The following is a 55,636-nucleotide window of genomic DNA, read 5'->3' on the forward strand; positions in this document are numbered from 1 at the left end:
CGCGCGTAGGCACTCTCACCGGTCGCCTCGGCGGCTGCCGATACCGCCGTACTCAACCCGTCCAGGGCTTCGTCGAGGGCCGCGGCGAGCAGCGCCTCCTTGCTGTCGAAGTGGTGATAGATCGCCGACTTGGTGACGCCCAACTGCAGGGCCAGTTCGCTGATCGAGGTGGCGTCGTACCCACGCCGGTTGAACAGGTCGATCGCCTGCCGCAGCACGGCCTCGCGGTCATGGCCGGGACGGCCGCGACGCCGCATCGTCTCGGAGGGGGGCGCGGCGTCGGGCATGGGCTCATCGTCGCATCCCCGCAGCCGCCGATCGCTCACCGCGATCCCTCAGCCCGTCGACTCCTGCGGCCAGGTCTTCGCGACCAGGGTGAGCACGTCGTACGTCGCCACCGGGGCGTCGTCCTGATTGGTGACCACCGCGTCCCACCGGACCTCGCCGTAGTCGGCGGAGCTGCGCGGGGTGATCTGCTTGACGGTCAGCGTCACCCGGATGGAGTCCTCGGCCTTGACCGGGGTGAGGAAGCGCAGGTCATCGACCCCGAAGTTGGCCAGCACCGGACCGGGGTCGGGGTCGACGAACAACCCGGCGGCCAGTGACACCACCAGGTAGCCGTGCGCCACGATGCCGCCGAACAGCGGGTTGGCTGCCGCTGCCTCGGCATCGGTGTGGGCATAGAAGGTGTCGCCGGTGAACTCGGCGAAGTGTTCTACGTCGGCGAGGGTGACGGTGCGTGCTGTGGAGACGATGCTGTCGCCGATCTCCAGCTCGGCGAGGCTCTTGCGGAACGGATGCACCTCGCCGACGGTGCGTCGCGAGCCTCGGGTCCACCGGCCGCCGATCGCGGTCATCATGTCCGGGGAGGCCTGCACCGCCGTCCGCTGCATCTGGTGCAGCACCCCGCGGATGCCGCCGAGCTCCTCACCACCCCCGGCTCGACCGGGACCGCCGTGCACGAGCACCGGCAGCGGACTCCCGTGCCCGGTCGACTCGGCCGCGTCGTCGCGGTCCAGGACCAGCACCCGACCGTGCCACGGAGCCAGGCCCAGGGTGACCGCGCGGGCGATCTGGGGGTCGTGGGTGACCAGCGACGCCACCAGGCTGCCCTTGCCTCGGGCGGCCAACGCGATCGCCTCGTCGGTGGTGGCATACGACAGCACGGTGCTGACCGGTCCGAACGGCTCCACGTCGTGCGGCTCAGTGGCGCCCGGCCGGGCACGCAGCAGCACCGGGGAGAGGAACGCACCCCGCTCCGGGTCGGCCCCGACGACGTCGACGCGGTTCGGGTCGCCGTACCCGATCTCGGCGCTGTTGCGCAGTGCCTCGACCGCCTTGCGGACCTCGTCGCGTTGGGTGAGGCTCGCCAGCGGGCCCATCCGCACCGACGGGTCCGCCGGATTCCCGACGGTGATCGTGGCGAGCCGGGCGCTGATCGCCTCGGTCACGGCTCCGACCAGCGGTTCGGGGACCAGGGCCCGACGGATGGCCGTGCACTTCTGGCCCGCCTTCACGGTCATCTCGGTGACCACACCCTTGACGAAGAGGTCGAACTCCGGATCCTCGGGGGTGATGTCGAGGCCGAGGATCGAGCAGTTCAGCGAGTCCGCCTCGACTCCCAGGCGTACGCCGCGCCGCAGCACCGCCGGGTGGTTGCGCAGCACCTGGGCGGTGTGCGCCGAGCCGGTGAAGGCGACCGAGTCCTGCTCGTCGAGCTCGTCGAGCAGAGTGCCCGCGCCACCGCACACCAGCTGCAACGCACCCTCGGGGAGGATGCCGGCCTCGATGATGCGTCGTACCACCGCCTCGGTCAGGTACGCCGTCTGGCTGGCGGGCTTGACGATGCTGGGCAGTCCGGCCAGGAAGGCGGGCGCGAACTTCTCCAGCATTCCCCACACCGGGAAGTTGAAGGCGTTGATCGCGACGGCGACGCCGCGTCGGGAGGTGTAGACGTGCTGGCCCACGAACGTGCCGCCGCGCCCCAGGGTCTCGACCGAGCCGTCGAGGATGACGGTGTCGTTGGGCAGTTCCCGGGTGCCCTTGCTGGCATAGGAGAAGACGGTGCCCAGGCCCCCGTCGATGTCGATCATCGAGTCCCGTTGAGTGGCGCCGGTGCGCAGCGAGAGGGCGTAGAACTCGTCCTTGTGCTGGCCGAGGTGCTTCGCCAGCGCCTTGAGCAGGCCAGCTCGTTCGTGGAAGGTCAGCCGGCGTACGGCGGGCCCACCGACGTCGCGGCCGTGGGCGACCAGCGCCGCATGGTCGAGGCCCCGGCTGGAGACGCGGGCGATCTCCTCGCCGGTGGTGGCATCGAGCACCGGTGTGCCGTCGTCGGTCGCGCGGACCCAACGGCCCGCCACATAACTCTCCACCAGTGCGCTCACGCTGGCCCGCCCTTCCGACTGGTTCGCGCGGGCCATTGCGCGACCCGCCTTCGGTATGTCACGGTAATACAGAACGCACGGTCAGTAAATGCTTCCACGGTGTCCTGGAGGGCCCATGTCGTCGGTCGTCGCAACCGCTGAGCTCGAGGCTCAGTTCGAGGCCACGGTCGGCCGCAAGGACCGCATCGAGCCGCGGGACTGGATGCCCGAGGCCTACCGCAAGACGGTGGTGCGTCAGGTCGCGCAGCATGCGCACTCGGAGATCATCGGGATGCAGCCCGAGGGTGCCTGGATCGGGCGCGCGCCCTCGCTCAGGCGCAAGGCGATCCTGCTGGCGAAGGTCCAGGACGAGGCCGGCCACGGGCTCTACCTGTACTCCGCGACCGAGACCCTGGGCGTGTCGCGCCAGCAGTTGACCGAACTGCTGATCTCGGGCAGGCAGAAGTACTCCTCGATCTTCAACTACCCGGCACTCTCCTACGCCGACGTGGGCACCATCGGCTGGCTCGTGGACGGTGCCGCGATCTGCAACCAGGTGCCGCTGTGTCGCACCTCGTTCGGCCCCTACGGCCGGGCGATGATCCGGATCTGCAAGGAGGAGTCCTTCCACCAGCGGCAGGGCTTCGAGTTGCTGATGACGATGATGCGGGGCACCGACGAGCAGCGGGCGATGGTGCAGGAGTCGGTCGACCGGTTCTGGTGGCCGTCGCTGATGATGTTCGGTCCACCCGACGACGACTCGCCCAATACCGAGCAGTCGATGGCGTGGGGGATCAAGACGCACACCAACGACGAGCTGCGGCAGAGGTTCGTCGACATGACCGTCCCGCAGGCCGAGGCGCTCGGCGTCACGCTCCCCGACCCCGACCTGGTCTGGAACGAGGAGCGCGGCGCGCACGACTTCGGGCAGCCCGACTGGGACGAGTTCTGGGCCGTGGTCAAGGGCAACGGCCCCTGCAACGCACAGCGGATCGCGCACCGCACGAAGACGTGGGAGGAGGGCGCCTGGGTGCGGGAGGCGGCGCTCGCGTTCGCAGACCCCGACACACCCTCGCCCGGCGACGCGGACCCCGCAACGACGGAGGGTCGACATGAGTGAGCGGGTGCGGGCCGAGTGGCCCCTGTACGAGGTGTTCGTGCGCGGCAAGCGCGGCCTCAACCACGTGCACGTCGGATCGCTGCATGCGGCCGACGACGAGATGGCGCTGCGCCACGCCCGTGACGTCTACACCCGCCGCAACGAGGGCGTGAGCCTCTGGGTGGTGCGCTCCGACGCGATCACCGCGTCGAGCCCGGACGAGAAGGATCCCCTCTTCGCGCCCAGCGGCGACAAGGTCTACCGGCACCCCACGTTCTATGACCTCCCCGACGACGTGCCGCACATGTAGGGCGGAGGAACCAGATGGCCGAGGTGCACACCCCGAAGCCCGACGAACACGACAACGTGTACGCCGGGCTGCTGGCCAACGACGCCCACTGGGCCTTCGGGACCCGCCCCGAGGATCTGCGCAGCGAGGACCCGTTGGCCGGTGTCGACACGACGGTCCCCGACGGTGTCGACCCGACCGCACTCGCGGCGTACTGCCTGATGCTCGGCGACGACGCCCTGGTCCTCTCCCATCGACTGTCCGAGTGGTGCAGCCGGGCGCCGGACCTCGAGGAGGACATCGCGCTGACCAACATCGCGCTCGATCTGTTGGGTCAGGCCCGGCTGCTGCTCGTCCGAGCCGCGGCTGCGGACCCGGCGGAGGTCCCGATCCTGCCGGAGGGGTCGCCGGTGCCCGACGAGGACCGGTTGGCGTTCTTCCGCGACGACTCTCAGTTCCGCAACGTGCGGCTCGTGGAGGCCCCGAACGGTGACTTCGCCGAGACGATCACCCGGCTCCTGCTTTTCAGCACCTGGCGGCTGGCGCTGTTCCAGCGGCTGTTGAGGAGTCGGGACGCGGTGCTTGCCGCGGTGGCGGCGAAGGGGGTCAAGGAGCTGACCTACCACCGGGACTTCGCCGGCCGCTGGTTCCTGACCCTGGCCCGTGGCACCACCGAGTCGCGGCGCCGCCTGCTCGCCGGACTGGACGCGCTCTGGCCGTGGTGGGCCGAACTCTTCGAGACTCACCAGGTGGAGCGGAGCCTGGCGCAGGCCGGTGTCGGCGTCGACCCGGCCAGCCTCGCCGCCGAGGTGGAGGCGGTGCTCGCGGAGGTGTTCGTGGCCAGTGGTGTCGACCGCCCCAGCACCCGACCCGGCATCGAGGGCAGGACGGGCCGGGACGGCCGCCACACCGAAGCCCTGAGCCGGATGCTCGCCGAGATGCAGGTCGTGGCCCGCGCCCATCCGCGAGGTCGGTGGTGACTGCCGTGATCGACGCATCGACCGACCCCGATGCCAACGTCGAACGCGCCTGGGCGGCCGCGTCGACGGTGGTCGACCCCGAACTGCCGATGCTGACCCTGGTCGACCTGGGTGTGCTGCGCGAGATCAGCATCGAGGGCGACGGGGCGGTGGTCGCCGCGATCACCCCGACGTACACGGGCTGTCCGGCGATGGCGACCATGCGTGACGATCTGATCCGGGCGCTGCGCGCCGCCGGATTCGGCGACGTGCGGATCCGGGTCGCCCTGGATCCCGCCTGGACCACCGACTGGATCACCCCGGCCGGACGGGCGGCGCTGGCCGAGGCCGGGATCTCCCCGCCGGGCCGGGTCAGGGCGGGCTCGGGCTCGACGGGCTCGACGGGCTCGACGGGCTCGACGGGCTCGACCGGAGAGCAGCCTCGCCCCGTGCCGCTGCAACTCACCCCGACTCGTCGTGCCGTGCAGTGCCCCCGCTGCGGCGCCGATGACGTGGAGCTCAGTTCGGAGTTCGGGTCCACCGCCTGCAAGGCGATGTACCGCTGCCGGACCTGCCTGGAGCCCTTCGACCATCTGAAGGAGATCTGAGGTGACCACCACGGCGGGCCTGGCGTCCAGGACGACCTTCCACACACTGACGGTGGCCGCGGTCGAGCCGCTCACCGACGACTCGGTCGCGATCACCCTCGCGGTGCCGGCCGAGCTGCGGGAGGTGTTCGACTTCGCCGCCGGACAGTGGCTGACGCTGCGGCGCACCATCGCCGGCGTCGAGCACCGGCGCACCTACTCCCTCTGTTCTCCCGCGGGCAGCGCGCCGCGGATCGGGGTCCGTGAGATCCCCGACGGCCTCTTCTCGTCCTGGCTGGTGAGGGCGGTGCGGCCGGGGGACCGGATCGACGTGCTCGGGCCGAGCGGCAACTTCCGGGCCGACCCGGCCGAGGGGGGTCGCCACCTGTGCATCGCCGCAGGCTCGGGGATCACGCCGATCCTCTCGATCGCCACGACTCTGCTCGACCACCCGGCGGCGCAGGTGACGCTCCTCTACGGCAACCGCACCACCAACTCGGTGATGTTCGCCGAGGAGCTGGCTGACCTGAAGAACCTCCACCCCGACCGGTTCAACCTGATCCACGTCCTGTCCCGTGAGCCTCGCGATGTCGACCTCTTCTCCGGAAGGCTCGACGCCGCTCGACTCCACGCCCTGCTCACCCGCATCATCCCGCTCCAGGACATGGACCACGTCTGGCTCTGCGGACCTGTCGGCATGCTCACCGACGCCCGAGCGGTGCTGGCGGAGTTGGGCATCCCCGCGGAGCGGGTGCATGTGGAGCTGTTCTACGTCGATGAGCCGCCTCCTGAGCGCAGGCACCCCGAGCGGGTCGTCGACGGGGTCACCAGCAAGGTCACGCTCGTCCTCGACGGTCGGTCGACGACCAGCGCGCTGGCGCGGGACACTCCGATCCTCGACGCCGCCCAGTTGGTGCGCTCCGACCTCCCCTTCGCCTGCAAGGGCGGGGTCTGCGGGACCTGCCGCGCCACGTTGCGGCACGGTGAGGTCGAGATGGTGCGCAACTATGCCCTCGAGCCGGACGAGGTGGCCGCGAACTTCATCCTGACCTGTCAGAGCTTCCCGGTCAGTGACGAGCTCACCGTCGACTTCGACGCCTGAACGGACGTCTCCGGACCGGTCACCCCCGTCGGGCGAGTACGACGAAGTCGTGCAGCACGTGCGGGTGTCCGTCGGCATCGGCCAGAGTGCGGCGGTGCTCCTCCACGGTGTCGACGGTCCACCCTCCTCGGGCCAGCTGGGCGGCGACCGCCGCCGCCGAGGACTCCGCCTCCGCGGGAGGGTGATCGCCCGGCCCTTCCGGTGCGTCGTGGGGATGCCGGTGGCCGACGATCAGCAGCGTGCCGCCCGGAGCCACCCAGGAGCCGATCCGGTCGTAGAACTCACCGGGGGGCAGCGAACTGTGGGCGTAGTGGGTGCTGACCAGATCGAAGGTGGTGCCCGGCTGCCAGGTGGTCAGATCCGCCTCGACCCAGCGCACCGACACGGCCGCCGAGTCTGCGCGCACGCCAGCCTGGCGCAGCGCCGCCGGCGAGATGTCCACGCCGGTGACCTGCCACCCCTGCTCGGCGAGCCAGATCGCCTCAGCCCCGGTCCCGCACCCGGCGTCGAGGGCGGTGCCGGGTGTCAGCCCGCGCGTCTTGCGGGCCAGATAGGGGTGCGCCGGGTTGGAGTGAACGGCCTCGTTGTCGTCGCTGTGCCAGTGGCGCTCCCAGAAGTCCCGGTCGAACTCCTCATTCATGAGGCCGCCCTGATCTGGGTGACCGCCTTCTCGGCGTCGGCCATCACCAGGTCCGCGTTGATGTGGGCGGCGGCGCGGGCCCCGTCGGCGGCCGCTGCGCCGACCTGGGCGGACAGGTCGGCTGCGTTGCCGGCCACCCAGACGCCGGGCACCTGAGTCCGCCCGGTCGGGTCGGACTCGATGAACGAGCCCATCGGGTGCGGGCTCGGCTCGATGCCGATCCCCGCGAACAGGTCGGCGCGGGCGACCATCCGTGGTGCCACAACGACGGCGTCCATGTCCACCACGCGGCCATCGTCGAGCTGTACGCCGACCGGGTGGCCATCGCCGACCTCGGTGACGCCGCCGGTGACGACCTCGATGCCGACGGCGTCCAGCTTGAGGGTGTCCTCGGGTTCGACCGCGACGTCGCCGACGAAGAACAGCACGTGCTGGCTCCATTGCCGGAAGAGCAGCGCCTGGTGCACCGACATCGGCCCACTGGCGAGGACACCGATCCGTTGGTCGCGGACCTCCCAGCCGTGGCAGTAGGGGCAGTGCAGGACGGATCGTCCCCAGCGCTCGCGCAGCCCGGGCACCTCGGGCAGTTCATCCACCAGGCCGGTGGCGATCAGCAGCCGGCGGGCCGACAGTTCGGCGCCGTCGGACAGGGTGACCGTGAACCCGTCCGCGGCGCCGGCCACCTGAGTCGCCACCCCGTCGCGGACCTGGCCGCCGTACGACGTGACCTCACTGCGACCGCGCACCAGCAGTTCCCGCGGGTCCATCCCCTCATGACCCAACAGCCCGTGCACCCCGTCGGCCGGCGCGTTGCGGGGCGCCCCACCGTCGATCACCGTCACCGTGCGTCGAGCCCGGGCCAGCATCAACGCCGCGCTCAGCCCCGCGGCTCCTCCACCCACCACGATCACATCTCGACGTTCGTCCATGGTTCCTCCCCGCACAGTCAACGTGGCGACCGGTATGCCGCCACCCGACCGATGGTGCCGACTCCCGGGCCGATCGGCAAACATTCTTGCCAAATGGCAAACTTGGTCCATGGACGAGACGACGGACCGGACCCTCGACGCGGTGGGGCCACGGCTGAAGCGGCTACGTCAGCGACGCGAGGTGACCCTGACCGAGCTCGCCGCCGAGACCGGGATCTCGGCGAGCACCCTGTCCCGGTTGGAGGCGGGCCTGAGGCGCCCGACCCTGGAGCAGCTCCTGCCGTTGGCGCGCGCCCACGGCGTCACCCTGGACGAGCTCGTCGACGCACCACCTACGGGCGACCCGCGGATCAATCTGCGCCCGATCGCCTGCGAGGGGGGCGCCACGGTGCTCCCGCTCACCCGAAGGCCAGGCGGGATCCAGGCGTACAAGTTCGTCCTCCCCGCCGGCGACGACGACGCCGAGCCGGATCCACGCACCCACGAGGGCTACGACTGGGTGTATGTGCTCAACGGCCGGCTGCGGCTGGTCCTCGGCGAGCACGACCTGATCCTCGAGCCGGGCGAGGCGGCGGAGTTCGACACCCGTACGCCGCACTGGTTCGCGGCCACCTCCTCCGGGCCGGTGGAGTACCTGAGCCTGATCGGCAAGCAGGGCGAGCGTGCCCATCTTCGTGCCGCGCCCCGGCGGGGCACGGCCGACAACGGGCACTGAGGGTCCGGTGGAGGCGGCTTTCCCGTACGTTCCGCACCGAAAAGGGCTTGGGATGGTGCTGAACGTACGGGAATCGGGGTTGGGTGGGGCGAGGTCAGCGACGGTTGAGCGTCTCGGCCACGGCCGACCAGGGGAGTCGCAGTGCGGAGTCCCCGGCGCCCGCAGCAAGCGTGGCCAACCCCTCCTGCAACGCGGGCCGGGTGACCGAACGGTCGATCCGATCGAGCACCAGCAACACCTGCGGCCGGCTCAATCCACCCAGCAGTTCGCGCACCGAGTCCTGCATGTCGCGCAGCGTGCGGTCGTCGTCCGGGGCGCCGGGCTCCAGCACGATGGCGGCGCCCACCGAGCGGCCCAGCCTGGCGTCGATCTTCTCGAAGGCCTCCGCGGCGGCCACGAACGGATGATCCAGCAGCGCCTGGCTGACCTCGGTGAGTGAGACCAGTTGCCCCGAGATCGAGATCACCTCGTCGTAGCGGCCCAGGAACTCCACGCTGCCGTCGGGTCGGCGTCGTGCCTTGTCCCCGGTGGCGTAGCGGCCGGGATAGCGATCCCAGTGGTACGCCGTCGGGTCGGGTCCGCTGGTCTCCACGGCGCGCATGGTGCCGGCCCAGGGGTGTCGCAGCACCCACTCACCGGCCTCGCCATCACGCACCTCGTTGCCCTCGGGATCCAGCAGGGCGACACCCGGGCGGGGGAGACCGGTGGGTTCGGGGAGGTCGTAGCTCACCAGCCCGCCCAGCTCCATCTGGCCCCACCCGTCGGCGAGCACCGCTGCCTCACCCAGGAGTTCGCGCAACCAGTCACGCAGCCGTGGATCCAGCGGCTCACCCAGGGTCACCATCCGTTGCAGTGAGGTGATGTCGTGGTCAGCCACCAGCGACCAGGCGCGGAGCGCGGCAACGACGGAGGGCGAGGTCAGGACCGAGGAGACGGCGTACCGCTCCACGATCTGCCACGCCCGCGACGGGTCCGGGAAGTCGAGGGTGCCCTCGTACATCACCGCCGTGCGCCCGCTGAGCAGCGGACCGAGGATCCCGTAGAACTGACCGCCCGGCCAGGAGATCTCCGCAGCGCACCACGAGATCTCCTCGGGGTTCGGCGACATCACGTGCCGGTGGTTGGCGATCGTCGCCGCAGCGATGTTGGCCGAGCCGAGGTGGATGGCGACCGGCTGGCCGCCCCGGTTGGCGAGATAGACCGCGTACGCCGGGTGGTCGGCGGGGAGGGACTCCGCGGTGTCGTCGGTGCCGGCCAGGTCGTGGTACCAGCGATCGCCCTCGAACCACTCCACCTCGATGCCGGCGCGTCGGATGACCACCGTGTGCTCGATGCTGTCGACCGCCTCCATGGCGTCGTCGGCGCGGGACTTGAGCGGGAGGATGGTGCCGCGGCGCCAGCCGCCGTCCTGGGTGACCAGCAGCGTGGGCCCGAAGTCAGCGAGTCGCGCCGACAGCGACTCCACGGGCAGCATGATCGGGATCACGGTGACCTCGGCACCGATCCGGAACGCGGCCATCAGGGTCGCCACCGACTCGGGCAGCCACCCGACGTGCAGCGCGATCCGGTCGCCCCGGACGATGCCGAGCTCACGCAGACCGGCGGCGACCCGGCACGATTCGCGATGAAGTTCCCGATAGGTCCACGATCGGCGATCGCCCGGCTCGCCCTCCCAGTGGAACGCGACCCGGTCGCCCATCAGTGGCAGGTGTCGATCGGTGCAGTTGGCGGCGAGGTTGAGCTCCCCGCCGACGAACCAGTCGTGGAACGGGGGGTTCTCGGCGAAGAGCGTGTGGAACGGCGTCGTCCAGGTGAGCTGGTCGGCCTCGGCGCGCCAGTCCTCGATGGCGTCGTGGGGGCTGCTGGCTTCAGGCATTGCCGAGCGTCCTTCCGACCGCGGTGGCCGTGCGCTTGAGCTGGTTGAGCGCCTGCTCGGCCCGTTCGGGCTGGTGCGCGGGGAAGGATGCGGCCAGGGCTGCGCGGGCCTCGCCGTGCGAGTCGATGACCGCGACGGCGGCCTCGATGACCGGGGCCGGGCCGTCGTCGGTGATCAGCGAGTCGGTGCCGCGCCACTGGGCACGCAGTCTGTCGGGAGACTCGGGGACCGGACCGGCATGGGTGTCGAGGCAGCGCTGCCAGGAGGCATCGTCGGAGCGGGCGATCAGGAGTCGTCCCGCCGCCGTGTCGAGCGCGTTCGCCAGCCGGTGGCTCTCCCGGTAGGGCCCGCCGTCGCGGCCGTCCACGCGGTCGACGTACACGACGCTCTCGCGAACCACGAGCGCCACCGTGACCGTCGCGTCCAGCGCGTCGCGGAGATCGATGAGGTAGGGGGCCAGGGCGGAGAGGACCGGCAGTCGGCCCAGGTAGCGCTGCGAGAGCCGCACCACCTCGGGTCCGAGGCTGTAGCGAGAGGTGCGCGAGTCCTGGTGGACGATCTGCGCCTGCACCAGGGAGCGCAAGAGTCGGTGTGCGGTGGGCACGGCCAGGCCGGACCGCTCCGCGAGGTCGGTCAGTTGCTGGTACGCCGGCCCGTCGCTGAGCAGGTCCAGCAGCAGCACCGCGTTGCGCACGGTGCCGAGGGTCCCCCGCGCGGCTGTCGACTGGCCATCGGCTGCTTCGGACATGAGCGCCGCAACCCCCTTTCGGATATCAGGAGGCCCAACCTATCAGTGAAGTTGGCTTCGGGTGGGCGAAAGAATCTTCCAGCAAAAGCATTGCACTTCCACATACTGAAATTGTAAGGTGCGTCACACGGTGTCCGTCTGGGCCACCGAGGAAGGAAGAAGCCGGGTGCTGACCAGGGCCTATCAGTTCGACCTGAACTCGAGCGGTGTCGCGGCGGGCGAGCCACTGCTGGACGTGTCGGGCGTGTCACTGCGATTCGGTGGCATCAGGGCGCTCTCCGACGTCTCGTTCCGGATGCGGCAGGGCGACATCCATGCGGTGATCGGACCCAACGGCGCGGGCAAGTCGAGCATGCTCAACTGCGTGAGTGGGCTCTACCGGCCCCAGGAGGGCCGGATCCAGCTGCACACGGTGCGCGACGGCGAGGTGGGCAGCACCGACCTGGTGACCCGCAAGCCGCACCAGATCGCCCGGCTCGGTGTGGCCCGGTCCTTCCAGAACATCGAGCTCTTCGGCCACCTCTCCGTGCTGGAGAACCTGATGCTCGGCCGGCACATCCACATGAAGCACCGGGTGCTGGCCGGGATGGTCTGGTTCGGCCCGGCCCGGCGGCAGGAGTTCGCCCACCGCGAGTTCGTCGAGGAGGTCATCGACCTGCTGCAGCTGCAGGCGCATCGACATGCGCCGGTGGGGGCGCTGGCCTACGGCATCCAGAAGCGGGTCGAGTTCGGACGCGCCCTCTGCATCGAGCCCTCGCTGCTGCTCCTCGACGAGCCGATGGCCGGCATGAACGCCGAGGAGAAGGAGGACATGGCCCGTTTCGTCCTCGACGTCAACGAGCTGAGGGGCGTGTCCGTGCTCATCATCGAGCACGACATGTCCGTGATCATGGACATCTCCAGCCACATCACCGTGCTCGACTTCGGGAAGGTGATCGGCGACGGCACCCCGACCGAGATCGCCCAGAACGACGACGTGATCCGCGCCTACCTGGGGGACGACGAGTGAACGCGCCGTACGAGACCACCTTCCCGCGCCTGCTGGACAAGCAGGTCGCCGCCAATCCCACCCGGATCGCGATGCAGGAGAAGCGCTACGGCATCTGGCTGCCGATCACCTGGGAGCAGTACGCCGACCAGGTACGCGCGACCGCGCACGGCCTGGCCTCGCTGGGGGTGCGGCGCGGTGACATCGTCGCCGTACTGGGCGACAACCGGCCCGAGTGGATCGTCACCGAACTGGCTGCCCAGTCGATCGGCGCCGCGGTGGTGGGCATCTACCCGACCAGCCTCGACGACGAGATCGTCCACATCCTGCAGATGAGCAGCGCCGACGTCGTGGTGGCCGAGGACCAGGAACAGGTCGACAAGCTGATCAAGGTCCGGGACCAGCTCGACCGGCAGCCGACGGTGGTCTACTACGACCCGCACGGTCTGGAGACCTACCACCACGACTGGCTGATGGAGTTCGTCGACCTCGAGCGTCGCGGCCGGGCCTGGGGTCAGGACAAGCCCTCGTGGTACGACGAGCAGGTCGCCGCGGGTCATCACGACGACGTGGCCGTGGTCTGCACCACCTCGGGCACCACCTCGCTGCCCAAGCTGGCCAGGCTCAGTCACGCCAACCTGCTGACGATGGCGACCCACCTGACCGAACTCGACGTCCTGGGGCCCAAGGACCGGTTCGTCTCGTTCCTGCCGCTGGCCTGGATCGGTGAGCAGATGACCGCGGTGGCCTGCGGCCTGCTGCGCGGACTCACGCTCTCCTTCCCCGAGTCGGCCGAGACCCAGCGCCTCGACCTGCGCGAGATCGGTCCGAGCGTGATGTTCAGCCCGCCACGGATCTGGGAGTCGATGCTCTCCGACGTCCAGGTGCGGATCGACGAGGCGGGCTGGCTCAAGCGCAAGGTCTTCGGCCTCGGCTACGGGATCGGCGACCGGATGGCCGAGCGTCGGGTCAACGGCAAGTCGTCGGGCGTGCTCGGGGCCCTGCTGCTGTTCATCGCCAACGTGATCGCACTGCGCCCGGTGCGGGACCAGCTCGGTCTCACCCGGATCCGCTACGCCTACACCGGCGGCGCCCCGCTGAGCCCTGACGTGTTCCGGTTCTTCCACGCGATCGGGGTCAACCTCAAGCAGATCTATGGCCAGACCGAGATCTGTGGGATCGCGGTGCTGCACCACAACGACGACGTCCGGTTCCACACCGTCGGGGTGCCGCTGGCCGGCACCGAGCTGAGGATCGCCGACGACGGGGAGATCCTGCTCCGCTCGCCGTCGGTCTTCGGTGGCTACCTGAACAACGAGGCCGCCACCGCCGAGGCGAAGACCGACGACGGGTGGCTGCACACCGGCGACGCCGGCTACCTCGAGGACGGGCACCTGGTGGTGATCGACCGTGCCAAGGACGTGCAGACCGCGCCGGACGGCAGCCTCTTCTCCGCCGCGTTCATCGAGAACAAGATCAAGTTCTCGCCGTACGTGGAGGAGGCCGTGATCTTCGGCCGGGACGAGATCACCGCGATGGTGGTCATCGACCCCGGCACCACCGGCTCCTGGGCCGAACAGAACCGCATCGGCTACACCACCTACACGGATCTGGCCGCCAACCCGGCGGTGGGCGAACTGCTGCGCGCCGAGGTGCACCGGGCCAATCAGGACCTTCCCGAAGCCATCCGGGTCCGCCGCTTCGCCCTGCTGTTCAAGCAGCTCGACCCTGACGACGACGAGATCACCCGCACCCGCAAGGTGCGCCGCTCGGTCATCGACGAGCGGTACGCCGAGCTCATCGCCGCCCTGGAGCGCGGCGACGAGGTGGTGACCCTGACCAACACGGTGACCTATCAGGACGGCACCAGTGTGGAACGAGAGGTGACGATGCCGGTCCACGACCTGACCAGCTACCAGCCGCCCGCCAACGCCAAGCCACGACCGGTCTGGAGCAGCCGCGCATGAGTGACTTCGTGACCTTCACCCTCTACGGCCTCTCCGACGGCGCGATCCTCGCGCTCGCCGCGCTGGGCTTCGTGCTGATCTTCAAGGCGACAGGTGTGATCAACTTCGCCCAGGGCGAGTTGCTGCTGATCGGCGCCTTCACCGTCTACACGTTCTTCGTGATCTTCCAGATGCCGTTCGTGGTCGCCACCCTGCTGGGGGTGGTCGTCGCAGTGGCGCTCGGTGTGGTGGTGGAACGACTCGTGCTGCGGCCACTGGTCGGGGAGAACCCGATCAGCGTGATCATGGTGACCATCGGCCTGGCGTCGGTGCTCAAGGGCGCGGTCACCCTCTTCTTCGGCGTCCAGCCGCAGCGCCAGCCCAAGATCCTGCCCTCGGGGAGCCTGGAGTTCGCCGGGGCCCGGCTGCCGCTGGACCGCGTGTCCGCGATCGTCATCGCCGCGGTCGTGCTGCTGGCCTTCACCGTCTTCTTCCGGTACAGCCGCCACGGCATCGCAATGCGTGCGGTGGCCGACGACCAGCAGGCCTCGCTGACCGTCGGGATCTCGGTGCGCCGGGCGTTCGCGCTGGCGTGGGCGCTGGCCGCGGTGAGTGCGCTGATAGGTGGCGTGCTGCTGGGTGACATCGAAGCGGTGAGCCCCAGCCTGACCGCCTTCGGGTTGCTGGTGTTCCCGGTGGTGATCCTCGGTGGTCTCGACTCGGTCCCCGGCACCATCGTCGGCGGGCTGATCGTGGGCCTGACCAAGAACTACATCAACGGCTTCTGGGACGGCAGCTATGCCGAGGTCGGTCCCTACGTGCTGTTGCTGCTCATCCTGCTGGTGAGGCCGTACGGCCTCTTCGGCCAAACCCGGATCGAGAGGGTCTGAGCCATGGCCGCGTCATCGACTGGCACCTACTTCACCAGCTACCGCGCCGAGTCCGCCCTGCGCCGGACCAAGGCCGAATGGGCGCGGCTGGCGCTGATCGCCGGCTTCCTGCTCGCGTTGCCGAGCCTGGCGACCGGCCCGCTGCATCAGGTGCTCGAACTGCATGTGATCAACATGGTCCTGATCGTGGTGATCGGGGCTGTCGGGTTGAACATCCTGATCGGCTACACCGGCCAGATCTCCCTGGGCCACGGCGGCTTCCTGTGTGTGGGGGCCTTCACCGCCGGCGTGTTCTATCAACGCTTCGACCTGCCCGCGCCCGTCGGCATCTTCGCCGCGGTCGTCTTCACCGCCGCCCTGGGCGCCTTCTTCGGGTTGCCAGCGCTGCGACTCAAGGGTCTCTACCTGGCGATCGCCACGCTGGCCAGCCAGACGGTGATCATCTTCGTGGCCAGTCAGTGGTCCTGGCTGCACGACCAGGGCGAGACCATGAACCTCAGCCGGCTCCGGATCGGCGGGTTCGAGATCGCCGCGCGTGGGGCCGGCCACTGGCAGTGGTACTGGATCCTGCTCGTCTTCGCGGTGCTCTCGGTCTATGCGGGACGGAACCTGGTCCGGAGTTCGGTGGGGCGCTCGTTCATGGCGGTGCGCGACCAGGACATCGCCGCGGCCGCGATCGGTGTCAACGTCACCCGCGCCAAGGTCACCTCCTTCGCCGTCTCGTCAGGGTTCGCCGGTCTCGCCGGCGCGCTGTGGGCGCATTATCGCGGCAACGCGACGCCGGAGACCTTCGTGCTGGAGACCTCGATCCTCTTCGTCGCAATGGTGATCGTCGGCGGCCTGGGCAGCATCGCCGGTGCGGTGTACGGCGCCGCGTTCATGTGGATGGTCCCGGAGTTGATCACCAAGGCCCTGCTCAACGTCGGCGGTTCGGAGTGGACCAGCCGGGTCCCGCACCTGGAGATGATCTTCTTCGGCCTGCTGATCATGTTGTTCCTGATCTTCGAGCCCCGCGGGCTGGATCGCATCTGGCAGCGCACCAAGGACTACTTCCGCTTCTGGCCGTTCCGCTACTGACCCGCGGGCGGTCACCGCCACCCATCAACGCCGTTCCATCAAGAACCGTGTCCAACAGATAAGGGAGAGACACATGAAGATCCGATCCGCGGCAGCTGCGAGCCTCGCGCTGGCGCTCGCCCTGAGTGCATGCGCCCCCAGCGATGACGCCGCCGACGACGACGGCCCGATCACCGTTGGGCTGATCGCCGACCTCAGCGGAGCCACCGCCGACGTGGGTACGCCGTACCACAACGGCATGCTGGGCTACATCGACTGGCTCAATGACCAAGGCGGCATCGACGGACGCCAGATCCGGGCGCTGGCCGAGGACTACGCCTACATCCCCGACAACGCGGTGACGCTCTACGACCGGTTCATCCGGGAAGGCGCGGTGGCCATCCAGGGGTGGGGCACCGGCGACACCAACATCCTGGCCGAGCGGATCAACGACGACGAGATCCCCTTCATGTCCGCCTCCTACGACGAGACGCTGGTCGACCCGTCGACCCGGCCGTACAACTTCGTCGTCGCGCCGACGTACTCCGACCAGATGCGGGTCGCGCTCAACTGGATCGCCGAGGACGCCGGCGGCGAGGCAGGGGTCGCGGTCTTCCACCACGACTCGGCCTTCGGCCAGGCGCCCCTCGCGGACGGTGCGGCGTGGGTGGAGGAGCAGGGCCTCGACCTGAGCCTGACCAACTTCCCGATGCCCGGCGACGGCAACATGGTCGGCCTGCTGCGGCGCGCCCACAACCAGAACAAGACGTACGTCGTCATCCAGAACGTCTCCACCCCGGCCGCGAACGTCGCACGTGACCTGGCCGATCAGGGCCTGGACATGACGATCGTCTGCCTCAACTGGTGCGGCGACGAGATCTTCATCGACACCGCCGGCCCGGCCGCGGCCGAGGGGCACGTCTTCGTCCAGCCCTTCACCCCGCCGCAGGCCGACGTGCCCGGCCTGGCCGACGTCGCCGAGTACCTCGACGGCCGCGGTCAGACCCTGGAGGATGTCGGCCTGCACTACGCCCAGGGCTGGTACACCATGCACGTGATGGCCGAGGGCATCCGTCGGGCACTCGACGGTGGCTCGCTCAGCGGCGAAGCGATCAAGGAGGCCCTGGAGAGCGCACCGATCGAGACCGGCGGCGTCGTCGGCGGTGGCACCGTCTCCTTCAGCCCGGACTCTCACCGCGGCTCCTCCGGCACCGGCATCTACCGGGTCGAGAACGGCGAGATGACCGTCGTCGAGTTGGGCGTGACCCCGTAATGACCGACGTCACCACGCAGTCCGCTGGGGAGGCCACCACCGGCTCCCCAGCGGCGCTGCTGGACATCCAGGGGATCGAGGTCATCTACGACGAGGTGATCCTGGTGCTGCGGGGGCTGTCCCTCAGCGTCCCCGAGGGGAAGGTGGTCGCGCTGCTGGGATCCAACGGTGCCGGGAAGTCCACCACCCTCAAGGCGGTCTCCGGGCTGCTGACCACCGAACGGGGCGAGGTCAGCGACGGCGCGATCCTCTTCGACGGCCAGGACATCACCCACGTCGATCCCGCCAAGCGGGTCCAGTCCGGTCTGTCGCTGTGCATGGAGGGTCGCCATGTCTTCGAGCACCTCACCGTGCACGAGAACCTGATCGCGGGCGCGTACGGCAGGCGAGGTGGCGACAAGTCGGACTACGACCTGGTCTACGAGTACTTCCCGAAACTGGCCGACATGCGGGCCCGGATCGCCGGGTACCTCTCGGGCGGTGAGCAGCAGATGCTGGCCATCGGCCGGGCGCTGATGGCCAAGCCGCGGCTGTTGATGCTCGACGAGCCGAGCCTGGGCCTGGCACCGATGCTGGTGCAGGAGATCTTCGGCTACATCCGACGGCTCAACCACGAGACCGGTCTCACGGTGCTGGTCATCGAGCAGAACGCGCGGCGCGCCCTCGAGGTCGCCGACCACGGCTACATCATGGAGCAGGGCCGCGTCGTCATCGACGGTTCGGCGCAGGAGCTCGCTGAGAACCCGGACGTCAAGGAGTTCTACCTCGGCATGGGAGACGCCGGCCGGAAGAGCTATCGCGATGTGAAGCACTACCGCCGCCGCAAGCGGTGGCTGTGAGGAGCCGATGATGAACTCGGGTGAACAGTTGGCCGACAGGGTGGCCGCCTACCGGGCCCGGCAACTGCCGCGCGCGGCGGCGGTGACCCGGATGGGTCGGGCACCGGCGCTGGATCGGCGATTGCAGGCGGCCGGACTGGCCACCGCGGCGGCGACCACCGCGGATGCCTTCGAGGCGATCGGCGTGCTCAGCAAGGACGCGTTGCCCGCCCTGCAACAGGAGATCGGGTACGCCGGCATGGTCGGACCCGACGCCGACGTGGCGCGGGTGTTCGCCTCCCCGGGCCCCATCTATGAGCCGCAGCTCGCCGAGCCCGACCCGTGGCGGTTCGGGCCGGCGCTGACCGCCTGCGGCATCGGACCCGACGACCTGGTCGTCAACTGCTTCAACTACCACCTCTCGCCGGCGGGGATGATGTTCGACGAGGCGTCCCGGGGGGTCGGGGCCTCGGTGCTGCCCGCCGGCGTCGGGATGACCGAGATCCAGGCCAAGGCCGTCGCGGACCTGGGGGTCAGCGCCTACATCGGACTGCCGTCGTACCTGAAACTGCTCATCGACACCTTCGCGGAGGCCCACCCGCCGTCCGCCTGGCGGATCGACAAGGCGCTGGTCACCGCCGAGCCGCTGCCGACCGAACTGCGGGCGGTGCTGCGGGAGCGGGTGTCGACCGTGCTGATGGCCTATGGCACTGCCGAGGCCGGCCTGATCGGCTTCGAGACCGAGCCCGAGGCAGGCCTGCGGCTGGACGAAGAGGTCTATGTCGAGATCTGCGATCCCGACGACGGCAGGCCGGTTCCGGCCGGGGACCTCGGTGAGGTCGTGGTCACCCTGCTCGCCGACAACGCCTATCCGCTGGTGCGGTTCGGCACCGGGGACGTGTCGCGGTGGGTGCCCTACGGCAGCGGCGAGGTCCGGCTGGCCGGGGTGCTCGGGCGGGTCGGTGCCGCCATCAAGGTGCGCGGCATGTTCGTTCACCCGCATCAGGCCGCCTCTGTGCGCCACGGGCTGACGGACGTCGGGGTGAGCGGCGGACGCTTCGTGGTCGAGACCGACCACGGCAAGGACCGATTCGTGTTCGAAGCGTCCCTGGCCGAAGGCACCGACGAAGCAGCTGCCGTCGCGGCCGCCGAGGCACGCTGCCGGGGAGAGCTGCGGATCCGACCAGAGGTCCGGATCGTGGGTGCGGTGCCCGACGGGCCGGTACTGGTGGACCTGCGGGGGTGAGGTCAGCGGGTCACGCGTCGTAGGTGCGCACCCACAGCGTGTGCTCGGAGTCGGCCAGGCGTTGCAGTGACTCGGCCGCGAGCGGGTCGGCCGCATCCGTGACGACGTACCCGAGGTCGCCACTGGTGGAGAGGTACTGCGCGCTCACGTTGTCGCCCTGCTTCGCCAGGGACAGGTTCAGCTCCGCGACCACGCCGGGCACGTTCCGGTGCAGGACGCCGACCCTGGAACCGGACCGCAGCGGCGGTGGCTGCACCTGGGGGAGGTTCACCGACAGTTCGGTGCTGCCCTCGCGGTGGAAGGTGGCCAGCTTGCGGGAGACGAAGTGGCCGATCTCCTGCTGCGCCTCCTGGGTGGAGCCGCCCACGTGCGGGGTGAGGATCACGTTGTCGAGACCCTGCAGCACCGACTCGAACCTGTCGCCCTGGGCCTTCGGTTCGCTGGGGAAGACGTCGATCGCGGCGCCGGCGATGTGGCCGGACTCGATGTGCCGACGCAGGGCGTGATCGTCGACCACCATGCCCCGTGAGGCGTTGATGAACAGCGACCGCGGCTTCATCCGGGAGAACTGCGCCTCTCCGAACAACCCCGCGTTGCCGGCCCGGCCGTCCACGTGCAGGCTCACCACGTCCGCCTCGGCGAGCAGGTCGTTCAGGCTGGCCATCGGCTGGGCGTTGCCGTGCGAGAGCCGGTCTGCGGTGTCGTAGTAGATGACCCGCATGCCGAGCATCTCGGCCAGGGTGGACAGCTGGGTGCCGATGTTGCCGTAGCCGACGATCCCCAGCGTGCGGGCGCGCACCTCGTGGCTGCCCTGTGCTGACTTGTCCCAGACGCCCGCATGCATCCGCTGGGTCTTCTCGGGGAGCCTGCGCGCCAGCGCGATGATCTCGCCGATCACCAGCTCGACCACGCTGCGGGTGTTGGAGAAGGGCGCGTTGAAGACACCGATGCCCCGCTCGGTGGCGGCGGCCAGGTCGACCTGATTGGTGCCGATGCAGAAGCAGCCCACCGCCGCCAGGTCGGTGGCCGCGTCGAGTGCTTCGGCGGTCACGTTGGTGTTGGAGCGGATGCCGAGCAGGGTCACCCCGGGCAGCCGCTCGATGAGCTCGGCCTGCGACAAGGAGCCGGCGAGCAGCTCGACGTCGTACCCGTGACGCTGGAGGTTCTCGACGGCGACGGGATGGATGTTCTCGGTCAGCAGCGCCTTCACCACAGTGAGCCTACGGCCTGGACGCGGTGTCTGGGCGTCAGGGCGTCCCGAGTGCCTGCGTTGGCCCGGCTACGGCATGATCGAGGACGTGCGTCCCGAACTCCCTGGCCTGGTCGGCCTCCCCGCGATCGAGCACCCGGAACTGCTGGCGGCACCGGTCGCCGATGCGTTGGCGGGCTGGCCCCAGCGGGACCAGGTCACCGTGGTGGAGATCGACCCGGCGATCGCGGACACCGCCGCCCTGGTCGACGCCTACGACCTCGACATCACCGCCTCGGTCAACTGCGTGCTGGTCGCCGGCAGCCGCGCCGGTGACGAGCGCGTCGCGGCCTGCCTGATCCCCGCGCACACCCGGGCCGACGTGAACCGGGTCGTGCGACGTCTCCTCGACGTGCGCAAGTGCTCCTTCCTGCCTCAGGAGCGGGCGGTCGCCGAATCCGGGATGGAGTACGGCGGCATCACCGCCCTGGGCCTTCCGGCGCACTGGCGGGTGCTGGTCGATGGGCGGGTGCAGTCGGTCGAGGCTGCCGTGATCGGCTCCGGCGTACGTCGCTCCAAACTGGTGATCGCCGGCCGGGTGCTGGCCCAGTGGCCGGGTGCGGAGGTCATTGACGGTCTGGGAGTCGAGTGATCACCTGATCTGGCCGCGGATCTCGCCGCCCGGATACTGCGAGGTGTGCACGTTGACGTAGGCGTTGCCCGCCTCGAGGTGCTCGATCAGGTCGCTGAGGTCGTGACCGGCCAGCGGGCCGACCAGGTTGGCGGAGGTGATCACTCCGGTGGCGAGTACGCCGTTGCTGCGACCGGGGATGGGCTGTGCCGGTGACGACGCGGGATACAGCCAGGCCACCACGGGCCCGTTGACGCCGGCCGGGGCCAGATGGATGTGGGCCTGGGTGACGTTCTCGATGTTGGCGACGATGAGCCGGTAGCTCAACTCGGTCCCATCGGCGTTGAGCCGGAAGGTGGTCTGGCCGGTGGCTCGGGTGTCCACGGGCGCGACCTCCTCGCCGCCGGACAGGTGAGCGGTGTAGTGGCCGGGCGACGCGCTGGCGGCCCCAGTGAGGCTGAGACCCAGCACGAGCAGCACTGCGAAGAAGAAGCGGGGAATGGAAGTGAGCATGGCGTCCTCCTGACACCGGGGTTGGTTCGGACCCGCGGGCCCGATGGCTGCGCCCCCGCCTGTCACACTCCACCTGCCAAGAACGTCTGTCAACCGCGGGTGCGACGCCGCGGCCCGGGCGGAGACAGCCCTGCGCTCCACCCCCCAGCGCACTCGCGTACGCCGCACGCGAGAACGGGTCGCGTGTCAAGGACAGCCGCTGACAGCATGGCCCGATGCCGCAGCTGCCACCCCTGTACGACGACCTGTCCTTCCTCGCGCCGCTCTCCCAGGAACGCGCCGATCGGTTGGTGCGGTTCATCAGCGGCACCCCGACGATCGTCGACGTCGGCTGCGGCTGGGCCGAGTTGCTCCTACAGGCGGTTGCGGCCAGTCCGCACGCCCGGGGTGTCGGGCTGGACCTGAAGGGCGACGCGATCCGGGAGGGTCGCGCCCGCGCCGAAGCGCGCGGGCTCGGTGACCGGGTCAGCCTGGAGGCCGTCGACGCCCGCTCGGCGGAGTTGCCGGCCGACGTGTCGGCGGCGGTCTGCATCGGCGCCAGCCAGATCTGGGCCGACCCGGAGGCGGACCCGGGGCCCCTCGACTACCGGACCGCACTCTCCGCGCTGCGCGGCATGCTGCCGCGAGGTGGGCGCCTGGTCTACGGCGAGGCCATCTGGTCACAACCACCCACCGACGCCGCGGCGGCACCGCTGTCGGGACGCCTGGACGAGTTCGTGACGCTGCCGGCCCTGGTCGAGCTCGCCGTCGAGGCGGCCTTCCAGCCGGTGCTCGTCGGCGAGGCCACCCTGGACGAGTGGGATGTCTTCGAGTCCGGGTTCTGCGCCGGTCATGCGCGATGGCTCGCCCAGAACCCGCCCGACCACCCCGACGCCGCCGCAGTCAGGGAGCGCCTCGCCGCGCAGCGCGCGGGCTATCTCAGCGGCTACCGCGGTGTGCTCGGCTTCGGGTACCTGGGCCTGCTGGCCGTCTGAACGCCACCGGCCAGCTCACCCGCCGCGCCAGGATCAGTGGTCCTTGGCTCGGCGCTGTCGCAGTGCGGCGCGCGTGCGCGTGCGGTTGTCCAGGTAGGCCTTGGCCAACGTGGCGCCGAGCCCGACGAAGAGCCCCACCGCGAGCAGTGCGTAGAGCATCGTGAACACCTTGCCGATCGCCGTCTGCGGTGCCAGGTCGCCGTACCCGATGGTGAGCCCGGTGACCACCGAGAAGTAGGCGCTGTCCAGCGGTGACCAGCCTTCCACCAGGACGTAGAAGAGCGTGGCGCTGGCCACCAGGGCCGCGAGGGTGAGCGCCAACCCACGGAAGGCGTGGTCGGCCCAGGCGGTGCGGAACGCGCCGAGCACCCTGCGCACCATCAGCACCAGACCGATCATGTCGGCGATCGTAGTCGGCGGACGCCTCACTCGTCCCAGGACAGGAACTGGCGGCCGAGCGAGGCCGACACCTCCGCAACGCGGTCGATGAGCTGGTCGGCCTCCGCGTCGATCAGTCCGGACCGCCAGGCGAGCATCAGTTCGACGAAACCCCCGATGCCCAGCACGACGCTGATCCGCAGCGCGAGTGCGTCGATGCCGGGGCGCAGATAGGGCCCGGCCAGGCCGATCGTCAGATCGGTGGCCAACTGCACGGTGTCGCGACGACGCTGCTCGAGCACCGCGCTGCCCGCGTGGTCGCCGAAGATGATCTGCGCCCGAGCGGGTTCGTCGGCGATGTGATGGACCACCGCGACCAGAGCCGCCCGCAACTGCTCCAACGGTCCACGGGCGGCCACGGGTTCGATCGCCTCGAGCAGCATCGCGAGGGTCTCGTCGCGCATCTGGTCCCAGAGGGTCACCAGCAGGGCGTCGCGGTCGGTGAAGTTCTCGTAGAAGTACCGATCGGTGAGCCGGGCCCGGGCACACACGCCACGCATCGTCACCGAGGCCCAGCCCTGTTCCTGCCAGATCGCCAGGGCCGCCTCCACCAGCGCTTCGCGTCGCTCGGCACGCCGCTCGTCGGCGCTCTTGCCGCCGTAGCGTCGGGGGGTGACTCGGGCTCCTTCCACCGGAACATCTTGACGGCAGATGCCCTCAGAGTGCAATCTGAGGGCATGTGCCAGCAGAAGGATGGGTCGACCAGAGCCTCGCTACGGAGCCACGCTCTGGCCACCCTCACCTCCCTCACTCTGCGACCGTTGACCACCGTCATCCCCGCCAACCGGCACGGGGTCTGGTTCGCCCGGCGGCTGGTCGCCACCAGCCTCGCCGCCCTGGGCCCGGGCCTTCGCGGCAGCCGGATCGTCCAGGTGGACCGGTCCACCCCCCAGGGTCCGTCGCTGCGGGGGGAGTGGGTGCGCGGACCGCAGGCCCGGCGCGAGGACGCGGTGATCCTCTACGTCCACGGCAGCGGCTACACCCTCTGCTCGGCGCGCACCCACCGCGGCATCACCACCCGATTGTCGCGGGCCACCGGGCTCCCGGTCTTCGCCTGCGACTACCGGTTGGCGCCCACCCACCGCTTTCCCAGCGCCGCCGACGACGTACGCGCCGCCTACGAATGGCTGGTCGCCGAAGGGCACGACCCCGCCAGGATCGTGGTGGCGGGGGACTCCGCCGGCGGACACCTCGCCCTCGACCTGACGTTGCAACTGCTGCGCGAAGGCTCGCCACCCCCCGCCGCGCTGGCGCTCTTCTCCCCGGTGCTGGACCTGTCGATGGCCCTGGCCGCCGCCCGGGAGCGAGTACGCCGTGACCCGATGATCTCCGCCGCCAGGGCGGCCCGACTCATCGACCTCTACCTGGCTGACGAGGATCCGACCACGCCCCGGGTGACGTTCACCTTCGACGATGTCGAGGGATTCCCCGCCACCCTGGTGCAAGCCGGTGCCCGCGAGATGCTCGCGGCCGACGCCTACGAGCTGGCCACCGTGATCAATCGGGGCGGCGGCCGTTGCACGTTGGAGGTCTGGCCGGGCCAGATGCACGTCTTCCAGGCACTCACCCGCGTGGTCCCCGAGGCCGAGGCGGCGCTGCGGCAGGCGGCCGACTTCGTGGTCAGCGAGCTGGCGGCGTCCGAGCTGCGGAGGTCCCTGACCCTGGTGGAGGGAGCATGAGCCGCCGGCGCAGCGTCGGCGCCGACGCGGTGGTCACCGGGGCCGGCAGCGGCATCGGCCGGGCGTTCGCGGTCGAGCTGGCCCGCCGGGGCGGGCGGGTGGTCTGTGCGGATCTGAATGAGTCCACCGCCAAGGAGACCGTGGTCCGGATCGAACGGGCCGGTGGCGCTGCGATCGCGGTCGGCTGTGACGTGGCGGCCGAGGAGGACGTCGCCGAACTGGCCATGACCTCCTCGGACTGGTTCGGCCGGCCGCCGGACCTGGTCGTCAACAATGCCGGGATCGGGGCAGGCGGACGCGTCGTGGGTGAGGCGCCGCTGAGTGACTGGCAGCGGACCATCGACGTCAACCTGTGGGGCGTCATCCACGGCTGCCACACATTCGTGCCGGGGCTGCGGGAGCGTGGCCACGGCGGGGTCATCAATGTCGCCTCGGCTGCGGGCTTCACCGCGGCACCGCGGATGGCCGCCTACAACGTGAGCAAGGCGGGCGTGGTCAGCCTCTCCGAGACACTGGCCGCGGAGCTGTCCGGCACCGGGGTCGCGGTCACGGTGCTGTGCCCGACCTTCGTCCGGACCAACATCTTCGGCGGCGAACTGATCGACCCGGCCGCCGCCCGGATGGCCCGAGGCATCGCCAGCGTGGCCGGCTTCTCCGCCGAACGGGTGGTCCGGGCCACCCTCAACGCCCACGACCGAGGCCGGCTGTACGTGCTGCCGCAACTCGACGCCAAGGCGCTGTGGCGACTCAAGCGACTGGCGCCCGGCGTCTATGCCCGAGGAGCGGGCCTGCTCGGCCGCCTCCTGCCGACCGATGACTGACCCCTGGCTGACCCCTGCCGACCACTGGCCGACCACTCATCAACTCTGGAGGACCCGATGGCGTTCGACTTCGACGAGATGCTGCAGACCGTCAAGGACAAGCAGTGGTCGCTGGCCGACATCGACTGGGATGCCCCGGGCGCGGAGACGATGACCGACGAACTGCGCATCAAGATGCAGCCCTTCCTGGCCGACCTGGTCTGGATCGAGCACGTCGGTGCCCGCGGCTTCGCCTCGTTGGCCACCAAGGCGCCCACCCCGGTGATCCGGGAGATCTACGAGTACTTCCACGCCGAGGAGCAGAAGCACGCGAACGCCGAGCTCGCCCTGATGAAGCGCTGGGGGATGCTCGACGCCGAGGGCAACGTCCCCGAACCCAACATCAACGTGAAGCTGGCGATCAGAACGCTCGACACCTTCGGCGACACACTGCCGCTCAGCGGGTTGGCCACCTTGATCCCGCTGCTGGAGTGTGCGCTCGACGGGGCGCTGGTGAAGTTCCTCCTCGACGAGGTCGAGGACCCGGTCTGTCATGAGGTGTTCCGGCACATCAACTCCGATGAGGCCCGGCACATCGCGGTCGACTTCCAGGTGTTGGAGCTGATCGGCGCCGGGCCGCTGGTGAAGCTGCTCATCGAGTCGGCCAGCAACCTCAAACCCCAGGTCGTTCTCGGCCTGATCGTGGTCTTCGTGCCGCTGATCAACAAGATGCGCGACAACATCGTGGCGATGGGGCTGTCCGAGCAGAAGCTCTACAGCGCGGTCAAGCGGTTCAAGACGATCGGGTCGCGCGGTGAGTTCACCGGCCGGATCCCGGCGTACCACGTGCTGAAGGCGCAGGCGGGGATGGTGATCGACCGCAGCCACCCCTACCACCGACTCCTCGCCGACCCGCTGGTGAAGGTCACCGGCCTCATCCCTGCCCGGCTTCTCGGCAAGCCGCAGTCGTGGACCGAGGAGATCACCCACGAGCCGGTGGCCTCGTGAACGCGGACTGGGCGGCCGCCTTCGCCGGCGACGTGTGGCTCGGTGACACCTGGTGTGGCCGGGACTTCCGGGGGCGCCGGGTGGCCGTCATCGCCAGTGGCGCGGACGCCACGTGGGCGGTGCCCAAAGTGGTCGCCACCGCCGCCCGCACCAAGGTCTTCCTCGAGGACCCCGGCTGGGTGCTGCCACGGCTGCCGACCCCGCTGTCAGGCTCGGCCCGGGCCGCCTTCGCCGTGCCCGTCGCCGGACCCCTGGCGCGACGGCTCGTCGCCCGTGCGCACCTGAGGTCCGCCGTCAAGGATCCATGGGTACGGCGACTGCTCACCCCCGACGACCGGTTCGCGCGTCACCACGCGGCCTTCGGCGGCGGCTTCTACGCGGCGCTCCAGGACCCGCGCTGCACCCTGGTCCGGTGGCCGGTCTATGCGATCACGGCCGACGGGGTGCGCAGCGCCGAGGGAGTCGAGCACCGGGTGGATTCGCTGATCATCCCGGATCCGGCCCGGCACTCACTCCAGCCCTCACTGGGTCCCTGATTGGGCCCCTCACTGGGTCCAGCGGTGCGCCACGTCGATGACCACCCGATGTCCTCCGCCGGCGCGGGGTAGCACGAAGACCCGCATCGGCAGTCGGGCGCGGACGCCGAGCCCGATCGTGGTCTGGCCCTCGAAGCTGCCCGCCCACGCGACCTGGCGGAAGGTCCGATAACCGGAAACGTCGACGAGCTCGCGTCGATTGGCGGGCCGGTAGGTGAGCCGGCCCTGGTCGTTGTACGCCGGTGCCCGAACGATCACCTGGATCCGGGCGCCGCCGCGCAGCGGCACCGCGTCCCCGGAGCCGTCCATCGAGACCTGCTTGACGTAACGGACCCGGTAGCCGGGCTTGCCCGGTCCGGCGGCGTTGATGTCGACCACCAGCCGGTCGAAACAGGGGTGCTGCCCCGATCGCAGGTTGACGATCTGCTTGCCGGTGAAACCCGGCTTCTTCTTGGCCAGCGAACCCCATTCGGTGGCGCAGGTGGCCGGTGCGGCCGGGGGCGCCAGGGTGAGCACGGGCACCACGGCCAGGATGCCGCTGAGAGCGAGTACGGCGGTGCGGCGCCGCGCGATTGAGAGTGTCATGGTGTGTCCTCCTCACGGACACTTCATCCACGTCTCAGCGGGCTCCCCGGTTGACGCCGTCGATCAGGTCGGCCAACTCCGGCACCGGACATGCCGGTGATCCGGATCCTGGCCACTCGGGCAGCCTACGCAGCCAACCTGCACAGAACCTCCACACGTCGTCCCCGGTTCCCGACCGGTTCGGCTCGTAGCCTTCCCCCATGACAACCCGCCGGATCCTGATCGTCGAGGACGACCCATTGATCAACCAGGCCGTCTCCGACCGGCTCCAGGCGGAGGGGTACGACGTACTGAGGGCCTTCGATGGTCCGAGTGCGGTGGCGCTGTGCGCCGAGGATCGCCCCGACGCGGTCGTCCTGGACGTGATGCTGCCCGGCTTCGACGGGCACGAGGTCTGCCGCCGGATCCAGGTCGAGCACCCGATGCCGGTGCTGATGCTGACCGCCCGCACCGACGAGGCCGACATCCTGGTCGGTCTGGGGGTGGGGGCCGACGACTATCTGACCAAGCCCTTCCGGATGCGGGAGCTGGTGGCCCGGGTCGCGGCGCTGCTGCGCCGGGTGGATCGAGCCGCCCAGATGCACGGGCGTCGAGCGCTCGCCGTCGGCGACCTGCGCGTCGACGGCGCCGCGCGGCGGGTCTGGCGCGGCGACGAGGAGGTGCGGCTGACCCCGACGGAGTTCGACCTGCTGCTCTGCCTGGCCACCGCGCCGGGGGCCGTGGTCACCCGGGACACGCTGATGGCCGACATCTGGGGGTGGCCCGGCGCCTCCGGGACCCGGACCGTCGACAGTCACGTGAAGGGGCTGCGCGCCAAGATCGGCGCCGACCGGATCCGCACCGTGCACGGCGTCGGCTATGCACTGGAGACACCCACCGAACCGGAGAGCCGTCGATGACGGCCCAACCCCTGGCGCCGATCACCTCCGTCAAGGTCAAGCTCGGCCTGCTGGTCGCGGCCAGCGTCACCGTCGCGGCCGCTGTCGGCACGCTGGCAGCCGGCGGTGGCGTGCCGGGATGGCTGAGCTTCCCGGTGACGATCCTGATCGCCCTGGCCGTCACCCAACTGCTGGCGGTCGGGATGACCTCCCCACTGAGGCAGATGACCGGGGCAGCCCGGCGGATGGCCACCGGCGACTACGACGTCCGGGTCACCGACACCTCCAGCGACGAGGTCGGTGACCTGGCCCGGGCCTTCAACACGATGGCCCGCGACCTGGCCGACGCGGACCGGCAGCGGCGCGAGTTGATCGCCAACGTCAGCCACGAGCTTCGGACGCCGCTGACCGGACTGTGCGCGGTGCTGGAGAACCTGGTCGACGGCGTCGCACCGAGCGACCCCGGCTCGATGGCCGCCGCGCTGGGCCAGGCGGAACGGCTCTCGGGTCTGGTCGACGACCTGCTCGACCTGGCCCGCGTCGACGCGGGGAAGGCGCCGCTGCACCCGGAGAGCCTGGAGGTCCGTCCGCTGCTCGAGGAGGCGGTGGCGGAGGCGAGGGTCCTCGGTCGCGAGGTCACCTACGAGGTCCAGGTGGATCCTGCCGATGTGCAGTTCCATGCCGACCCCGCCCGGCTGCGCCAACTCGTCGCCAACCTGTTGGACAACGCATCCCGGCACAGCCCGGCCGGTGGCACCGTGGTGGTGCGTGCCGGCCGGCAGGGCGACGGCTACCTGCTGGAGGTGCAGGACCACGGACCCGGCATCGACCGCGAGGACCGCGACCGGGTCTTCGAGCCCTTCGGCACCCTGGCCGGCACAGCCGGTGGTGGCGGCACGGGTCTCGGGCTGGCCATCGCCCGATGGGTCACCGAACTGCACGGCGGAAGCATCCGCTTCGTCGACCCCGAGGACGGTGGGGTGGGGGCCCGCGTCCAGGTGGAACTACCCCGGCGCGCTCCTGCCCGCCGCGTGCCCCTCGAGGAGACAACGATGCCCACCGCCAGCCCCGTGACCCCGTCGGCCCCGCCGACCCAGCCGCCGGTCGTCGCGCCGCGTCCGCTGCTCGATGAGATCTTCGGTGAGTTCTGGCCGGACCGGGGGTTGCCTGCGCGCCCGATGCTGCTCCTCGGAGCGGTGCTGGTCGGCGTACTCGCCGGGCTGGTCCTCCCCTTCCACGCCCTGGGGCTGGGCACGTGGCTGGTGGTGCTCGCCGCCGGCACGGTGGTGCTGGCCGCGAGTCGGCATCGACGGGACACGTTCACCCTCACCTGTGCGGGGCTGGCCGTGCTGCTCTCCCTGACCACCGTGATCAGGGACGCCGAGTGGATCGTGGTGCTGTGCCTGCTGACCGGTGCCACCCTCTGCGTCTGCGGCATCACCCGCGGACGCACCGTGGCCGGCTTCGTGCTGGCCGGGCTGGCGTGGCCGCTGTCGGGGTTGCGCGGCCTGCCGTGGCTGGGCCGGACCCTCGCCTCCCTCACCGGCCTCGGCCACGGGGCTGCGCTGCTGCGGACCCTCGCCTGGTCCGTGCTGGGCCTGGTGGTCTTCGGTGCCCTGCTCGTCTCGGCCGACGCCCTGCTGTCGGAGTGGGTGGGGGCACTGCTGCCGGAGCTACGGATGGACACCATCGTGTTGCGCGGATTCGTCGCGGTCGCCGTGGGCGGGGTGGTGCTGGCGGCGGCGTACCTCGCGCTCAACCCCGCGCGCGTGGACGGCGAGTCGAGGTCACCCCGCCCGGTGACGCATCGCTTCGAGTGGTTGATGCCGGTGCTGGTGGTCAACGCGGTCTTCGCGGCCTTCCTCGTCGCCCAGGCGACGGCGGTCTTCGGGGGCCACGACTACCTGCAACGGACCACCGGCCTGACCTACGCCGAGTACGTCCACCAGGGCTTCGGACAACTGATCGTGGCCACCGCGCTGACCCTGCTGGTGATCTGGGCGGCCGCCCGGAAGGCTGCCAGAGTCACCGCGCGCGACCGGCTCTGGATCCGCGTCTCGATGGGGCTGCTCTGCCTGCAGACACTGGTGGTGGTCGCCTCGGCTCTGCACCGGATGCACCTCTATCAGGAGGCGTACGGCTTCACCAGGATGCGACTGCTGGTGGACGTGTTCGAGGGCTGGCTGGCGTTGCTGGTGCTGGCGGTGATGGTCGGCGGAGTGACGTTGAAGGCCGCCTGGCTGCCGCGGTTCGCCCTGCTCAGCGGCGCGCTGCTGATGGTGGGCCTGGCCGCGTTGAACCCGGACGCCTGGATCGCCGAGCGCAACCTCGATCGCTTCGCCGAGACCGGCCGGGTGGATTGGTCCTACCTGCGGAGCCTGTCCGCGGATGCGGTGCCGGTGCTCGCCGGACTGCCCCAGGAGCAGGCCTCCTGCGCCCTGGGCGCCCGGGTAGCGCCAGAGGGCTCGTGGCTGGAGTGGAACCTCGGCCGGGTCCGCGCCGCCGAGGCGCTGGAGGGCGCAGCGCCCGGCTGGGACCCGGTGCGGTGCGACCCGCCGAGCGACGTCACCCGCCCGGGCTGAGGCGATCCGGCCGGTTCACTCGGCCACCATCGCGGTGGCCGGTTCCTCACCCTCAGGGCCGAGCACGGTGCCGGGCGCGCTCAGCAGCAGCGCAGCCTCGGTGGCCTTCTTCAGGATCCGGCGGGTGCTGCTGGCCACGTTGAGCATCCGCTCCATCTCGGCGACGTCAACAGCCCCGCGGGCCCCGTCGACCAGCAGTCGCGCGCGCAACTCGCGGTAGAGCACGTCGGTGTGGGCGAGGGTGGGGCTGGCGGGATCCCCCTCGTCCGCCGCCTCGGGGTGCGTGCTCCGCAGCAACGTGACCGCCGCGCCGACGTACGGCTCCGCCTCGGAGAGACCGGCCGGCCACGGCACCAGATCGTCGATCTGCAACGCGATCGTCTCGTAGCTGCGTTTGGCCCGCAGCACTGAGGCGAGTTGCACCGAGGTGTCCTCGGCCAGACCCTCCCGGTTCATCCTGACCACGAAGTCGTTCACCCCGGTGCCGATGTCGGTGACCTGTTGACCCAGCCGGGCGGCTTCGGTCGCGCTCAGTCGTCCGTGCAGGGCGCTGCAGGCGGCATCGATGGTGGCGGCACCCACCGCGGAGACCTCCCGCACCAGAGCGGCGACGGCCAGTTCCGGCACCTCGGCCACGGTGTCGTCCAGGTGCTGCGGCCGGGTGGGCTGCTCCTCGCCACGGGTGAACCGCCGCTCCAGGAACCGGCCCATCGCGCCCGCCAACGGGACCATCAGCAGCACCCCGAGCAGATTGAAGGCGGTGTGGAAGAGCGCCAGAGACACGGCCGGGGAGTCATCGGCGAACACGCCGTCCTGCAGGCGCAGCAGAGCCGGCAGGAGCACCGGCAGCAGCAGCAGGGCCGCGGCGCCGGTGACCAGGTTGAAGCCGATATGGGCGCCGGCGGTGCGCTTGGCGTTGCTGGTCGCCCCGATCGAGGCGAGTACGGCGGTGGCCGTGGTGCCGACATTGACGCCGATCACCACCACTGCGGCTCCCTGCACGTCCACCACCCCGGTGTGGGCCGCGGTGAGCGCGATCGCCAGGGCCGCGCTGGAGGACTGCATCGCCACGGTCAGACCGAACCCGATCAACAGCAGCCACCCCACGGTGAGGAGGCCGCCGCCGGTCGGCAGGGTCACCCGGGTCGCGGTCTCGGCGAAGCCACCCTGCAGCAGGCTGAGGCCGACGAAGAGCACCCCGAAGCCGGCGATCGCGGTGCCGAGCCCGCCGCGACGAGTGCGGGCTCCGGACAGGCGGAGCACCATTCCCAGCGCCACCAGGGGCAGCGCGAACGTCTCGATCTGGAGCTTGAACCCGACGATCGCGACCAGCCATCCGGTCATGCTGGTGCCCAGGTTGGCGCCGAAGATCACCCACAGGGACTGGGAGAAGGTGAGCAGGCCCGCGTTGATGAAGCCGATCAGCATCACCGTCACCGCCGACGAACTCTGCACCGCGGCAGTCACCAGCGCACCCGAGCCCAGCCCGCGCAGCGGCGTCCGGGTGAACCGGCGCAGGATGTCGCGGAGCACCCCGCCAGCGGCCAGCCGAAGTCCGTCGGTGAGCATCAGCATCCCCAGCAGGAACAGGCCGAGGCCACCGGCGAGCTCCGCGATCGAGGACAGTGGCATCGAGACCTCCTGGTGGGTGCCTGCCTCAGCGTAGCGACGCTCAGCGGTGCCCGACGACAGCGCGGCGACGGGGGATCAGCAGCACCAGACTCCCGCCGATGATGAGCAGCCCGGCCATCGGCAGAGCGGCGAGCCGTTCGCCGAGAAGCGCGAGGCCGAGCAGGGCGGCCACCACCGGTTCGGCCATCGTGACCGTGGTGGCGGTCGGCACAGAGGTGCTGCGCAGCCCGCGGGCATAGAGCAGGTAGCCGACCGTGGTGGTCACCACGCCCAGATACAGCGCCACCGCCATACCCGTCGGGGTCAGCAGCCAACCCGGCGTACCCAGCAGCAACACGGGCAGCAGCAGCAGCCCGGCGCCGCCGAAGAGGACCGCGATCACCGACGCGTCGTCCTCGCCGCTGCGGATCAGATGCCCGGCGATCGTGGCGTACGACGCGTACCCGAGCCCGGACAGCAGCGCCAGCGCGACCCCGGACGGGTCGACGCCGGCAGCCTCGCCGCCGCTGACCAGGGCCAGGCAGCCCAGCACCGCACCGACGGTGGCGACCAGCCAGCGGCCTGAGGGCCGCTGGCCGAGGGCGGCCGCCATCAGGCCGGCGAAGGCCGGGCCGCTGCCGATGGTGACCACGGTGCCCACGGCGACCCCGGTGGTCGCCACCGCCACGAAGAACGCCAATTGATAGACGACCACGCTGACAGCACCCACGGCGAGCAGCACCCTGACCCGGCCGCGGCCACGGGCGAGCAGCCGGGTGGTGCCCGGGCCTCGGAACAGACCGGCGACCAGCAGCAACAACAGGCCGCCGATCACGATCCGGGCCGCACCGACCGAGAAGGGGCTGGCTGAGACGGGTTCGGCCGAGAGCGGGGCGGACGGGTCCAGCATCAGGGTCTGCGCGGTCCCGGTGGTCCCCCAGAGGACGGCCGCCAACAGGATGGAGAGACCGCCGCTGCGCATGCGGCGGACCCTAGCCCGGACCCACCCCGACCGGCGAACGATTTGGGCGAGGCGGGCCCAGACTCAGTGGTTCAGTCGGTCAGGCGTCGACCGGCTCCTTGCCGAACAACCCGGAGAAGGCGACACCGGCGATCGCCGCGCCGACCAATGGTGCGGCGATGAACAGCCAGAGCTGCGTCACCGCATCCCCGCCGGCGAACAGCGCCGGGCCGATCGAGCGAGCCGGGTTGACCGACGTATTGCTGACCGGGATCGAGATCAGGTGGATCAACGTCAGACCGAGCCCGATCGCGATCGGTGCGAATCCCTTCGGTGCCCGGGCCGAGGTGGCGCCGATGATGATGATCAGGAAGAACGCGGTGAGCAACACCTCGGCGACCAGCACGGCCACCATCGAGTAGCCCCCCGGAGACGCATCGCCGTAGCCGTTGGTGGCGAACCCGTCGGAGGCGGCGAAGCCCGATACCCCGGAGGCGACCACCCAGAGTGCCGCCGCGGCGACGATCGCACCCACGACCTGGGCAACGATGTAGCCCGGTGCGTCGCGCCAGGCGAACCGCTTGGCCGCAGCCAGCCCGACGGTCACGGCCGGGTTGAAGTGGCCGCCGGAGATGTGCCCGACGGCGTACGCCATCGTCAGCACGGTGAGGCCGAAGGCGATGGCGACGCCGACGAACCCGACATGCTCGCCGGCGAGCACCGCGGTGCCACAACCGCCGAAGACCAACCAGAAGGTGCCGAACGATTCGGCGGCGAGTCGTTGACTCAATGTGTGCATGACCTGCTCCTTTGCAGAGGGCCCTCGAGAAACGCGGCCACTGGATTGACGGTGACACAGAATCGACGTGTCACCGCTCGACACGCCGTTGGCGCTCGCGCGTCGCGGGGGTGAGCCGCGCCCTCACCCGCAGTTCGTGGCAGTGTTGGCCGCGGATCCGCATTCGGACCTGCACGGCCAACGGGAGGAGTGAGGTGTGACCGAGCCCGACGGCGTACGGCTGCGCCGGCTCCTGGTGGTCGAGGACGACGACCACGTGGCGAGCGCCCTCGTCTCCGTGCTCGGCAGGCAGGGGTACGACGTGGTCTGGGCGCCCGACGGGCAGCGGGCGCTGGCCGAGCTCGACGAGCACACCGACGCGGTCCTCCTCGACCTGGGCCTGCCGGACCTGGACGGGTTCGAGGTGTGCCGCCGGATCAGGCAGGTGTCCGCAGTGCCGCTGATCATGGTCACCGCCCGCACCGACCTCGACTCCCGAGTCCGCGGACTGCAGTTGGGCGCCGACGACTACGTCACCAAGCCCTATGACCTGCGGGAGGTGCTGGCCAGGATCGAGGCGGTGCTGCGCCGTGGCAGTGCCCGCGACGGCGGCACCGCCGAGGCGAGCCGGGTCTACGTCGACGGCCTTTGGGTCGATCTGGCCACCCGCCAGGTCACCGACGGTGACGGGTCCCTGATCGAGCTCACCCGCAAGGAGTTCGACGTACTCGCGCTGCTGGTCCGACAGGCCGGCGTGGTGGTGCCGCGGGAACGGATCCTGTTCGAGGTGTGGGGCTCGGACTGGAAGGGGCTGGGTCGCACACTCGAGGTGCATGTCGCCTCGATGCGCGCGAAGCTCGGCGACCGGGACGTGGTGCGCACCGTGCGCGGTGTCGGCTACCGGATCGCCACCAGCGACGGGGCGGGTCCCTAGATGCGCTCCCGGCTCGCGCTCATCCTCTTCGTCCCCAGTCTCCTGCTGCTGATCCTGCTCGGTGTCGCCTACACGATCACCGTGGCCCGGGTGAACCAGCAGCACGTCTTCGTGGACCGGCTGCGCGACGCCAGCTATCTGGCCATCGTCGCCCGCCAGTCGCTGCGCGCCGACGACCCGACCGTGGTCGCGGGCGACCTGGATCGCTACCTGCAGGTGTACGGCATCGAAGCGGCGGTGCTGGACACCTCCGGGGAGATCTGGGCCAGCAACGGCCTGGACGTCGGCGGCGTCGCCGCCCGCTCGGTCGCGTTGTCGGGACGGCGGGGCGAGCTCGACCCGGCGGTGCTGCCGTGGCAGCTCAACCGGATCGTGATCGCCGAGCCGGTCTTCGACGGGGGCGACCTGGTCGGCGCCGTAGTCACCGCCTCGGATGTGGAGCACCTGTCCCGGGGGATCTGGCGCGACTGGATCCTGATGATCACCCTCGGAGTGATGCTGGTGCTGGCCGCCTTCACCGTGGCCGACCGGACCGCTACCTGGGTGCTGCGGCCGGTACGCCGGGTGGACCGGGCGATGTCACAGATCGGCCGCGGGCAACTCAAGGCCCGGATCCCCGAATCCGTCGGCCCTCCGGAGTTGCGGGGGGTGACCACCCAGTTCAACGAGATGGCCGAACGTGTCGAACATCTGATGCGCAAGCAGCGCGAGTTCGTGCACAACGCCTCGCACGAGCTGCGCAATCCCTTGACCGCGCTCACCCTGCGGGTGGAGGAGCTCGAGCTGACGGCGCCGGCCGACCGGCTCCAGGAGGTCACCGCCGTACGCGCCGAGGTGGTCCGGCTCCGGCACATCCTCGACGCATTGCTGCTGCTCGCCGACGACGTGTCGGTGGCCATCGACGCCAAGCCCGTGCAGATCGCGGACCTGGTGGCGGATCGGGTGGAGAGCTGGCGACACCTCGCCCCGGACCGCGCCCTGGAGTTGGGGCTGCCGGCCCCGGCGAGCACCCCCGCCGTGGTCAACAGCACCGCCGTGGAGTGTGCCTTGGATGCGGTGCTCGACAACGCGCTCAAGTTCTCCCCCGTGGATCGGCCTGTCCAGGTCACCGTCGGCAGCGTCGGTGGTCGTGTCGAGATCGCGGTCCGTGACCACGGCCCCGGCGTCCCCGTCGACGAGCTCGAGTCGGTCACCGAACGCTTCTGGCGCAGTCCGTCCCAGCGCACGGTGCGTGGCTCCGGGCTGGGGCTGGCCATCGCCTCGGAGCTGATGCACGCCTGCGGCGGCGGACTTGCCCTGGACCTACCCGAGGGCGGCGGTCTCCGGGTCGTGCTGACCGTGCCGAGGGAGGGCCGATGAGGATTCGACTCCTGGCCGGGGCGATGGCCGTTGCCCTGCTCACCTCCTGCACGGGGGTCGTCGGGGACGCCTGGCCCGAGGACGGTCCGGACAGTCTGGCGATCTCCACCGGGAACCCGAGCGGCATCTATGCCATCTACGGCCAGGAGCTCGGCGCCGTGATCGAGCGCCGGGCCGGCGTCTCGGTGACCGTGCTCCCCTCGGCGGGGTCCATCGAGAACCTGGAGAACCTCGCGTCCGGGCGTGCGGACCTGGCCTTCTCGGCCGCCGATGCCGCCATCGACGCGGTGGCCGGCAGGGGCGCCTTCGACGAGGCACTGCCGCTGCGGGCGCTGGCCCGCATCTACGACGACTTCCTGCACCTGGTCGTCGCGGAGGACAGCCCGGTGCGCAGGATCGAAGATCTGCGCGGACGATCGGTCTCGGTGGGTTCGCCGAACTCCGGGACGGCGCTGATCGCCGGTCGGCTGCTGGATGCGGCCGAGCTGGCGGCGACCGATCTGGAGGTGCACGAACTCTCCCTGGACGCGGCGATCGAGGCGCTGCGCAGCGGTGAGGTGGACGCGTTGTTCTGGTCCGGGGGACTGCGCACCCCGGCACTGGTGGAGCTCACCGAGGAGTTCGGCATCAGGATGCTGCCGCTGGAGGACCTGGTCGACCAGGTCCGCTCCGAGTTCGGCAGCGGCTACCGGCACGGCACCATCCCCGCGGGCACCTACGGACGCACCGAATCGGTGCCGACGCTTGCGGTTCCGAACGTGCTGGTGGTGCGCGCGGACGTGCCCGACGAGGTCGCGTACGCCCAGGTGGCGACCTTGTTCGCCGCCCAGGACGAGATCGCCGAGCGGGTGCCGGCCGCAGCCATCCTGGACCGGACCAAGGCGATCTTCACCGAACCCGTGGCGCTGCACCCCGGCGCGCTCGAGTACTACCGCGCGACCAAGGAATGACGCCCGAACCTCAAGACTTGCTCAAGTTGACCCCGCAACCATTGCGCTCGAGTGCCGCTGGACATCAGAGTGGACACGTTGCCGTGGTCCGGCCACGCGGGGGGAGGCCGAACCACGGCACACTCTGCCCCGGTGATGGTCCCCTTCGATGGGATTCGGTGCCGGCGCCCATGGAGGGTCCGGCCGCCGCTCGGGAGTGGCCTGGGCTCCCCGGCCCCACAGGGGCAGCCTCGGCGTTCACCTACCTCGGTGGCCCTCGGGCGCCTAGAGTGTGAGCGGCTCACCAGGAGGTCAGATGCCTCGGCTCTCCGCCGTACTCAAGGCCGGCTACGTCGCCGTTGCGGCCGTCGACGCGCTGCTCGCCGGCTCAGCGTCACCCCGGATGCACCGTGCCCGCATGGTGACCAAGCCGTTGCTGATGCCGCTGCTGGCCGGGTCGCTGGTCACCGCACCGGCCGGTTCGCCGCTGCGTACGCCGGTGCTCGCCGCGCAGGCGGCCGGCTGGGTCGGCGACGTGGCCCTGCTCAGCGAGGACCGCGGCCGGTTCCGGATCGGTGCCGGCGCGTTCGCCGTCGGGCACCTCGCCTACATCTCGGGCTTCACCGGGCTGCGTCGCCACGACTCCGGGCCCTGGCAGGAGCGCCCGGCCCGGGCGCTGGCCGGCGTCTGGGCGGTGACCGCGCCGGCGGTGATCCGGCGAGCCCGCGGCGAGGGCCTGGCGATGCCGGTGGCCGGCTACTCGCTGGTGCTGACCTCGATGGTGGTCACCGCCACCCGGCTCGATGAGACGGTGTCGGCCCGGACCCGACGGCGTGCCGCCGCGGGCGCGTTGCTCTTCCTCGCCTCCGACTCGATCCTCAGTGCCCGCCGGTTCCTGGTGCACGATCCGCCGGCCCTGATGGAGGGCGTGGTGATGGCCACCTACACGGCCGGCCAGTTCCTACTCAGCGAATCCGCAGCCTCACCCACGTGACTCGCTTCCCCTCGCGAAGTGGGGTTTGTGGCCCGCCGAGGTGGGGTTCGTGGCCGGCCGAGGTGGGGGTTGTGGCCCGGCGCCGGCGTCGGCCGGATCCGCCTGGGAGTCGGCTGCGGTCCTAGCCTCACTGTCGAGCATCCCGGCGAGCTCGTCGATCCGCTGCCACATCCGCTGGTCCCGCCAGTAGCCGGTGTGCCGTCCCATCGCCGGCACCGACTGCCCGTAGACGTACCGGCTCGTCGGCGGGTCCGGGATCTCCTCGTCGACCTCCGCGATGCCCATCGGGCCACCGATGTAGTCGGTGCGGGTGTAGAAGTTGCGCCACTGCCGGACCCTGGCCCGGCCGTCGGTGAGGCCGGTCAACAGGTCGAGGGTCAGGTAGGCGGGGAAGGCCCAGTGATAGAGCTTGACCAGCGGGCTGCCGAAGGTGGCCAGCACCACCCGGTCACCGGCTGGCGCCGGCGCCCGCGCGAACTCGGCCTCCACCAGGGCGGCGGTCGCGAGCAGCGTCCCCTGGCTGTGCGCGGCGATCAGTACGGGTTCGTCGTGGTCGTGCAGCCAGCGGACCCGGCGTTGCAGATCGGGCACCGCCTTCTCGGCGTACGACGGCGGCGCCAACGGGTGGAAGCACCGCGGCCAGAAGGTGCCGACGTCCCACAGGATCCCCATCAACCGCCGAGCCTGGGGGTCTCGCCACCCCATCCGCAGCAGCAGGAAGCCCAGCACCGGCAGCGCGGCAGCGATGCTGATGCCGAGGTTGAGCAGCGCCGTCGGCACCTGCTCGCCGACCACCCAGACCAGCCACTGGGCCACCATCACGAACAACGTCCCCACCAACGCCATCAACGTCAATGGCCAGCCGAGCCGGGTGGTGCTGCGGGCCAGGAAGCGGCCCCAGGCCACCTGCTTGACCCAGGGGATCGGCCGGTCGCCCCGCCTCAGCGCCCTGCCCAGCGGGCCGCGTGGCTTGGGCGCCGGGTCGGCGAGCGCCGACTTCATCCAGACGCCCACGCGCGGATCGGCAGGCGGCTCGGCCTTCTCCTGGGCGCGGTACTCCTCCGCGATCCTGGTCAGGTCGGCGCGCACAGCCTTCCCGCCGCGCGCCAACTCGATCAGCACGAAGGTGAGCAGCACCGCGAGCGGCAGCAGGGTGAGCCAGGGCGCCGACCTGCCGATCACCGGGAAGATGGCCATCGGGGTGCTGACGTCGCCCGGCCAGGCCAGGCCGGACTCGGCCTCCCAGACCACGGTGCCCATCCAACGGCCGGCCCAGATCATCAGCCCGAGCATCACCGAGTTCAACAAGGCGGTGGCCAGGGCCAGCGCGGTGAACGGGCCGCCGGCCAGGGACAGGTCCGGGTTCCACTGCCGGCTGCCGGCCACGTCCCACAGCACCAGTCCGAGCAGCAGCAACAGCGGCACGAAGACCAGCGCATAGCTGAGGTTGGCCATCGCCCGGACTCCGGCCAGGTGGCCGAAGAGCGTCGCCGTGGCCGGTTGGCTCCAGGCGTACGCCGCAGTTCCGGCCAGGCACCCGGCTCCGAGCCACATCACCAGTGCCGCGCCCCGCTCGCCGTACCCGTCGAAACCGACCAGCACCAGTGCGGCGACCAGGACGGCGGCGGCGACCACGGTGAGGGTCGTTCCGAGCCCGTCCGGGATGACCGAGAGGGCCAGTACCAATGCCAGCACCGCGAGGCTGGCGCCGATGTGCAGCCGGCCGAGCCGACGCTGGGTGGCGGCACCGTCCCAGAAGCCCGGGTGCCGCAGTCCGCCGGGCAGCACCGCCGCGCTCAGGTGAGCGGGCACTTCCTGGCCCTCGGGGACCACCGGCGCGACCTGCTCGTAGCGGATCCGGGTGCGGAAGGACAGGTAACCGAACAGGCTGATCACCGCGGCCACCACCGCCGCTCCGAGCACCACCCGCTGGGCCGGATTGTCGGCGAGCCAGGGACGGTCCCACCAGGAGAGCAGCCATCGGTCCTGCACGCAGGACCGCTGGCCGGCGCACTGATAGGCCCACAGGTCCACCACGATCATCGTGGTCAGCACGATCAGATTGATCGTCAACGCCAGGCAGATCACCCGGACCAGGAACCGGTGCGCCAGGAACGCGGACCGCTTGGCCCGCACCCGCGGTGACACCATCCAGCCGGCCAGGTTCGCCAACGCGAACGGAAGCAGCACCAGCCAGAGCACCCGCCACGAACTGCGGGAGGTGATGCCGCCCCACGAGTAGGCCTCCACGGGACGCTCGCCGGGGTCTCGCCGCCGATAGAAGCCGGCGTTCCGGTCGCCCCAGACGAAGACGGGGTGCGGGTCGTCCAGCAGGCTCTCCGGCGTACTGCCTCCGACACCGTGCACCCGGATCTCGACAGCCATGGCCTCGCCACCCTTGCCTGAGTCCGATCTACCTCTCCCCATGATGGACCTCCCCGGCTCCCGTGACCATCGATTCCACACAGTCGAAGTGGGGCTTGTGGCCGGGCGAGGTGGGGTTCGTGGCCCGCCGAAGTGGGGGTTATGGCCGGGCGAGGTGGGGGTTGTGGCCCTACGCTGGGAGCGGTCGGATCCGCCGGACCGATGAAGGAGAGTCGTGACCCGTACCCTCGAGGACGCACGCGCCGAGTTCGAGCCGACCGGCGTCTACCTCAACACCGCCACGATGGGTCTGCCGCCGCGACGCACCATCCAGGCCGGGCTCGATGCCCTCCACGCCTGGCAGCACGGCACCAGCACAGCCGACGGGTTCGACGTGGCGGTGGAGCGGTCCCGACGCGCCTTCGCGGCCTTGGTTGGCGTCGACGTCGGGCACGTGGCGATCGGGCCCCAGGTCAGCGTCTTCACCGGACTGATCGCCTCCGGCTTGCCGGCCGACGCCGAAGTGCTGGTGCCCACCGGTGAGTTCACCAGCGTCACCTTCCCGTTCTGGGCGCGCGGACTCCGGGTCCGCGAGGCACCGCTGGCGCAACTGGCCGAGCACGTCTCCGCCGACACCACGCTGGTGGCCGCCGCGCTGGTCCAGTCGGCCGACGGGCGCCTCCTCGACCTTGATGCGGTGGTCACCGCGGCGCATCGGGTTGGCGCCCGGGTGCTGCTGGACGTCACCCAGGCAGCCGGTTGGCTGCCTGTGGATGCAGGGCGCGCCGACTACACCGTCTGCGGGGGCTACAAGTTCCTGCTCGGCCCTCGGGGGACCGCCTTCTTGTCGATGCGCGGCGACCACATCGACGCGTTCACGCCGGTCTTCGCAGGCTGGTACGCCGGAGAGGACCCGTGGGACAGCATCTATGGCTCCCCGCTGCGGCTGGCGACCTCCGCTCGCCGCTTCGATGTGTCACCCGCCTGGCACGCCTGGGTCGGCCAGGCGGAGAGCCTCGACCTGCTCCTCGAGGTCGGTACCGATGCCATCCACCGGCACGTCACCGGCCTGGCCGGCCGCGCCGCGGAGGCTCTGGGCGTGCCGGACCCCGGCAGCGCCATCCTCAGCCTGGCGGTGACCGGCGAGACCGGTCCTGCATTGGTCAAGGCTGGTATCGCGGCCAGTCAGCGCGCTGGCCGGCTCAGGCTCTCGTTCCACCTCTACAACTCCGACGACGACGTGGACAGAGTTGTCGACGTGCTCCGCTCCGCTCGCACTCCCTGAGGTGGTTCGGCGGGCCACAACCCCCACTTCGGCGGGCCACGAGCCCCACCTCGGCGGGCCACGAGCCCCACTTCGGCGGGCCACAAACCCCACCTCGGCGGGCACGTCGCACTGGCGGGGAGAGGGAGGGAGAGGGAGAGATGGAGGGGGGACGCGCAATCTCACTGAAGCCAGTGGTAGCGCCGCTCCGGCCGTCCGGTGGTGCCGTAGCGGAGCCGGACCTCAGCCTTCCCCGAGTCCACGAAGTACTCCAGATAGCGACGCGCGCTGACCCGGGACATGCCGGTCGCTTCCGCGCACTCGCTGGCGGACAGGTCGTCGGACCCCAGCAGGGCTCGCCGGACCAGTTCAGCGGTCTGCTCCGACAACCCCTTGGGCATCCCGGGTCGGGCCGTCGACGCCCCGAAGGCCCGGTCCAGCTCCACCTGGTCGCCGGCGTCCAGCATCGCCAACTCGGCATGGCGCGCGGCGTACTGCTCGAGGCGTTCGCGCAACAGCGCGGGCTCGAACGGCTTGACGATGTAGTTGACGGCACCGCCGCGCAGCGCCGCACGCACCGTCTCGGCCTCCCGCGCCGCGGTGATGATGAGTACGTCGGTGGGGGACGCAGTGTTGGCGCGGAGCCGTCGCACCACCTCGATGCCGGTGAAGTCGGGCAGGTAGATGTCCAACAGCACCAGGTCGGGATGCAGATGCTCGATCAGCCGCAGCGCCTCGGCGCCGGTCCGTGCCTCGCCCACCACCCGGAAGCCCGGCATCTTCTCCACCAGACCCCGGTGCACCCGGGCGACCATGAAGTCGTCGTCGACCACCAGCACATCGATCATCTCTGCTCCTGAAGCGGTAGTTCCGCGGTGAAGGTGGCCCCCCAGGGCGAGTCCGGGGGCGTCGGATCGATCCTGACCCGACCACCGCGCCGGGTGCACACCACCCGGACCAGGTTGAGACCCACGCCGCGACCGCCGGGGCGGGCACTCTCCTTGGTCGAGAACCCCTCCTGGAAGATCTTGCCGCGCAGCGACTCCGGCACTCCCGGGCCGGAGTCGGAGACCGAGACGGACACCGTGTCGTCGGCGCAGTGGGCGGCCACCTCGATCACGCGCTCCGCCGACGAGGCGCGCACCGCATCGAGGGCGTTGTCGATCAGGTTGCCGAGCACGGTGACCAGGTCCGTGGCCAGGCCCTCGGGCAGCGCCGGCAGCGCCGAGTCGGAGGAGACCCGCAGCGTGGTGTCCTGCTCGTGGGCCCGGCTCACCTTGGCGATCAGCAGCGCAGCCGCGGCCGGATCGGCCACCCGAGCGGCGACGTCCGCACTCAACTGGGCGTGCGCGCCACTGATCCGGCGTACGAACCGCCGGGCCTCCTCGGGTTCCTCCAGCTCCAACAGGCCGCCGATCACGTGCAGCCGGTTGCTGAACTCATGGGCCTGAGCACGCAGCGCCTCGGTGGTGGTGCGGGAGACGTCGAGCTCGTCCTGCAGCCGGAGCAGGTCGGTGCGGTCACGCATCGTGGTCACCGAGCCGGTGGTCTGGTCGCGCTGGATGAGCGGCATCCGGTTCAGGATCACCACCCGGTCGCCGATCGGCACCACCCGGTCCCCGGATCCGCCGTCCTCGCCGGTCAGCACCGCCTGCACGTGGGGCTCGACCTCGAGGGCGGACAGCGGCTGTCCCACGGCGGTCGAGGCGATGCCGAGCAGGTCGCTGGCCGCGTCGTTGACCAACGTCACCCGATGTTGGGTGTCGAGGCCGATCACGCCCTCCCGGATGCCATGCAGCATCGCCTCACGGTGCTCCACCAGCCGGGTGATCTCGCGCGGCTCCATCCCCAAGGTCTGCCGCTTCACCCGACGGGCCAGCAGCAGCGACCCGAGGGCTCCCAGGATGCCGGCCACCCCCAGATAGACGGGCAGCACCGGGGCCGCGGTGCCCAGTCGGTCGCTGACATCGGGGTGCTCTCGGGCGGCCGCCACCGCGCCGACCACCCGGCCCGCTGAGACCACCGGGACATGGGCGCCGACGTACCGCCGATCCCGGACCGTCCAGGAGCCGATCCACGCACGCCCTTCGAGCACCCGACTGGCGGCCAGGTCGACCCGCTCGCCCACGAACTCCGGCTCCGGGCCGGCGACCACCCGCCCGGTCAGGTCCAGCACCAGCACCAGCTCGGCCCCAGAGACGGTGCGCAATCCCTCGGCCGTGGGCGCCAGGATCGCCCGGGCCTCGGCGTCGACGAGCCCGTCACGGATCACCTGCATCGACGCCCCGGTCTCGGCGACCGCCCGCATCCGGTCCCCCTCGACCTGTCGGAAGGTGACCTCCGCCTGGGCCAACAGCACGGCCATCACGGCGACAAGCACCACCACGATGATGACCAGTTGCAGGGCCAGGAACTGGCCCGCCAGTGTCAGCCGACGACGCACCGAACGAGGTTCTCATGCCCCGGCCGTCCCGGCGAGCGGTCCGGCGACCACAAGTTCCACAACGTCCACTACGACCAGTGCTCGCACAACGCACACAAGGGTTACCAGCCCCCAGACCCCCGTGTTTGCCTGTGACCCGCCTCACAGCCGCGGATCACATCCCGCGCTGGCCCACCGAGAAGGAGAGCACCATGTCGACCTCACGTCGCCTCACCGCCGGAGCGTTCGCCGGAGCTGTCGCTCTGGTCGCCTCGGCCTGCAACACGACCGCCACCGCCGAGGGCGCCGACTGGCAGCCCACCAAGGCGATCGAGATGATCGCCCCCGCCAACACCGGAGGCGGCTGGGACACCCTGGCCCGCACCTCCGCCCGCGTCCTCGAGGAGGCTGACCTGATCGACCGCCCGATGCGGGTGGTGAACAAGCCCGGCGCCGGGGGTGCGATCGGTTGGGCCTACATCGCCAACAACGCAGCCGACCCGCACAAGCTGTTCGTCACCAGCCCGCCGATCCTGCTGGTCCCGCTGTCGGGGGAGTCCGACCACGACCACACCGACTTCACTCCGATCGCCCGGCTGGCCACCGACGCCATGGTCTACATGGTCGCCGAGAACTCGCCGTTCACCAGCTTCGAGCAGGTCATCGACGCCCTTCTCGACGACCCGACGTCGCTGAGCGTGGCCGGTGGCTCCGCGCCGGGCAGCATGGACCACGTCGCCCTCGCCGGAGCCGCACACGCCGCCGGAGTGGACGCGGCCCAGTTGAACTACGTCGCCTTCGACGGCGGCGGCGAGGCGACCACCGCCCTGCTCGGCGGACATGTGGACCTGGCCGTCAGCGGCGTCGCGGAGACCACCGGCCTGATCGACGGCGGCAAGGTGCGGGTGCTGGCGGTGTCGTCGCCGGAACCGCGGGAGACCCTCCCCGACGTGCCCACCCTGCAGCAGTTGGGGATCGACTTCACCTTCGACATCTGGCGCGGCGTGATGGGCCCGTCCGGCCTCACCCCGGAGCAGGTCGCCTACTACGAAGGCATGTACGCCGAGATGGTGGAGACGTCGCAGTGGCAGGCATCGGTCGAGCAGTTCGGCTGGGTCGACGACTACCTGGGCAGCGCTGACTTCGGTGCGTTCCTCGACGAGAAGCGCGAGGAGTTCGCCGACATCCTCAGCCAGGTCGGGCTGCGGTAATGAACACCTTCGTGGTCTCCAACCGGGTGCTGGCCGTGGTGATCGCGGCCTTCTCGGTGGGGTACCTGGTGCTCGTCTCCGGTCTCCCCGACTTCGTGTCGGTCAACGTGCCGGTGCAGCCGGCGACCGTGCCCCGTTGGCTCGGGGTGGGGCTGTTGCTGCTGGCGGTGGTGTTGTTCTTCACCACTGACGCCGAATCGGAGGCGGAGGCGCCGGCAGAGGCACCGGCGGAGGTGCCGGGGAGCAAGCCGACCGACCAGGCGTCGCCACTGCTGGGTCGCACCGGTCGCCCGTGGGCGGAGGTGGCGATCTTCCTGATCGCCATCGCCGCCTACGTGGCGCTCTTCGAGCCGCTGGGGTTCGTGCTGGCCACCGCCGGCTTCCTGGCCGGCATGGTCTGGTACCTCGGCTACCACCGCCACTGGGTCACCGGCGTGGTGAGCGTGAGCGTGCCGCTGGTCCTCTATCTGATCATGACGGTCGGCCTGGACGTGGTCCTGCCCGCCGGTCCGTTGCCCTTCTGAGGAGGCAGTGATGGAAACTCTCGATCACGTGCTCTACGGCTTCGGGGTCGCCCTGCAGCCGGAGAACCTGCTGTTCGTGCTGATCGGTGTGCTCGTCGGCACCATCATCGGCATCCTGCCCGGTCTGGGGCCGATGAGCGCGATCGCGCTGATGATCCCGATCGCCTTCGGGATGGACCCGACCCCGGCCATCATCATGCTCGCCGGCGTCTACTACGGCGCCATCTTCGGTGGCTCCACGTCCTCGATCCTGCTGAACGCACCCGGAGTGGCAGGCACCGTCGCGACATCGTTCGACGGCTATCCGATGGCCCGCAACGGTGAGGCCGGCAAGGCGTTGGCGATCGCGGCCATCAGCTCCTTCGTGGGTGGCACCATCGGCATCGTCGGACTGATGCTGATCGCTCCCGGCCTGTCCGGGATCGCGGTCAGCTTCGGCCCCGCGGAGTACTTCGCCCTGATGGTGCTGGGGCTGACCGCCGTGGTCACCCTGGCCGGCAAGAACGTGACCAAGGGTCTGATCGCCGCCGTGTTCGGGGTGATCGTCGCCCTGGTCGGCATCGACGGCCAGACGGCGACGCTGCGGTTCACGTTCGGCCTCTCCGAGCTCTACGAAGGGATCGAGTTCCTGATCGTGGCGCTGGGCCTCTTCGCACTCGCCGAGGTGTTCGTGATGATCGCCCGGCGCGGCGCGGGCAGTGAGTTCCGACGGGTCACCTCGCTGCGGCTGAGCCGCAAGGAGGTCACCGCGATCGCGCCGCCAACCCTGCGCGGCTCGGTGCTCGGCTTCTTCGTCGGCGTGCTGCCCGGGGCCGGAGCCACGGTGGCCTCGTTCCTGTCGTACTCGATGGAGAAGCGGATCGCCCGCGACGGTGACACGTTCGGGAAGGGCAACATCAAGGGCGTGGCCGCGCCGGAGTCGGCCAACAACGCCGCCTGTGTGGGTTCGTTCGTGCCGCTGCTGACGCTGGGGGTGCCTGGTTCGGGTACGACGGCGATCCTGCTGGGCGCGCTGTTGGTCCTGAACGTGCAGCCCGGACCGCTGATGCTGTCGGATCGGCCCGAGGTGTTCTGGGGCGTGGTGGCCAGCATGTACATCGGCACCCTGGTGCTGTTGCTGCTGAACCTGCCGCTGATCCCGCTCTTCGCCAAGGTGTTGAAGACACCGCGGGCGATGCTGATCCCGCTGGTGGTCGTCTTCTGTGTGGTCGGCGTCTACGGGCTCAGCTTCTCCACCTTCGACCTGTGGCTGTTGCTGGGCTTCGGTGTCATCGGGTTCGCGATGCGTGCCAACGGATTCCCCGCCGCACCGATGATCCTCGGCCTGATCCTGGGAGGCCTGATGGAACGCTCGCTGCGTCAGGCGCTGCAGATCTCCGGCGGCGACTGGACGGTCTTCGCGACCAAGCCGATCCCGGCCGCGCTGCTCGCCCTCGCGGTGCTGTCGCTGCTGCCGGCCGTGTTGGCCACGGTGCGCCGGCGCAGGGGCAAGGATGTGGTGGAGTTGGTCGAGCAGCGACGCGGATGAGAGGTGACGGACCGGATGCGCCCACCCCGATGGCGTCTGCTGGCCACGGCATTGCTCGTGGCCAGCAGTCTGGCCGGGTGCGCCGCACAGGACCGCGAGCCGCTGCGGATCGTCGTACCCAACCCGCCGGGAGGTGGGTACGACGTGACCGCCCGGGTGGTGGCGGCCGCGCTGATCGACGACGGCACCGCGGCGAGGGTCACCAACCTCAGCGGTGAGGAGGGCCTGGTCGCGGTGACCAGGATCGCCCTCGAGGACGGTGAGACGAACCTGCTGCTGCAGATGGGGCTCGGGCTGGTCGCGAACGCTCACACCGGTGGACGATCGGCCGATCTGGAGGCGCTCACCCCGATCGCGCTGGTGCTCACCGAGCCCAACGCGTTGATGGTGGCGCGTGACTCCCCGTTCGAGTCGGTGGAGCAGCTGCTCACCGTGTTGCGCAGCGACCCGGAGGCGGTCGTCCTCGGGGGCGGCTCCTTCCCGGGCGGGCCGGACCATCAGGCAGCGCTGGCGGTGGCGGACGGACTGGGACTGCCGCTGGGCCGGCTCAGCTACCAGCCCCACGACGGCGGCGGCGAGATGCTGGCCTCACTCGTCGCCGGGCGGATCGACGTGGCGGTGGCGGGCACCGCCCAGCACCTGTCCCAGATCCAGGCCGGGGAGCTGCGGGTGCTGGCCGTGACCGGGGCTGCCCGGGTGCCTGGCGTCGACGCGCCAACGTTGCTCGAGGCCGGCGTCGACGTGCAGTTCGAGAACTGGCGCGGTCTGCTCGCGCCGGGCGGCCTTAGCGAGGAGCAGCGCGATCGCCTGGTCGAGTTGCTGGAGCGGGCCCGGCGCACCTCGACGTGGCAGGAGGCGGTGGCCCGCAACGGATGGTCGGAGTCGTGGCTGACCGGGGACGAGTTCGGCGAGTTCCTGGAGCAGGAGCGGATCCGGGTGGCCGCGCTCCTGGAGGCCGTCGGGCCCGTCGACTGAGCGGGCTGCCGGTCAGCTCGGGTGCGGCTGGAAGGTCGCGCCGCCGTCGGTGGAGCGCCACAGTGCCCCGCGGGCAGCGGCGTACACGGTCGAGCCGTCCACGGCGTACAGCGCCTCCGGAGCCCCCGCCAACTGACCGACTCGGGTGAAGCCGGCGTCGGTGGGGGCCCGGACGAAGACGGTGCCGCCGGGGTCGACGCCGACGAGCGTGCCGTCCTCGGCCCAACTCAGCAGCAGCAGTTGCGGGGCCGGTTCGAGAGCCGAGAAGGAGCGACCACCATCACTGCTCGCCAGGACGCCGCGGGGGGTGGTGGCCAGGAGGGTGTCGGCGTCGTCGGGGCTGACCGCGACGTCGATCATCGGTTCTGTCGATCGAACCTCCCAGTCGACGAGATCGGTGCTGACCAGCAGCTGTCCGCTCATCGCGTCCACGCCGTACGCCGTCCCGTGCCGGTAGGTGAGGGCGTGGAAGTCGACCTCGCCCGACAGTGACCGGGTGGTCCACGTCTGGCCGCCGTCGGTGGACTCGATCAGGCCGAGGGGGTTGAGTGCGTCGTCACCGGGCCCCGGATGGCCGCTGCCCAGGAAGTGGCCCGGGCCGATGATGGTGAACCCCATGAAGTCGCGGATCAGGCCCGCGACCGGTCCCTCGATGCTGTCGCCGTCGACGGGGACCGTGAACAGTCCGTGATGGCTGCCGACGTACAGGGTCCCGTCGGCCGGGTCCACTCCCAGCCCGTGCACGTGGGCGAGTTGGGCTCGGGTCGACGGCTGGCTCTGGCCGTCGCTGTCGGGGGACGAGCAGCCGACGGATGCGCTCAGTGCCACGACCGTCAGCATTGCTGCCCAGCCTGCTCGTCTCATCGAACCTCCTGACTCTGGACCCTAGCCGTGCACTGGACGCACCTGGTCGTGGGTCTGGCGCGGTGGTCACGCCTTCGCTAGCGTGACCAGGAGATCGGAGGCAACGATGCCGAAGCCGCACCGCAATGCTGGGCTCGACCCGGAGACCGACTATCTGGAGATGGGGCGCAATCTGGCGCTCTACGACTTCCCGTGGGACATGAACCAGGCGCTCTCGCTGGCGCTGTTCCGGACCTACGCGGTGCCCAGCGTCGGCCGGCTCCTGCATGACACCGGCGAGTTCACCGAGCGGCCGCAGAAGCGCTACGACGACACCGGGTTGTTGTTGGAGGCGCCGATCACCGACGGCTTCGACAGCGAGCGTGGTCGGGCCGCGATCCGGCGGATCAACCAGATGCATCGGATGTACGACATCTCCAACGACGACATGCGCTACGTGCTGACCACCTTCGTGGTGGTGCCGAAGCGGTGGCTCGACGATTTCGGGTGGCGGCGACTCACCGACGACGAGGTGCTCGCCTCGGTGCGCTACTACCAGGCCCTCGGGCGTCACCTGGGCATCCAGGGCATCCCGGGCGACTATGACGAGTTCGCCCAGGTGATGGACGACTACGAGCGCGAACACTTCGCCTTCGATGCCGGCGCCCGGGCGGTGGCCGACTCGACCCTGCGGCTGATGACCACCTTCTATCCGCGACCGGTGCGGCCGTTCGCTGCCCTGTTCGCCCGCGGCGTGATGGACCGACCGCTGCTGGCTGCCTTCGGGTACGACGACCCCGGCCCGCTGGTGCGGCTGCTGGCCAGGACCAGCCTCAAGGCCCGAGCCAAGGTGGTGGCCCGGATGCCCGCCCGGCGTACCCCCAAGCACGTCATCGATCTGCCCTGGGTGCGCAGCTACCCCGACGGGTACGACGTGACCGAGCTCGGCACCTTCGCGCCCGGCTGCCCGGTCCAGCATCGGGCCGAGCAGCCTCGGGCCGACGAGCATCGGGCCGAGCAGCATCGGGCCAGCTGAACAATCTAGGCTGTCCGTCATGACGAATTCAGGGGACTCGGGCCAGGAGAGCGTCCGCGACGTCGGTCGCTCGTTCCTGCGCAACGCACTCGATGATCTGGGCTTCGAGGTCCAGGTGGCGCTGATCGCCCTCGCGGTCATCGTGCCCTGCGGAGTGGTCGGCTACCTGGTGGGCAGCGTCGACGGTGCCATCATCGGCGCCCTCGTCGGCGTGGGGCTGTTGGTCGTCGGGGTGGCCGTCGTCGCGGTGTCGTGGCTTCGCGAGGTCGTGAGCGCACGGCGCGGTCGGCGGTAGGTCAGTCAGCGGCAGGTCCCGGGACACCTGGGGGCTCATATCCGAGCCGCAGCTTCGTGAGCTCCCAGGCGGGCCGTTTGAAGTTGCCCTCCAGTCCGGTGACCTGGCGGACGATCGGCTTCTCGATGAGTGCCTTCCAGAGGAACTTCTTCTTGAAGCCCAACCCCTTCACGAATGCCTGGTACGCCTTCAGAGACGCCTTGATGCGGTTCAACGCGGCTGCAACCTTCGTCAGCAAATTGGCGATCTTGACGCCGGTGACCCCGGCCTTCGAGGCCGCAGTTGCTGCCCCGGCCACGGCTGACGCTCCCAGCGTGACGATGGCCAGGGCAGCGGAGACGGCGAGCGAGATGATCGCCCACTGGATCAGTTCCCAGATCAGGTCCTTGATCAACTGCTCGGCCTGACGCACCTCGCCGGACGCTTCGTCGAGGAATCCGCCGACGTTGGTCATCTGCTCGGCGATCTCGTCGATCTGACCAGCGAGGTCATTCACCGCGACGGAGAATGCGTCCTGGGCGTGGCCCTCCCATCCGGTACTGGTCTGCGCAGAACAGTCCCGCTGCAGGTCACCTACGTGACGCATCTGCCGAGCCATCTCTCGCCATTGGTCTGCGGTGGCGTGCACCGAGTCGGCATCACCGATGACGGACTCCCACTTCTCCACCAGCGGATTCACCAGGGGCTTCATCAGGGCATAGATGTCACCCAGGAGCCCACTCATCCAACTTTCGGTCTGGGCTTGAGCGGTGCTCATGACGACTCTCCTCTGAGACGGTTGAAGACATCCGCGACCTGCTCGTCGGTCCGTGCGAAGTCCTCCTTCACATCCCGGACGGCGTCGGAGACCGCGTCGCACAACTCGACCAGGTCAGCGAGGTTCTCCTGGGTGGCGGCGGTGGCCTCGCCGAACGCTGCCTCGATCTCGGACGAGGGCAGGATCTTGCCCAAGGCGCCCGGCGCGATGGTGGCTTGCCGTCGGAGTTGCTCGATCCTCTTCGCTCGGTCAGCACAGTCGCGCTGGTCCTCGGCGGCGCGGTCGAGGGTCCGATACTCCGCGTACAACATCCCGGACATCAGCCGGACTCCCCGCGGAGCTGTGCCAACTGCTCGCGAACGTCGCGTCGGTCGGAATCGGACACGGTCCCCCGCAGCATGGCGTCGAGTTCCTCGGCCGGGACCACCGAGCCGACAATCCGGCGAAGTTGCTCTGCCGCCTGCACCGTTGCCTCCGCGATGGTCGTCATGATCATGGAAGCCAACTCGCTGCCACGCTGTGCCAATGCCTCGTCGGCGATCTCGAGATGCAGCGGCATCCCTGCCGCGGTGACCCGCACTTTGATCGATCCGTGCAGTGCGGTGGCTTCGCCGAACACCTGGGCGACCTGCTCCTGCATCTCCTGGAGTGCCTCCAGGTTCGCGATTCCCTCGCGGCGCAACCGCTCGGACCAGTCCTGGACGTCGTCTGTCATGTTTCCCTCAGTTCTCGCTCGGTAGGTCAATGGTGGTCTACCCGGTCTAGTGCCGTTTGAAACCTCCAGCGCGGAGGCTTGTTTCCAGGCGGGGTGTCCCATGGCCAGCGACGGCCTGCGCCGACACCTAGGCTGAGGCCATGGGACGACGCGTGGACGTGGAATGCTGGCTCACCGACATGGACGGGGTGTTGGTGCACGAGCACGACCCGCTGCCCGGCGCGGCGGAGCTGCTGGGCCGGTGGGAGGCCGAGCAGACGCCGTACCTGGTGCTCACCAACAACTCGATCTTCACCGCGCGTGACCTCTCCGCGCGGCTGCGGGCGTCCGGCCTGCACGTGCCCGAGGAGCGGATCTGGACCTCGGCGCTGGCCACGGCCGACTTCCTGCGTCAGCAACTGCCCGGCGGCACCGCGTTCGTGATCGGCGAGGCGGGCATCCTCACCGCCCTGCACGACGCCGGCTTCGTGATGACCGAGACCGACCCGGACTTCGTGGTGGTGGGGGAGACCCGCAACTACTCGTTCGAGGCGATCACCAAGGCGATCCGGCTGATCGGCAACGGGGCCCGGTTCATCGTCACCAACCCTGACGCGACCGGCCCCAGCGCCGAGGGGCCGTTGCCGGCTACCGGTGCCATCGCGGCGCTGATCACCAAGGCCACCGGCAAGGAACCGTACGTCGTGGGCAAGCCGAACCCGATGATGTTCCGCTCGGCGTTGAACAAGATCGGCGCCCACTCGGAGAACACGGCGATGATCGGCGACCGGATGGACACCGACATCGTGGCCGGTATCGAGGCCGGCCTGCACACGGTGCTGGTGCTGACCGGGATCAGTGACCGGGCCGAGATGGAGAAGTTCCCGTTCCGCCCCGACGAGGTCATCGACGGCGTACACGAACTGGTCTCCTCGGATTGACTGCCTTCCCGTACGTGCGGCTCGCTGAGAGGCACTCAGATGGTGCGGAACGTACGGGAATCGCGCTCCGAGATCAGCCGGCGACCGATGCCCGGTGCTTGGGTGGGTTGCTGTACTCCAGCGCCGGGTGCTGCACCGACTCGGCGAACACCTTGCGGTCCCGGAAGTAGTTCATCTTCAGCTTCCACGGCTCCTGGGAGCCCTGCTTCGGGAACTGCTCCACGGCTCGAAGCACGTAGCCCGCAGCGAAGTCGAGGAAGGGTTCTTCGCCGACGCTGGGATCCTTCCGGGGCACCACCACGGACTGCCCGGTGTCGCGCATGTGCTGCAGCATCCGCACCACGTACTGACACACCAGGTCGGCCTTCAGGGTCCAGGAGGCATTGGTGTAGCCGACGATGAACGCGAAGTTCGGGATGCCGCTGAGCATCATCCCCTTGAACGCCATCGTGTCCGGCAGGTTCACCGTCTCCCCGTCGACGGCCAGCTCCGCACCGCCGAAGGCGATCAGGTTCAGGCCGGTGGCGGTGACGATGATGTCGGCCTCCAGCTCCTGCCCGGACTTGAGCAGGATCCCCTTCTCGGTGAACCGGTCGATGTGATCGGTGACCACGTCCACGGTGTGCTTGCGCAACGCCTTGAACAGATCGCCGCGCGGCACCAGGCACAGACGCTGGTCCCAGGGGTCGTACGGCGGCTGGAAGTGGTCGTCGAACTTGATGTCGTCGGGCAGTTGCCGCTCCAGTAGCTTGCGGAGCAGGAACCGCGCCTCCTTGGGACGCTTGCGGCAGAACTCGTAGAACCCGATGTGCATCGCCAGGTAGCGGCCGCGCACCATCTTCGACGCCATCCGTTGCGGCAACGTGGTCAGCATCTTCTTCGCGACCGGGTCGGTCTCCGGCTGGCTGATGATGTACGTCGGGGTGCGCTGCAGCATGGTGACGTGGCCGGCCCCGGAGTTGGCCAGCGCCGGGATCAGCGTGACCGCGGTCGCCCCCGAGCCGATCACCACGACCCGCTTGCCGGCGTAGTCGAGGTCCTCGGGCCAGTGCTGGGGGTGCACGATCTGGCCGGCGAAGTCGTCGCGCCCCTCGAACTCGGGGGTGAAGCCCTCGTCGTAGCGGTAGTAGCCCGAGGTCGACATCAGGAAGTCGCAGGTGAGCTCGACGGTCTCGTCGGTGTCGGTGCGCTGCACGGTGAGCCGCCACCGAGCCGCGTTCGAGTCGAAGTCGGCGCGCAGCAGTTTGTGGTGGAAGAGGATGTGCTCGTCGATGCCGTTCTCCGCGGCGGCCTCCTCCAGGTAGGCACGGATGTCGGCCCCGTCGGCGATCGCCTTCGTGCCGGTCCAGGCCTTCCACCGGAAGCCCAGGGTGTACATGTCGGAGTCCGACCGGACGCCGGGGTAGCGGAACAGGTCCCAGGTGCCGCCGAGGGCGTGCCGCATCTCCAGCACCGCATAGCTGGAGTCTGGGAACGCCTTGTTCAGGTGGTACGCCGCGTCGATGCCGGAGAGGCCGGCGCCCACGATGATGTGGTTGAAGTGTTGGGTCATGGCGTTCTCCTTCACTCGGGGTCGACGGCGACGTCGTCGAGGGCGGTGTTGCGGGCGCTGGTGGAGCGGCCGAGCCGGCGTACCTCCTCGTCCATCAGTGGCAGCAGTTCGGGGGACTGGGTGTCCATCACCTTCTGCACCACCCGGCCCGCGGCGAGGTTGCGGCCCTGAGCGATCGCCGCGACCCACCCGGGCACGAAGACGTGCCGGCTCCGCTTCTCCAGGCCCTTCACGAACGCCTTCACGCAGGCATCGACCGAGGTGGTGGTGCCCAGTGGCGGCGGCATGGCGTCAAGCATCTTGCGGAACGCGGACAGGTCCTTCTTC

The 55,636-nt window shown here is 70.1% G+C and carries 56 protein-coding genes (2 of these 56 cut by a window edge); 33 read left to right on the forward strand and 23 right to left on the reverse strand.

Going from position 1 to position 55,636, the window contains the following annotated elements:
- Together JKG67_RS12870 and paaZ are read right to left on the reverse strand one after the other, a co-directional pair.
- Positions 1-287 carry the start of a TetR/AcrR family transcriptional regulator gene (locus tag JKG67_RS12870; protein WP_238998394.1) on the reverse strand. It extends 352 nt beyond the left edge of the window, so the window shows 287 of its 639 coding nt (coding positions 1-287); the start codon lies at positions 285-287; its stop codon lies off the left edge, out of view.
- A 48-nt stretch (positions 288-335) separates the two neighbouring features.
- Complete coding sequence (gene paaZ / locus JKG67_RS12875) at positions 336-2,384, reverse strand: phenylacetic acid degradation bifunctional protein PaaZ (protein WP_307816552.1); 2,049 nt, start codon at positions 2,382-2,384, stop codon at positions 336-338.
- A 115-nt stretch (positions 2,385-2,499) separates the two neighbouring features.
- On the opposite strand from paaZ, the gene paaA reads away from it, so the two are divergent.
- From paaA to paaE, 5 genes are read left to right on the forward strand one after another with little or no spacing between them, the layout of a single operon-like run.
- A complete protein-coding gene (gene paaA / locus JKG67_RS12880; protein WP_203337724.1) occupies positions 2,500-3,483 on the forward strand; it encodes a 1,2-phenylacetyl-CoA epoxidase subunit PaaA in 984 nt (327 codons plus the stop codon).
- The gene (gene paaB, locus JKG67_RS12885) at positions 3,476-3,772 is read left to right on the forward strand and encodes a 1,2-phenylacetyl-CoA epoxidase subunit PaaB (protein WP_203337725.1); all 297 of its coding nucleotides are present in this window, start codon (positions 3,476-3,478) and stop codon (positions 3,770-3,772) included. The genes paaA and paaB overlap by 8 nt, the downstream gene beginning before the upstream one ends.
- A gap of 14 nt (positions 3,773-3,786) precedes the next feature.
- Positions 3,787-4,731 carry a 1,2-phenylacetyl-CoA epoxidase subunit PaaC gene (gene paaC / locus JKG67_RS12890; protein ID WP_203337726.1) on the forward strand — a complete coding sequence of 315 codons (945 nt, stop codon included), beginning with the start codon at positions 3,787-3,789 and terminating at the stop codon, positions 4,729-4,731.
- A 5-nt stretch (positions 4,732-4,736) separates the two neighbouring features.
- On the forward strand, positions 4,737-5,318 hold the full coding sequence (gene paaD, locus JKG67_RS12895) for a 1,2-phenylacetyl-CoA epoxidase subunit PaaD (RefSeq protein ID WP_307816553.1): 582 nt from the start codon (positions 4,737-4,739) through the stop codon (positions 5,316-5,318).
- A gap of 1 nt (position 5,319) precedes the next feature.
- Positions 5,320-6,399, forward strand: coding sequence for a 1,2-phenylacetyl-CoA epoxidase subunit PaaE (gene paaE, locus JKG67_RS12900; protein ID WP_307816554.1), 1,080 nt, complete (start codon positions 5,320-5,322; stop codon positions 6,397-6,399).
- A 19-nt stretch (positions 6,400-6,418) separates the two neighbouring features.
- Here the strand turns inward: paaE and JKG67_RS12905 are convergent, their stop codons facing one another.
- Both JKG67_RS12905 and JKG67_RS12910 read right to left on the reverse strand, forming a co-directional pair.
- Positions 6,419-7,039, reverse strand: a complete 621-nt coding sequence (locus tag JKG67_RS12905) for a class I SAM-dependent methyltransferase (protein ID WP_203337727.1) — start codon at positions 7,037-7,039, stop codon at positions 6,419-6,421.
- Positions 7,036-7,968, reverse strand: coding sequence for an NAD(P)/FAD-dependent oxidoreductase (locus tag JKG67_RS12910; protein ID WP_203337728.1), 933 nt, complete (start codon positions 7,966-7,968; stop codon positions 7,036-7,038). Before JKG67_RS12910 ends, JKG67_RS12905 begins: the two co-directional genes overlap by 4 nt.
- Positions 7,969-8,077: 109 nt before the next feature.
- Here JKG67_RS12910 and JKG67_RS12915 point away from each other — a divergent pair, with 109 nt between their 5' ends.
- Complete coding sequence (locus tag JKG67_RS12915) at positions 8,078-8,683, forward strand: helix-turn-helix domain-containing protein (RefSeq protein WP_203337729.1); 606 nt, start codon at positions 8,078-8,080, stop codon at positions 8,681-8,683.
- Between the two features lie 94 nt (positions 8,684-8,777).
- Here the strand turns inward: JKG67_RS12915 and JKG67_RS12920 are convergent, their stop codons facing one another.
- Together JKG67_RS12920 and JKG67_RS12925 are read right to left on the reverse strand one after the other, a co-directional pair.
- Positions 8,778-10,559 (reverse strand): AMP-binding protein, encoded by a 1,782-nt coding sequence (locus JKG67_RS12920; protein ID WP_203337730.1) that lies wholly within the window; start codon positions 10,557-10,559, stop codon positions 8,778-8,780.
- The gene (locus JKG67_RS12925) at positions 10,552-11,307 is read right to left on the reverse strand and encodes an IclR family transcriptional regulator (protein WP_203337731.1); all 756 of its coding nucleotides are present in this window, start codon (positions 11,305-11,307) and stop codon (positions 10,552-10,554) included. The genes JKG67_RS12920 and JKG67_RS12925 overlap by 8 nt, the downstream gene beginning before the upstream one ends.
- Positions 11,308-11,437: 130 nt before the next feature.
- Between JKG67_RS12925 and JKG67_RS12930 the strand changes: the two genes are divergently transcribed.
- The 7 genes from JKG67_RS12930 to JKG67_RS12960 all read left to right on the forward strand — a co-directional run bounded on the left by JKG67_RS12930 (position 11,438) and on the right by JKG67_RS12960 (position 19,524).
- On the forward strand, positions 11,438-12,316 hold the full coding sequence (locus JKG67_RS12930; protein WP_307816555.1) for an ABC transporter ATP-binding protein: 879 nt from the start codon (positions 11,438-11,440) through the stop codon (positions 12,314-12,316).
- Positions 12,313-14,262 carry an AMP-binding protein gene (locus JKG67_RS12935; RefSeq protein ID WP_203337732.1) on the forward strand — a complete coding sequence of 650 codons (1,950 nt, stop codon included), beginning with the start codon at positions 12,313-12,315 and terminating at the stop codon, positions 14,260-14,262. The genes JKG67_RS12930 and JKG67_RS12935 overlap by 4 nt, the downstream gene beginning before the upstream one ends.
- Complete coding sequence (locus JKG67_RS12940; protein WP_203337733.1) at positions 14,259-15,131, forward strand: branched-chain amino acid ABC transporter permease; 873 nt, start codon at positions 14,259-14,261, stop codon at positions 15,129-15,131. Before JKG67_RS12935 ends, JKG67_RS12940 begins: the two co-directional genes overlap by 4 nt.
- 3 nt (positions 15,132-15,134) lie before the next feature.
- Positions 15,135-16,208: a branched-chain amino acid ABC transporter permease gene (locus tag JKG67_RS12945; protein WP_203337734.1), complete on the forward strand. Its 1,074-nt coding sequence runs from the start codon at positions 15,135-15,137 to the stop codon at positions 16,206-16,208.
- A 73-nt stretch (positions 16,209-16,281) separates the two neighbouring features.
- Positions 16,282-17,460 (forward strand): ABC transporter substrate-binding protein, encoded by a 1,179-nt coding sequence (locus tag JKG67_RS12950; RefSeq protein ID WP_203337735.1) that lies wholly within the window; start codon positions 16,282-16,284, stop codon positions 17,458-17,460.
- A complete protein-coding gene (locus JKG67_RS12955; protein ID WP_203337736.1) occupies positions 17,460-18,299 on the forward strand; it encodes an ABC transporter ATP-binding protein in 840 nt (279 codons plus the stop codon). The genes JKG67_RS12950 and JKG67_RS12955 overlap by 1 nt, the downstream gene beginning before the upstream one ends.
- 10 nt (positions 18,300-18,309) lie before the next feature.
- On the forward strand, positions 18,310-19,524 hold the full coding sequence (locus tag JKG67_RS12960) for a phenylacetate--CoA ligase family protein (protein ID WP_203337737.1): 1,215 nt from the start codon (positions 18,310-18,312) through the stop codon (positions 19,522-19,524).
- Between the two features lie 10 nt (positions 19,525-19,534).
- Here the strand turns inward: JKG67_RS12960 and serA are convergent, their stop codons facing one another.
- On the reverse strand, positions 19,535-20,734 hold the full coding sequence (gene serA / locus JKG67_RS12965) for a phosphoglycerate dehydrogenase (RefSeq protein ID WP_372442087.1): 1,200 nt from the start codon (positions 20,732-20,734) through the stop codon (positions 19,535-19,537).
- A gap of 76 nt (positions 20,735-20,810) precedes the next feature.
- Between serA and JKG67_RS12970 the strand changes: the two genes are divergently transcribed.
- Positions 20,811-21,365, forward strand: coding sequence for a YbaK/EbsC family protein (locus JKG67_RS12970; protein ID WP_203337739.1), 555 nt, complete (start codon positions 20,811-20,813; stop codon positions 21,363-21,365).
- Here the strand turns inward: JKG67_RS12970 and JKG67_RS12975 are convergent, their stop codons facing one another.
- Positions 21,366-21,857: a CHRD domain-containing protein gene (locus JKG67_RS12975; RefSeq protein ID WP_203337740.1), complete on the reverse strand. Its 492-nt coding sequence runs from the start codon at positions 21,855-21,857 to the stop codon at positions 21,366-21,368.
- Between the two features lie 215 nt (positions 21,858-22,072).
- Here JKG67_RS12975 and JKG67_RS12980 point away from each other — a divergent pair, with 215 nt between their 5' ends.
- On the forward strand, positions 22,073-22,831 hold the full coding sequence (locus tag JKG67_RS12980) for an SAM-dependent methyltransferase (protein ID WP_203337741.1): 759 nt from the start codon (positions 22,073-22,075) through the stop codon (positions 22,829-22,831).
- A gap of 33 nt (positions 22,832-22,864) precedes the next feature.
- On the opposite strand, the gene JKG67_RS12985 is transcribed toward JKG67_RS12980, so the two are convergent.
- Positions 22,865-23,230, reverse strand: coding sequence for a potassium channel family protein (locus JKG67_RS12985; RefSeq protein ID WP_203337742.1), 366 nt, complete (start codon positions 23,228-23,230; stop codon positions 22,865-22,867).
- 26 nt (positions 23,231-23,256) lie between these two features.
- Positions 23,257-23,901, reverse strand: a complete 645-nt coding sequence (locus JKG67_RS12990) for a TetR/AcrR family transcriptional regulator (protein ID WP_203337743.1) — start codon at positions 23,899-23,901, stop codon at positions 23,257-23,259.
- 129 nt (positions 23,902-24,030) lie between these two features.
- Here JKG67_RS12990 and JKG67_RS12995 point away from each other — a divergent pair, with 129 nt between their 5' ends.
- The 4 genes from JKG67_RS12995 to JKG67_RS13010 are packed head-to-tail and all read left to right on the forward strand — an operon-like array spanning position 24,031 to position 27,292.
- Entirely contained in the window at positions 24,031-24,948 is a 918-nt protein-coding gene (locus tag JKG67_RS12995) for an alpha/beta hydrolase (protein WP_203337744.1), read from the forward strand.
- Positions 24,945-25,769, forward strand: coding sequence for an SDR family NAD(P)-dependent oxidoreductase (locus JKG67_RS13000; protein WP_203337745.1), 825 nt, complete (start codon positions 24,945-24,947; stop codon positions 25,767-25,769). Before JKG67_RS12995 ends, JKG67_RS13000 begins: the two co-directional genes overlap by 4 nt.
- A gap of 57 nt (positions 25,770-25,826) precedes the next feature.
- Positions 25,827-26,756, forward strand: coding sequence for a ferritin-like domain-containing protein (locus tag JKG67_RS13005; RefSeq protein ID WP_203337746.1), 930 nt, complete (start codon positions 25,827-25,829; stop codon positions 26,754-26,756).
- A complete protein-coding gene (locus JKG67_RS13010) occupies positions 26,753-27,292 on the forward strand; it encodes an NAD(P)/FAD-dependent oxidoreductase (protein ID WP_203337747.1) in 540 nt (179 codons plus the stop codon). Before JKG67_RS13005 ends, JKG67_RS13010 begins: the two co-directional genes overlap by 4 nt.
- 9 nt (positions 27,293-27,301) lie before the next feature.
- Here JKG67_RS13010 and JKG67_RS13015 read toward each other — a convergent pair whose 3' ends face one another.
- Positions 27,302-27,877 carry an AMIN-like domain-containing (lipo)protein gene (locus tag JKG67_RS13015; RefSeq protein WP_203337748.1) on the reverse strand — a complete coding sequence of 192 codons (576 nt, stop codon included), beginning with the start codon at positions 27,875-27,877 and terminating at the stop codon, positions 27,302-27,304.
- A gap of 200 nt (positions 27,878-28,077) precedes the next feature.
- On the opposite strand from JKG67_RS13015, the gene JKG67_RS13020 reads away from it, so the two are divergent.
- Positions 28,078-28,776: a response regulator transcription factor gene (locus tag JKG67_RS13020; protein WP_203337749.1), complete on the forward strand. Its 699-nt coding sequence runs from the start codon at positions 28,078-28,080 to the stop codon at positions 28,774-28,776.
- Positions 28,773-31,337 carry a DUF4153 domain-containing protein gene (locus JKG67_RS13025; protein WP_203337750.1) on the forward strand — a complete coding sequence of 855 codons (2,565 nt, stop codon included), beginning with the start codon at positions 28,773-28,775 and terminating at the stop codon, positions 31,335-31,337. Before JKG67_RS13020 ends, JKG67_RS13025 begins: the two co-directional genes overlap by 4 nt.
- Before the next feature lie 15 nt (positions 31,338-31,352).
- Here the strand turns inward: JKG67_RS13025 and JKG67_RS13030 are convergent, their stop codons facing one another.
- From JKG67_RS13030 to aqpZ, 3 genes are all read right to left on the reverse strand, one after another.
- Positions 31,353-32,969 carry a Na/Pi cotransporter family protein gene (locus tag JKG67_RS13030; RefSeq protein WP_203337751.1) on the reverse strand — a complete coding sequence of 539 codons (1,617 nt, stop codon included), beginning with the start codon at positions 32,967-32,969 and terminating at the stop codon, positions 31,353-31,355.
- Between the two features lie 40 nt (positions 32,970-33,009).
- Positions 33,010-33,930, reverse strand: coding sequence for a DMT family transporter (locus JKG67_RS13035; protein ID WP_203337752.1), 921 nt, complete (start codon positions 33,928-33,930; stop codon positions 33,010-33,012).
- 79 nt (positions 33,931-34,009) lie between these two features.
- Positions 34,010-34,708, reverse strand: coding sequence for an aquaporin Z (gene aqpZ, locus JKG67_RS13040; protein ID WP_203337753.1), 699 nt, complete (start codon positions 34,706-34,708; stop codon positions 34,010-34,012).
- A 196-nt stretch (positions 34,709-34,904) separates the two neighbouring features.
- On the opposite strand from aqpZ, the gene JKG67_RS13045 reads away from it, so the two are divergent.
- From JKG67_RS13045 to JKG67_RS13060, 4 genes are all read left to right on the forward strand, one after another.
- On the forward strand, positions 34,905-35,621 hold the full coding sequence (locus JKG67_RS13045) for a response regulator transcription factor (RefSeq protein ID WP_307816556.1): 717 nt from the start codon (positions 34,905-34,907) through the stop codon (positions 35,619-35,621).
- On the forward strand, positions 35,622-36,980 hold the full coding sequence (locus JKG67_RS13050) for a sensor histidine kinase (RefSeq protein WP_203337754.1): 1,359 nt from the start codon (positions 35,622-35,624) through the stop codon (positions 36,978-36,980).
- A complete protein-coding gene (locus JKG67_RS13055; RefSeq protein ID WP_203337755.1) occupies positions 36,977-37,930 on the forward strand; it encodes a TAXI family TRAP transporter solute-binding subunit in 954 nt (317 codons plus the stop codon). The genes JKG67_RS13050 and JKG67_RS13055 overlap by 4 nt, the downstream gene beginning before the upstream one ends.
- A 295-nt stretch (positions 37,931-38,225) precedes the next feature.
- Entirely contained in the window at positions 38,226-38,903 is a 678-nt protein-coding gene (locus JKG67_RS13060) for a lysoplasmalogenase (protein ID WP_203337756.1), read from the forward strand.
- On the opposite strand, the gene JKG67_RS13065 is transcribed toward JKG67_RS13060, so the two are convergent.
- Positions 38,892-41,288 carry a hypothetical protein gene (locus JKG67_RS13065; RefSeq protein ID WP_203337757.1) on the reverse strand — a complete coding sequence of 799 codons (2,397 nt, stop codon included), beginning with the start codon at positions 41,286-41,288 and terminating at the stop codon, positions 38,892-38,894. The genes JKG67_RS13060 and JKG67_RS13065 overlap by 12 nt on opposite strands.
- A 214-nt stretch (positions 41,289-41,502) precedes the next feature.
- Between JKG67_RS13065 and JKG67_RS13070 the strand changes: the two genes are divergently transcribed.
- Positions 41,503-42,552, forward strand: coding sequence for an aminotransferase class V-fold PLP-dependent enzyme (locus JKG67_RS13070; protein WP_307816557.1), 1,050 nt, complete (start codon positions 41,503-41,505; stop codon positions 42,550-42,552).
- Positions 42,553-42,713: 161 nt separating this feature from the next.
- Here JKG67_RS13070 and JKG67_RS13075 read toward each other — a convergent pair whose 3' ends face one another.
- Together JKG67_RS13075 and JKG67_RS13080 are read right to left on the reverse strand one after the other, a co-directional pair.
- Positions 42,714-43,379, reverse strand: a complete 666-nt coding sequence (locus JKG67_RS13075) for a response regulator (RefSeq protein WP_203337758.1) — start codon at positions 43,377-43,379, stop codon at positions 42,714-42,716.
- On the reverse strand, positions 43,376-44,974 hold the full coding sequence (locus JKG67_RS13080) for a sensor histidine kinase (protein ID WP_203337759.1): 1,599 nt from the start codon (positions 44,972-44,974) through the stop codon (positions 43,376-43,378). Before JKG67_RS13080 ends, JKG67_RS13075 begins: the two co-directional genes overlap by 4 nt.
- Positions 44,975-45,165: 191 nt before the next feature.
- Here JKG67_RS13080 and JKG67_RS13085 point away from each other — a divergent pair, with 191 nt between their 5' ends.
- Genes JKG67_RS13085 through JKG67_RS13100 form a run of 4 tightly spaced genes read left to right on the forward strand, consistent with a single transcriptional unit; the run spans position 45,166 to position 49,191 of the window.
- Positions 45,166-46,164 (forward strand): Bug family tripartite tricarboxylate transporter substrate binding protein, encoded by a 999-nt coding sequence (locus tag JKG67_RS13085; protein WP_203337760.1) that lies wholly within the window; start codon positions 45,166-45,168, stop codon positions 46,162-46,164.
- Complete coding sequence (locus JKG67_RS13090; RefSeq protein ID WP_203337761.1) at positions 46,164-46,688, forward strand: tripartite tricarboxylate transporter TctB family protein; 525 nt, start codon at positions 46,164-46,166, stop codon at positions 46,686-46,688. Before JKG67_RS13085 ends, JKG67_RS13090 begins: the two co-directional genes overlap by 1 nt.
- 10 nt (positions 46,689-46,698) lie before the next feature.
- On the forward strand, positions 46,699-48,216 hold the full coding sequence (locus tag JKG67_RS13095) for a tripartite tricarboxylate transporter permease (protein WP_203337762.1): 1,518 nt from the start codon (positions 46,699-46,701) through the stop codon (positions 48,214-48,216).
- A gap of 15 nt (positions 48,217-48,231) precedes the next feature.
- Entirely contained in the window at positions 48,232-49,191 is a 960-nt protein-coding gene (locus tag JKG67_RS13100; RefSeq protein ID WP_203337763.1) for a Bug family tripartite tricarboxylate transporter substrate binding protein, read from the forward strand.
- A 12-nt stretch (positions 49,192-49,203) separates the two neighbouring features.
- Here the strand turns inward: JKG67_RS13100 and JKG67_RS13105 are convergent, their stop codons facing one another.
- The gene (locus JKG67_RS13105; RefSeq protein WP_203337764.1) at positions 49,204-50,055 is read right to left on the reverse strand and encodes a F510_1955 family glycosylhydrolase; all 852 of its coding nucleotides are present in this window, start codon (positions 50,053-50,055) and stop codon (positions 49,204-49,206) included.
- Between the two features lie 106 nt (positions 50,056-50,161).
- Between JKG67_RS13105 and JKG67_RS13110 the strand changes: the two genes are divergently transcribed.
- Positions 50,162-51,070, forward strand: a complete 909-nt coding sequence (locus JKG67_RS13110; protein ID WP_203337765.1) for an oxygenase MpaB family protein — start codon at positions 50,162-50,164, stop codon at positions 51,068-51,070.
- A 19-nt stretch (positions 51,071-51,089) separates the two neighbouring features.
- The gene (locus JKG67_RS13115) at positions 51,090-51,365 is read left to right on the forward strand and encodes a hypothetical protein (protein ID WP_203337766.1); all 276 of its coding nucleotides are present in this window, start codon (positions 51,090-51,092) and stop codon (positions 51,363-51,365) included.
- Position 51,366: 1 nt separating this feature from the next.
- Here the strand turns inward: JKG67_RS13115 and JKG67_RS13120 are convergent, their stop codons facing one another.
- The 3 genes from JKG67_RS13120 to JKG67_RS13130 are packed head-to-tail and all read right to left on the reverse strand — an operon-like array spanning position 51,367 to position 52,837.
- The gene (locus JKG67_RS13120; RefSeq protein ID WP_203337767.1) at positions 51,367-52,122 is read right to left on the reverse strand and encodes a WXG100 family type VII secretion target; all 756 of its coding nucleotides are present in this window, start codon (positions 52,120-52,122) and stop codon (positions 51,367-51,369) included.
- A complete protein-coding gene (locus JKG67_RS13125) occupies positions 52,119-52,442 on the reverse strand; it encodes a hypothetical protein (RefSeq protein WP_203337768.1) in 324 nt (107 codons plus the stop codon). The genes JKG67_RS13120 and JKG67_RS13125 overlap by 4 nt, the downstream gene beginning before the upstream one ends.
- Complete coding sequence (locus JKG67_RS13130) at positions 52,442-52,837, reverse strand: YbaB/EbfC family nucleoid-associated protein (RefSeq protein ID WP_203337769.1); 396 nt, start codon at positions 52,835-52,837, stop codon at positions 52,442-52,444. Before JKG67_RS13130 ends, JKG67_RS13125 begins: the two co-directional genes overlap by 1 nt.
- Before the next feature lie 140 nt (positions 52,838-52,977).
- Here JKG67_RS13130 and JKG67_RS13135 point away from each other — a divergent pair, with 140 nt between their 5' ends.
- The gene (locus JKG67_RS13135; RefSeq protein ID WP_203337770.1) at positions 52,978-53,757 is read left to right on the forward strand and encodes an HAD-IIA family hydrolase; all 780 of its coding nucleotides are present in this window, start codon (positions 52,978-52,980) and stop codon (positions 53,755-53,757) included.
- 73 nt (positions 53,758-53,830) lie between these two features.
- Here the strand turns inward: JKG67_RS13135 and JKG67_RS13140 are convergent, their stop codons facing one another.
- A complete protein-coding gene (locus tag JKG67_RS13140) occupies positions 53,831-55,309 on the reverse strand; it encodes a flavin-containing monooxygenase (RefSeq protein WP_203337771.1) in 1,479 nt (492 codons plus the stop codon).
- Positions 55,310-55,320: 11 nt separating this feature from the next.
- Positions 55,321-55,636, reverse strand: partial view of an SDR family oxidoreductase gene (locus JKG67_RS13145; RefSeq protein ID WP_203337772.1) — the 3' end only. The gene runs 584 nt beyond the window's last position; the window shows 316 of its 900 coding nt (coding positions 585-900); its start codon lies beyond the right edge, outside the window — the gene reads right to left on this strand; it ends in the stop codon at positions 55,321-55,323.

Origin of the sequence: Nocardioides limicola (genome assembly GCF_016827675.1) — a bacterium.
Taxonomy (GTDB): domain Bacteria; phylum Actinomycetota; class Actinomycetes; order Propionibacteriales; family Nocardioidaceae; genus Nocardioides; species Nocardioides limicola.

Coding starts and splice junctions, on each gene's coding strand:
- paaA (WP_203337724.1), top strand. CDS start 2,500: ATGTCGTCGGTCGTCGCAACCGCTGAGCTCGAGGCTCAGTTCGAGGCC.
- paaB (WP_203337725.1), top strand. CDS start 3,476: ATGAGTGAGCGGGTGCGGGCCGAGTGGCCCCTGTACGAGGTGTTCGTG.
- paaC (WP_203337726.1), top strand. CDS start 3,787: ATGGCCGAGGTGCACACCCCGAAGCCCGACGAACACGACAACGTGTAC.
- JKG67_RS12905 (WP_203337727.1), bottom strand. CDS start 7,039: ATGAATGAGGAGTTCGACCGGGACTTCTGGGAGCGCCACTGGCACAGC.
- JKG67_RS12910 (WP_203337728.1), bottom strand. CDS start 7,968: ATGGACGAACGTCGAGATGTGATCGTGGTGGGTGGAGGAGCCGCGGGG.
- JKG67_RS12915 (WP_203337729.1), top strand. CDS start 8,078: ATGGACGAGACGACGGACCGGACCCTCGACGCGGTGGGGCCACGGCTG.
- JKG67_RS12920 (WP_203337730.1), bottom strand. CDS start 10,559: ATGCCTGAAGCCAGCAGCCCCCACGACGCCATCGAGGACTGGCGCGCC.
- JKG67_RS12925 (WP_203337731.1), bottom strand. CDS start 11,307: ATGTCCGAAGCAGCCGATGGCCAGTCGACAGCCGCGCGGGGGACCCTC.
- JKG67_RS12940 (WP_203337733.1), top strand. CDS start 14,259: ATGAGTGACTTCGTGACCTTCACCCTCTACGGCCTCTCCGACGGCGCG.
- JKG67_RS12945 (WP_203337734.1), top strand. CDS start 15,135: ATGGCCGCGTCATCGACTGGCACCTACTTCACCAGCTACCGCGCCGAG.
- JKG67_RS12950 (WP_203337735.1), top strand. CDS start 16,282: ATGAAGATCCGATCCGCGGCAGCTGCGAGCCTCGCGCTGGCGCTCGCC.
- JKG67_RS12955 (WP_203337736.1), top strand. CDS start 17,460: ATGACCGACGTCACCACGCAGTCCGCTGGGGAGGCCACCACCGGCTCC.
- JKG67_RS12960 (WP_203337737.1), top strand. CDS start 18,310: ATGAACTCGGGTGAACAGTTGGCCGACAGGGTGGCCGCCTACCGGGCC.
- JKG67_RS12970 (WP_203337739.1), top strand. CDS start 20,811: ATGATCGAGGACGTGCGTCCCGAACTCCCTGGCCTGGTCGGCCTCCCC.
- JKG67_RS12975 (WP_203337740.1), bottom strand. CDS start 21,857: ATGCTCACTTCCATTCCCCGCTTCTTCTTCGCAGTGCTGCTCGTGCTG.
- JKG67_RS12980 (WP_203337741.1), top strand. CDS start 22,073: ATGCCGCAGCTGCCACCCCTGTACGACGACCTGTCCTTCCTCGCGCCG.
- JKG67_RS12985 (WP_203337742.1), bottom strand. CDS start 23,230: ATGATCGGTCTGGTGCTGATGGTGCGCAGGGTGCTCGGCGCGTTCCGC.
- JKG67_RS13000 (WP_203337745.1), top strand. CDS start 24,945: ATGAGCCGCCGGCGCAGCGTCGGCGCCGACGCGGTGGTCACCGGGGCC.
- JKG67_RS13005 (WP_203337746.1), top strand. CDS start 25,827: ATGGCGTTCGACTTCGACGAGATGCTGCAGACCGTCAAGGACAAGCAG.
- JKG67_RS13015 (WP_203337748.1), bottom strand. CDS start 27,877: ATGACACTCTCAATCGCGCGGCGCCGCACCGCCGTACTCGCTCTCAGC.
- JKG67_RS13020 (WP_203337749.1), top strand. CDS start 28,078: ATGACAACCCGCCGGATCCTGATCGTCGAGGACGACCCATTGATCAAC.
- JKG67_RS13025 (WP_203337750.1), top strand. CDS start 28,773: ATGACGGCCCAACCCCTGGCGCCGATCACCTCCGTCAAGGTCAAGCTC.
- JKG67_RS13030 (WP_203337751.1), bottom strand. CDS start 32,969: ATGCCACTGTCCTCGATCGCGGAGCTCGCCGGTGGCCTCGGCCTGTTC.
- JKG67_RS13035 (WP_203337752.1), bottom strand. CDS start 33,930: ATGCGCAGCGGCGGTCTCTCCATCCTGTTGGCGGCCGTCCTCTGGGGG.
- aqpZ (WP_203337753.1), bottom strand. CDS start 34,708: ATGCACACATTGAGTCAACGACTCGCCGCCGAATCGTTCGGCACCTTC.
- JKG67_RS13050 (WP_203337754.1), top strand. CDS start 35,622: ATGCGCTCCCGGCTCGCGCTCATCCTCTTCGTCCCCAGTCTCCTGCTG.
- JKG67_RS13055 (WP_203337755.1), top strand. CDS start 36,977: ATGAGGATTCGACTCCTGGCCGGGGCGATGGCCGTTGCCCTGCTCACC.
- JKG67_RS13060 (WP_203337756.1), top strand. CDS start 38,226: ATGCCTCGGCTCTCCGCCGTACTCAAGGCCGGCTACGTCGCCGTTGCG.
- JKG67_RS13065 (WP_203337757.1), bottom strand. CDS start 41,288: ATGGCTGTCGAGATCCGGGTGCACGGTGTCGGAGGCAGTACGCCGGAG.
- JKG67_RS13075 (WP_203337758.1), bottom strand. CDS start 43,379: ATGATCGATGTGCTGGTGGTCGACGACGACTTCATGGTCGCCCGGGTG.
- JKG67_RS13085 (WP_203337760.1), top strand. CDS start 45,166: ATGTCGACCTCACGTCGCCTCACCGCCGGAGCGTTCGCCGGAGCTGTC.
- JKG67_RS13090 (WP_203337761.1), top strand. CDS start 46,164: ATGAACACCTTCGTGGTCTCCAACCGGGTGCTGGCCGTGGTGATCGCG.
- JKG67_RS13095 (WP_203337762.1), top strand. CDS start 46,699: ATGGAAACTCTCGATCACGTGCTCTACGGCTTCGGGGTCGCCCTGCAG.
- JKG67_RS13100 (WP_203337763.1), top strand. CDS start 48,232: ATGCGCCCACCCCGATGGCGTCTGCTGGCCACGGCATTGCTCGTGGCC.
- JKG67_RS13105 (WP_203337764.1), bottom strand. CDS start 50,055: ATGAGACGAGCAGGCTGGGCAGCAATGCTGACGGTCGTGGCACTGAGC.
- JKG67_RS13110 (WP_203337765.1), top strand. CDS start 50,162: ATGCCGAAGCCGCACCGCAATGCTGGGCTCGACCCGGAGACCGACTAT.
- JKG67_RS13115 (WP_203337766.1), top strand. CDS start 51,090: ATGACGAATTCAGGGGACTCGGGCCAGGAGAGCGTCCGCGACGTCGGT.
- JKG67_RS13120 (WP_203337767.1), bottom strand. CDS start 52,122: ATGAGCACCGCTCAAGCCCAGACCGAAAGTTGGATGAGTGGGCTCCTG.
- JKG67_RS13125 (WP_203337768.1), bottom strand. CDS start 52,442: ATGTCCGGGATGTTGTACGCGGAGTATCGGACCCTCGACCGCGCCGCC.
- JKG67_RS13130 (WP_203337769.1), bottom strand. CDS start 52,837: ATGACAGACGACGTCCAGGACTGGTCCGAGCGGTTGCGCCGCGAGGGA.
- JKG67_RS13135 (WP_203337770.1), top strand. CDS start 52,978: ATGGGACGACGCGTGGACGTGGAATGCTGGCTCACCGACATGGACGGG.
- JKG67_RS13140 (WP_203337771.1), bottom strand. CDS start 55,309: ATGACCCAACACTTCAACCACATCATCGTGGGCGCCGGCCTCTCCGGC.